Raw genomic sequence first — 57,671 nt, forward strand, 5'->3', positions numbered from 1 at the left:
CGCCGCCGCGATCGGATCGGTACCGCGCTGCCAGGCATCCGTGACCCACAGCGCGAGGCGCACACCAGCGGGGAGTTCAGGCACGGCCACCCATTCTAGGCGCCCCGCGCGTCAGCCGACGATGCCGCGGTAGACCTCCATCGTGCGCTCACCGATGCTCGTCCAGGAGAACGACTCGACGGCGCGCGCTCGCCCGGCTACCCCGAAGGCGCGGGCCCGGTCGAGGTCGGACAGCGCGTCGGTGATCGCGGCGGCCAGGTCGGCGACGAACTGCTCCGGGTCGACCGGGGTGCCGGTGCCGTCCTGCACCTGCTCGATCGGCACGAGCCAACCGGTCTCCCCGTCGACGACGACCTCCGGGATCCCCCCGGTCGCGGTGGCCACGACGGGCAGTTCACAGGCCATGGCCTCGAGGTTGACGATGCCCAGCGGCTCGTACACCGACGGGCAGAGGAACACGGTCGACGCGGTCAACAGCGCCACGACCTCGTTTCGCGGCAGCATGTCGGCGATCCAGATGACCCCGTCGCGGTGCTCGCGCAACCCGGCGATGAGCTCCTCGACCTCGGCCTTGATCTCCGGCGTGTCGGGGGCCCCGGCGCACAGGATCAGCTGCACCTGAGGCGGCAGGTCACGCACGGCGCGCAGCAGGTACGGCAGCCCCTTCTGGCGGGTGATGCGACCGACGAAGATCGCGGCCGGGCGGTCGGGGTCGACGCCGTGGCGGCGCACGATGTCGTCGTCGCGCTGCGGGCGCCACAGCTGCGAGTCGATGCCGTTGTGCACGACGTGCACCTTCTGCGGGTCGACGGCCGGGTAGGAGCGCAGGATGTCCTTGCGCATGCCGTGGCTGACCGCGATGATCCCGGCCGCGGCCTCGTAGGCGGTCTTCTCGATCCAGCTCGAGAGCGCGTACCCGCCCCCGAGTTGTTCGGCCTTCCACGGCCGCAGCGGTTCGAGGCTGTGCGCGGAGATGACGTGTGGCAGGCCGCCGAGCAGCGACGCGGTGTGGCCGGCGAAGTTGGCATACCACGTGTGCGAATGCACGAGGTCGGCGCCGACGCAGTCCTGGGCCATGGTCAGGTCCACGCCCATCGTCTTCAGCGCCGCGTTGGCCTCACCCAACTCGGCGAGATCGGGGTACCCGGTCGTCCCGGGCTCCTCGACCGGAGCGCCGAACGCCCGGACCTGCACGTCGACGTCACCACGCGCCCGCAGGGCCTTGGTGAGTTCGGAGACATGCACCCCCGCTCCGCCGTAGATGTTGGGCGGGTATTCCTTGCTCAGGATGTCGACGCGCACAGGTCGAACATATCCGGTTCTGGGCCAACCGCACCCGATCACCGAAAGTTCATCGGGCACGCCATGCGAGTCCTGCCCACCATCGCTAGGGTGAAAGCAGGTGTGGCAGCGACAGGTCGAGGGAGATGAACGTCATGACACGGATGCCGGGCAAGGGCGGACCGAAGGTTCTGGCCATCGTGCTGGCCGGTGGCGAGGGCAAGCGCCTCATGCCATTGACCGCAGACCGGGCCAAGCCGGCCGTCCCCTTCGGCGGGATCTACCGCCTGATCGACTTCGCCCTGAGCAACGTCGTCAACAGCGGTTACCTCCAGGTCGTCGTGCTGACGCAGTACAAGTCGCACTCCCTGGACCGGCACGTGACCAAGACGTGGCGCATGTCGACGATGCTCGGCCAGTACGTCGCTCCGATCCCGGCGCAGCAGCGCATGGGCAAGCACTGGTACCTCGGCTCGGCCGACGCGATCTACCAGTCCCTCAACACGATCCACGACGAGCGCCCCGACATCATCGTCGTCGTCGGCGCCGACCACGTGTACCGCATGGACTTCTCGCAGATGGTCGAGCAGCACATCGAGTCCGGCGCCGCGGCGACGGTCGCGGCGATCCGCCAACCGCGCTCCGAGGCCTACCAGTTCGGGGTGATCGAGGTCGACGAGGTCGACAATCGCAAGATCTCGCAGTTCCTCGAGAAGCCGGCCGACCCCCGCGGTCTGCCCGACTCCCCCGATGAGGTCCTGGCCTCGATGGGCAACTACGTCTTCTCCGCCGAGGCGCTCATCGACGGAGTCTCGAAGGACCAGGAGCGGGAGGGCAGCAAGCACGACATGGGCGGAGACCTGATCCCGGCCTTCGTCGACGAGGGCAGTGCCTACGTCTACGACTTCAGCAAGAACGTCGTGCCCGGCGCGACCGACCGCGACCGCCACTACTGGCGTGACGTCGGCACGCTCGACTCCTACTACGAGGCCCACATGGACCTCGTGTCGGTGCACCCCGTCTTCAACCTCTACAACAGTGAGTGGCCGATCTACACCGACCCGGGCATCTATCCGCCGGCGAAGTTCGTGCACGACGGCACGGAGGGCGGTCGCATCGGTTCGGCGGTCAACTCGGCCGTTTCGCCCGGCGCGGTCGTGTCCGGCTCGCAGGTCGCCGGGTCGGTGCTCTCCCCCACCGTCCACGTGCACAGCTACTCGACGATCGAGCGGTCCGTGTTGCTCAACGGCGTCCGCGTCGGGGAGCGGTGCCAGATCCGCAACGCGATCATCGACAAGGGTGTGGTCGTCCCGGCCGGGACGACGATCGGCTTCGACCGCGACCACGACATCGCGCGCGGTTTCTTCGTCACCGACTCGGGTCTGACGGTGCTCGGCAAGGGGCAGACGGTCACGCCCTGACCCGACGCGCTACCGTCGGGCCGTGACCGAAAGCCACTCCCCCGCCGCCCGCGTCGTCATCCTCACCACCGGCCCGCTCGACGGCCCGCACGAGCAGGTCCGGGGTGCGCTGAGCCCGCTCGGAGCGTCGTGCGAGGACCTGCGGGTCCTCTCCGACGGGGTCGATGGAGTCAGTGCGGGCGAGATCGGCTGCACCGGAGCGTCGTTGACGGAGCTTCGCGACGCGGTCGACGCGCTCGACCTCGGGTCGGGCACGGACGTCGCTGTCGTGCCCGAGACCGTCGCGGCGCCGGGTCGCCGGCTGCTGATCATGGACGTCGACTCGACCCTGATCCGGGACGAGGTCATCGAGTTGCTCGCCGACCACGCCGGGAAGCGCGCCGAGGTCGCGGCCGTGACCGAGCGGGCCATGCGCGGCGAACTGGACTTCACCCAGTCCCTGCACGCGCGGGTGGCCACCTTGGCCGGGCTACCGGCGACCGTGCTCGACGAGACGCGGGCCCGCGTGCGGGTCACGCCCGGTGCCCGCACGCTGGTGCGCACCCTGAAGTCACTCGGTGACACGGTGGCTGTCGTCTCCGGCGGGTTCATCGAGGTCGTGCAGCCCCTGGCCGACGACCTCGGCATCGATCACGCCCGCGCCAACCGGCTCGAGGTCGTCGACGGCACGCTGACCGGAAGGGTGCTCGGCGATGTCGTCGACCGCACGGTCAAGGAGGCCTCGCTGCGGGAGTTCGCCGCCGCCGACGGACTGTCGATGGACCGCACCGTGGCCGTCGGCGACGGTGCGAACGACCTCGACATGCTCGGCGCCGCCGGGTTGGGCGTGGCGTTCAACGCCAAACCCATCGTCCAGGAGCAGGCGAGCGCGGCGATCAACACGCCGCGACTCGACTCCGTGCTGTACTACCTCGGCCTGCGCCGCGACGAGTTCGTCGCGGCGCACGACTGACCCCGCGTCATGACCCCATCGCGTGGACGCCACCGTCCACGTGGACGATCTCGGCAGTCGTCGCCGGGAACCAGTCGGAGAGCAGCGCGACGCACGCCTTGGCCGCCGGCTCGGCGTCGGTGACGTCCCAGCCGAGCGGGGCGTTGCCGTCCCACGAGTCCTCGAACGTCGCGAAACCCGGGATCGACTTCGCGGCCGTGGTGCGGATCGGGCCGGCGGCGACGAGGTTGCAGCGGATGCCCTTCGGCCCGAGGTCACGCGCGAGGTAGCGGTTGGTCGCCTCGAACGCGGCCTTGGCCACGCCCATCCAGTCGTAGACCGGCCACGCGAACTGGGCGTCGAAGGTCAGGCCAACGATCGAGCCTCCGGCCTTCATCACCGGCAGTGCCGCGACGCCGAGCGCCTTGAGCGAGTACGCGGAGACGTGCACGGCCGTGGAGACATCGGCCCACGACGCCTCGAGGAAGTTGAACGCGCCCTCCGGGGCGAACCCGATGGAGTGCAGCACCCCGTCGAGGCCGTCGGGGGCGAACTCACGCACCCGATCGGCCAGCGCGGCGAGGTGTTCCTCGTCGGTGACGTCGAGTTCGATGACCTCGGCCGGGGTGGGCAGACGTCGGGCGATGACCTTGGTGATCTTCATCGTGCGGCCGAAGGAGGTCAGCAGCACGGTCGCGCCCTGCTCCTGCGCCAGCCGGGCCACGTGGAACGCGATCGAGGACTCGGTGAGGACACCGGTCACCAGGAGGGTCTTGCCGTCGAGCATCATCGTTGCGGACCTTTCATTCGGTGGGGCTGGACGCGGGGGGTGGGGTGGACGCGGGGGTCAGTGGCCCATGCCGAGGCCGCCGTCGACCGGGATGACGGCTCCGGAGATGTACCCGGCGGCGTCGGTGGCGAGGAAGCGCACGACGTCGGCGACCTCACCCGGCTGCGCCATGCGGCCGGCCGGGATGGACTTGACGATCTCGACCTTGCGCGCGTCGGGCAGTTCCTCGGTCATGTCGGTGACGATGAACCCCGGGGCCACGACGTTGGCGGTGATGCCCCGGCCGCCGAGCTCGCGGGTGACGGATCGGGCCAGACCCACCAGACCCGCCTTGGACGCGGCGTAGTTGACCTGCCCGGCGCCACCGGCGAGCCCGACGACGCTGGAGATGAGGATGATCCGACCGTGGCGCGCCTTGATCATCGCCTTGCTGGCGCGCCGCACACAGCGGAAGGCGCCGGTGAGGTTGGTGTCGATGACGCCCTCGAAGTCGTCGTCGGGCATCCGCATGAGCAGACCGTCGCGGGTGACGCCGGCGTTGGCGACCAGGACCTCCACGGGCCCGCCGAGCAGCTTTTCGGCGGCGGTGAACGCGGCGTCGACCGAGGCGGTGTCGGTGACCTCGCAGATGACTCCGTCGAGACCCTCCGGGGGCGTGCCGGAGCGGTGGGTGATGACGACCTTGTCACCGGCGTCACGGAAGGCGGTCGCGATGGCCAGGCCGATGCCGCGGTTGCCCCCGGTCACCAGCACCCTGCGCGGTTCGGTCATGGAGATCCTCCTCGGGTCGATTCACGTCACCGGCCGGCGGCGGTTCCACGAAACCTAGTCCACTACCGGACGGTAGCCGTACCCGGGCGGGATGCATGTCCAGTCCGGCGGCGTAGGCTTGATGGATGCCAGGGAACGAGCCGGTCCAGTCGATCACGAGCGCGCCGATCGCGCTGCGTGAGGAGCAGGCCCGCCGCACCCGCCGGTACCTCATCATGATGGGGATTCGCACGGCGTGCTTCATCCTGGCCATCGTTCTGACCGGGTGGCTGCGGTGGACCGCCGCCGCGGGCGCGGTCGTGTTGCCCTACATTGCTGTGGTGATTGCCAACGCCGTCGCCCCGCGGGTCTACGACCAGAACGCCTCGGTCATGGACGAGCCGAAACGGCCGCGACAACTGCGAGGTCGCGCGATCTGATGACGACCCCCGTGCACCCGGCGCAGCCCGACACTGCCCCGGCCGAACCTCCCGCGCCCCGGGCGCTGTGGCGGATCCTCCTGACGCCCCGCTGGCTCGGGGTCCTCCTCCTCGGCGTCGCCATGGCCGTGGCGTTCTACTACCTCGGACAGTGGCAATGGCACCGCTACGAGTACAAGGCCGCGCGCGCTGATCGCATCGCCGCGCACTACGACGCTCCGCCCGTGCCCGTGCGCGAGGTGATCGGCAACGACCCGCTGCCGCTGGCCCGGGAATGGACCAAGGTCGAGTTCAGGGGCACCTACCTGGCCGAGAAGCAGGTCATGGTGCGCAACCGGCCCCAGGAGAAGACGTACGGCTACGAGGTGCTCGTGCCGCTGCGCACCGCCGACGGCATCATCATGGTCGACCGCGGGTGGGTGCAGAACTCCGATCGGGGCGCCGAGGTCACCCCCGATGTGCCGGCCGCGCCGAGCGGCACGGTGACGATCACCGGGTGGGCCAAGCCCGACGAGGCCAGCCGCGGCAAGGACCTGCCGGCCGGGCAGGTGGCCAGCATCAACCTCGCCGACGTCGAGGGCGCCATCGGTCTGGACGTGCTCGGTGGGTACGTCATCCTCGAGGGCGAGACGACGACGTCGGGCACGACCCCGGAGCGTCCCACTCCCCTGCTGCCGCCGGACGATTCGCTCGGCCCGCACATGGCCTACGCGTTCCAGTGGTGGGGGGCCATGCCGGTGCCGTTCATCCTCATGTGGTTCGGCATGCGCCGCGAGCAGCGCGATGGCCAGCCCGTCAGTGCCTCGGCCAAGCCCAAGAAGGTCCGGATCTGGGACGAGGAGGACGATTAGGCACCCACGCCTGCCTCGTGACCCTCAGTCGACCACGGAGCGCGCCTGGCGGAACTGGGTGCGGTACAACTCGGCGTAGACCCCGTCGGCGGCCAGCAGGTCCTCGTGCTGGCCCTGTTCGACGATCCGACCCTCGTCGACGACGAGGATCCGGTCGGCGTCGCGCACGGTGGAAAGTCGGTGGGCGATGACCAGGGAGGTCCGCCCGTGCAGAGCATGATCCAGGGCGTGCTGCAGCGCGGCCTCCGATTCGCTGTCGAGGTGGGCCGTGGCCTCGTCGAGGACGACGACCCGGGGCGCCTTGAGCAGCAGACGAGCGACGGCCATCCGCTGCTTCTCACCACCGGAGAGTCGATGGCCCCGGTCACCGACGACCGTGTCCAGACCCGACGGCAGCCGCTCGACGAGATTCCACACCTGGGCGGAGCGCAGCGCCTCCTCCATCTCGGCGTCGGTCGCGTCGGGCTTGGCGTAGGCCAGGTTGGCGCGGATCGTGTCGTGGAAGAGGTGCGCCTCCTGGGTGACGACCCCGACCGCGTCGCGCACGGAGTCCAGGGTCGCGTCGCGCAGGTCGACGCCCCCCAGACGCACCGCGCCGGAGGACGGGTCGTACAACCGGGCCACGAGCGTCGTCAGCGTCGTCTTGCCGGCGCCGCTCGGGCCGACGAGGGCGACCATCTGCCCGGGCTGCACGGTCGCGGTGATGTCGGTGAGCACTTCTCCGCCGCCGAGGCGATCGCCGTGGGCCGTGGCCTCGAGCGACGTCAGCGAGACCTGGTCGGCGGTCGGGTAGGCAAACGAGACGTGGTCGAACTCGACCGAGAGCGGTCCCTCGGGCAGCGGGCGAGCGCCGGGCTTCTCCGTGATCATCGGCGGTAGGTCGAGCACCTCGAAGATCCGCGAGAAGGATACCAGCGCGGTCATGACATCGACGCGCACGTTCGAGATCGCGGTCAACGGCCCGTAGAGACGACCGAGCAGCGTGGCCAGCGCGATGAGCGAACCGACCGACAGCGATCCGTTGATGGCCATGTGGCCGCCGAACCCGTAGACCATGGCCGTGGCCAGCGCCGCGACCAGTCCGAGCGAGACCATGAACACCGACCGGTTCCACGCGATCCGGACACCGATGTCACGCACGCGGGCCGCGCGGTCGGCGTATTCGCGGTGCTCGGTCTCGTGGTGGCCGAACAGCTTGACGAGCAGCGCTCCGGCGACGTTGAATCGCTCGGTCATCCGGCTGCCCATGTCGGCGTTGAGGTTCATCTGCTCGCGCGTCAGGCCGGAGAGCCGTTGCCCGACCCAGCGCGCCGGGACGAGGAAGACCGGCACGAGCAGCAGCGCTCCGAGGGTGAGCTGCCAGGACAGGGCCGCCATCGCGCCGACGATGAGCACGAGGGAGACCGCGTTCGACACGACACTCGACAGGACGGTCGTGAAGGCCTGCTGGGCACCCATGACGTCGCTGTTGACCCGGGAGACGAGCGCGCCGGTCTGGGCGCGGGTGAAGAAGGCGATGGGCTGTCGCAGCACGTGGTCGAAGACCTGGGTGCGCAGCACGTAGATCAGCCCCTCACCGATGCGTGAGGACATCCAGCGTTGCACCAGGCCCAACAACGCCTCCGCCACCGCGAGCACGGCCACGAGGACGGCCAAGCGCGTCACGAGGCCATGGTTGCCGGGGGTGACGCCGTCGTCGACGATCCGGGCCAACAGCAGCGGTGTCGCGACGACGGTCATCGACCCGAGCACGACGACCACGAGGAACACCACGATCGGGCCGGTCAGGGGCTTGGCGTAGGACAGCACGCGTGCCGTGGTGCCCGGGGGCAGTTCGGCGTCGCGCACGCTGCCGTCCTTGGAGAGGGACCGCATCATCATCCAGCCCGGCTGCATGCTCATGTGTGGGTCCCTTCGTCAGCGTTCGCCCCGGCGTTCACCCCGGTTCGAGGTATTCGGCGTCGGCACCGCGACGCCCAATACCTCGAACCACAGGAGGACCGTCAGTCTTCCCCGCTGAGGTTGTATCGCGCCAATCGACGCGTGGCCCACGCCACTCCCCCAACGACGACGACCGCCATGGCCAGCAGGGCGTACCACAGGGGCAGGTCGTTCGCCTTCGTCGAGATGTCCCGAATGGTGTCGGCCACCTTGAGGCCCCAGCGCTGGATGCTCAGCCACCGGATGCCCGGCATGTACTGGGCCAACAGCCCCTCCCACAGGAAGATGTAGGCGATGCCGGCGATGATGGCGTGCTTGGTCGTGCTCGCCAGGGCCATGAACAGCGCCGAGTAGCCCAGCGCCATGACGAAGGCGCCCACGGTCAGGGCGAGCACCAGCCGCGGTTCGTTCGGTTCGAGGATGTACGCCGCGACCGCGATCGGGATGACGCCGCAGATGATCGTCACCAACGCGACGACCGTGACCTTGCTCAGCACGATGGCCGAGCGTCGTATCGGCTTGGCGAGCAGGTACGTGATCGAACCGTCCTCGAGTTCGGGCACGATGACGCTCGACGTCGCGATGAGGGCGACCAGCGGCAGGATGACGACAACGCCCAGCCCCTCCACGATCGCCAGGGTCGTATCGACGCTCGGGTCGGTCAACGCGCCGACGACCACCGCGAGGGCGATCAGGAGGACCGGCAGGGCCAGGAGCACCAGCCCACGCCGACGGCCGGCGACCGTGCGCCACGCGATCTGCATCACCGTGGCGTTCATGACGCCACCAGGTAGGCGAAGACGCTCTCGAGCGACTCGTCCGTCGGTGAGACATCGCGCAACCGGATCCCGGCCTCGCGGGCCACCCGGGGCAGATGTTGGGCGAATCGACCGAAGTCGGTGGCCTCCACGTCCAGTCCTCCATCCGGCCGCAGGGACACAGCCCTGATGGCCTCGTCACGCATGAGCAGGGCGGCCATCGCCCGGTCGTCGCTGGTGTGCAGCACGTACCGATTCGGGCGATCGACCATGAGGCGCCGGATGGCGCCGAAGTCACCGGAGGCGGCATGCCGGCCGGCGACGATGACCTCGACCTGGCGAGCGACCTGCTCGACCTCCTCGAGGATGTGTGAACTGAAGATCACCGTGCGGCCGTCGGCTCCGAAGGTGTGGAGCAACTCCATGAGGTGGAGCCGCTGGCGCGGGTCCATGCCGTTGAACGGCTCGTCGAGCAGGAGCACGGCCGGCTCATGGACGAGGGCCGAGGCCATCTTGACGCGCTGTCGCATGCCCTTGGAGTACGTCTTGATGGTCCGCCCCTGGGCGGGGGTCATCTCGACGATGTCGAGCGCGTGCTGCGCGGCCGCCCTCGGGTTCGGCAGTTTGTGCAACTGGGCGTTGGCCAGGACGAAGTCCCACCCGGTGAGCTGTTCATAGACCGCCTCGCGCTCGGGCACGAGGCCGAGTGTGCGGTAGACCTCGGGGTGGCCCCAGACGGACTGCCCGTCGAGGGCGACCTCTCCGGCCGACGGCTGGAGGAATCCCGCCATCAGGCTGAGGAGCGTCGATTTGCCGGCCCCGTTCGGTCCGAGCAGACCGGTGACCCCGGGCTCGAAGCGCATCGTGACGTCGTTGACGGCGACGACGTCGCCGTACCACCGCGAGACGCGGTCCAGGACAAGAGTGCTCATGCGGCAGCCCCCCGGCGCGCGTTTCGACGGACGGTCCACAGGGTCAGCACGAGGATGCTGCCCAGGAGGACCACGGTGTAGATCAGGCCCATGGTCAGGGTCTCCGGTTGGCCGTAGACCGGCGGCCGATCGAACCACCACCCGGTGGCTCCGGAGACCAAGGTGTAGGGCGAGAAGAGCCCCGCGATCTGGGCGGTGGTGCGGGCCGCCTCCTCCTCGGCGATCGCCGTCACGGTCGTGACGATGGTCGCGGCGATGAGGAGCACGGCGACGATGGCGACCGTACCGAGCCCCCGTTGCGGGGTGCTCGAGGCGATGGCGCCGCCGAGGCCGGCCAGCAGCAGCGAGAGCAGGATCGCCCCGAGCATGGCCTTGAGCATGAGCGGAGTCTCGTCGCGGAAGGAGTAGTCCCCCAACAGCGCTCCGGCATAGAGCACGAGCACCGGCACGCCGATGACCACGAGGATCGCCGCGGCGAGCGAGGCCAGTCGCACGAGGACGAACCAGGCGCGTGGCAGTGGCCGGGCAAAGTACAGCGGCAGGGTCTTGAAGCGCAGGTCGCGACTCAGCAGGATCGGCGCCGCCGCGGCCGTGAAGAGTACCGATACGACGAGGGCGGCGTTCTGGTACCGGTGGTACTCCATCAGGCGCGGGACCTCGACGTCGAAGTAGGACTTGACGATGAGCGGGATGACGGCGAGCAGCAGGGCCGGGCCGACCGCCAGGGTGACGAGGATCCACGGGAGGACCTTGGCCTTGGCGTTGCGGCCCAGACCGAACGCGTGCCGGACGCCCAGGACGAACAGGGACCAGGCGATGGCCGGCAGACCTTGGCGCTCACCCTCGTAGGGCCGGTAACCCAGGTCGTGGATGACGGCAGCGCTGGTGGGCTGGGAAGCGGTGGTGGTCGCCGCCGGGGTGGATCGGGCCGGTTCAGGCATCGATGCGTCCACTGGCCTGCCCCTCTCGGAAGATGTCCTCAATGCGGTGGTGGCGGTGCTGCAGGCGCACCAGCCCTTGGCCGAGGTCGGCCACGGTGTCGACGATCAGGTCGTGGGTGGTCTGGTCGTTGAGGCTGACCTCCACGGCGTCCCCGGCGGGAAAGCACTGCAGGCCGCGGGCGGCGAGGGCCTCGCCGAGGCGGTGCTGCTCGCTCGGTCCGCCGAGCACCTCGACGATCAGGCTGCCGGTCTCCTGCATGAACTCGCTCGTCGCGGATTCGCGCAGCAGGTGGCCGGCGTCGAGCACCACGACGTGGTCGCACACCCGCTCCAGCTCGCCGAGCATGTGCGAGGTGACCAGCACGGAGATCCCGAAGTCGGTGCCGATGCGGCGCACGAGGTCGAGCATGTCGTCGCGGCTGCCCGGGTCGAGCCCGTTCGTCGGCTCGTCGAGCAGGACCAGTCGCGGGTCGTGCACGAGGGCCTGGGCAAGCTTGGCGCGCTGCTTCATGCCGGTGGAGTAGCCACCCATCGGGCGGTAGCGCTCCTCGGCGAGCCCGACGTGGCGCAGCACGTCGGCGGCGCGCTCGCGGGCCGCGGCGTGCGGCAGCCCGGACATCCGGGCCATGTGGACGGTGAACTCCGTGGCCGACACGTCGGGCGGTAGGCAATCGTGCTCGGGCATGTAGCCAACGAGGCTGCGCACGGCCGACCCGGCGGTGAGGATATCGTGGCCGAGTACGCTCGCGCTCCCCCGCGTTGGGGCGTTCAGGCCCAGCAGGATCTTGATGAGCGTCGATTTCCCGGCACCGTTGGCCCCCACCAGTCCGGTGACGCCCTGGCCGACCTCGATGGTCAACTCCTCGAGCGCTCGGACGTTGCCGAAATGCATGGTCAGCCCGTGGGTCGCGATGACTGCCGGCCCGCCTGTTGCCCCCATCTGCGGAGGCGATTCCCCTCTGTTCACGTTCATGTCCTCTCGTGGTCCGTCATCGACAGTAGGGGAACGACGCGACCGCGGGCCCGCGCCACGGCACAATCGGGGGACCATCGGGGGTCGGATCAGGGCCGACCCTGACTTGGCCTCAGGCTAGGCTGATGAGGTCCTTGTAGTCCGGGCCCCAGAGGTCCTCGACGCCGTCGGGCAGCAGGAGGATGCGCTCCGGCTCCAGGGCGTCGACCGCACCTTCGTCGTGGGTGACCATGACGACCGCACCCTTGTACGTGCCCAGCGCTCCGAGGATCTCGGCCCGCGAGGCGGGGTCGAGGTTGTTTGTGGGCTCGTCGAGCAGGAGCACGTTCGCCGAGGAGACGACCAGCGTGGCCAGGGACAGGCGGGTCTTCTCGCCACCGGAGAGCACGCGCGCCAGCTTGTCGACGTCGTCGCCGGAGAACAGGAACGAGCCGAGGACCTTGCGCACCTCGGTCTCGCCAAGGTCGGGCGCGGCCGACTTCATGTTCTGGAGCACCGTGCGGTCCCCATCGAGGTTCTCGTGCTCCTGGGCGTAGTACCCGATCTTCAGGCCGTGCCCTGGCTCGACCTGACCGGTGTCGGGGTCATCGACACCGGCGAGCATCTTGAGCAGCGTCGTCTTGCCCGCGCCGTTGAGGCCGAGCACCACGACGCGCGAGCCGCGGTCGATGGCGAGGTCGACGTCGGTGAAGATCTCCTGCGACCCATAGCTGCGAGAGAGCCCCGTGGCGCGCAGCGGGGTCTTGCCGCACGGCGCGGGTTCGGGGAAGCGCAGCTTGGCCACCTTGTCGTGGGCGCGCTCGCCCTCGACGCCGCTGAGCAGCCGCTCGGCGCGACGGATCATCTGCTGCGCCGCGACGGCCTTGGTGGCCTTGGCCCGCATCTTGTCCGCCTGCTCGAGCAGCGCCGAGGCCTTCTTCTGGGCGTTGGCGAGCTCACGCTTGCGGCGGCGCTCGTCGGTCTCACGCTGCTTGAGGTAGGGCTGCCAGCCGACGTTGTAGATATCGAGTTCGGCGCGGTTGGCATCGAGGTGGAAGACCCGGTTGACGACGACGTCGAGCAAGTCCACGTCGTGGCTGATGATGATCAGTCCGCCGCGGTAGTTCTTCAGGTGGTCGCGCAGCCAGGCGATGGAGTCCGCGTCCAAGTGGTTGGTGGGCTCGTCGAGCATGAGCGTCTCGGACCCGGAGAAGAGGATCCGCGCCAACTCCACGCGCCGCCGCTGACCGCCCGACAGCGTGCCCAGCGGCTGGTCGAGCCGGTGCGCCTCGATGTTCAGGGCCGCCGCTATCGAGTTGGCCTCGGCTTCGGCGGCGTACCCGCCGGCGGCGGTGAACTCGTCGTCGATCCGGGCGTAGGCCCTCATCGCCCGCTCGCGGATGGCATCGTCGGCGGCGGCCATGCGCTTCTCCGCCAAGGTCCGCTCCTTGACGATCGTGTCGAGACCGCGCACCGAGAGAATGCGCTCGCGAGCCGTGACCGTCGGGTCGCCGGCCTTGGAATCCTGTGGCAGGTATCCCACGTCACCGCTGGTCGTGACACTCCCGGCCGCGGGCTGGCCCTCGCCGGCGAGCACCTTCGTCAGCGTCGTCTTTCCGGCACCGTTGCGCCCGACGAGGCCGACCCGGTCCCCCGGGGCGACTCGGAAGGTGGCGTCCTCGATGAGGACGCGGGAGCCGGCGCGCAACTCCACGCCACTGGCAACGATCACGGGTGAGCCACTCCTGCACATTCGGGACATCGCCCACGACGCGGATTCGACGGCAGACAGGGCATCGACCGGGAGGGCAAACATGTCAAGTGTAGGCCCCGCCCGACCGGGCCCACGACGCTCGCCGTTCCGAACGGCCCGGGAAGGGCTGATCCGAGGCTCCGCCGGGCTACTCTGACCCTGCACAGTTGGCGGGCCGGTGGCGCCCACGATCGAGAGGCAATCGGGTGAGCTTCAACGAGGGCGCACGCATCGACACGTCCAACGTCGAGCACCGCAGCGGTGGCGGCGGCGGTCGCGGACCGATGATGGCCGGTGGCGGTGGTCTGGTCGGCCTCATCGTGCTGCTCATCGCCCTGTTCACCGGGGTGGATCTGTCTGGCCTGACGACCGGCACGACTCCGGCGACCAATCCCAACGAGCAGGTGGCCCAGGTCGCCCAGTGCGAGACCGGCGCCGACGCCAACACCAACGTGGACTGTCGAGTGGCCGCGACGGCGAACTCGGCCGAGGTGTTCTGGAAGCAGACGTACAACGGCAGCAAGGAGGCCTTCCGGCCCGCGAAGACGGTCATCTACGAAAGCCAGACCCAATCGGCCTGCGGCACCGCCTCGAACCAGGTGGGCCCGTTCTACTGCCCGCTCGACGAGAAGATCTACATCGACACGAGCTTCTTCAACATCCTCGAGAAGCAGTTCGGATCGTCGACCGGGGCCCTCGCGCAGGAGTATGTGGTCGCCCACGAGTACGGGCATCACATCCAGAACCTCTACGGCGTGCTCGGCTACGCCCAGCAGGACCCCAAGGGTGCGAAGTCCGGGGGCGTTCGGGTCGAGCTCATGGCCGACTGCTTCGCCGGCATGTGGGCCGCGCACGCCGAGAGCACCCCGTCCTCCAACGGTGAACCGTTCCTGAAGAAACTGACCGAGCAGGACATCAAGGACGCGCTGTCCGCGGCCGAGGCCGTCGGTGACGACCGCATCCAGGAGAAGACGACCGGGCGCGTCTCCCCCGAGAACTTCACGCACGGCTCCGCCGCCCAGCGGCAGAACTGGTTCATGACCGGGATGAAGGCAAACTCGCCGCAGCAGTGCGACACGTTTGCCACGGACTCGCTCTGATCAGCGCGGCGCCGTGACGCTCGCGGTGGTGGCGTATCCCCAGTCATTGGCCTTGTACGTGTAGACCTTGACGCGGGTGCCCTTGCCAACCCGTGGCAGTCTGAGGTTCACGCGGCCATCGGCGGCGGTCCATCCCCGGGCGACCACCGAGTACGTCCGCCGGCCGGGAGTCTTGATCGCGGCGGCCACCCGCACCTGCGACGCTCCCACGCCACGAACGCCCTGCCGGGCGGTCACCGCGACAGAACCGCCCCGGCTCCACCCGCTCGACCACGAGGCATTGAGCGAGACGGGTCGGTGGCTCGAGGTTTCCGCCCAGATCTGCGTCCAGAAGAGCCCATCCTTGAACGTGTCGTAACGACCGTTCATCCACGCCACCGAGATGCCGCCACCGGCGTCTCCGTGTGGGGTTGCCGGAGTGCGGTTCGCCTCCGACGAGGCTGCGGTCAGCCCGCGGGTGACCCAGGTGCGACCGAGGTCGGTCGTGGCCCATTCCTCCAGTTCGCGCTGACCGGTGGCCTGTTGGTCGCGCACGAGGTACACGGTGCCAGGGTCGGTCCGGTCGAATGTGATCCCTCCGGGTTGTCCGAGGAGGTCGGTGTTCCGCCGTAGGGTCCGCAGCACCCAGCGTTTGCCGTTCCAGCGCGCCCACTTGTACGCGTAGGTGGTGTCGGCGCGGGTGGTGATGACCACGACCGGCTTCGTGCCCATGAGCGCGAGGTCATACATCCTCGCCACACCGTCGACGCTGGCACCGTCGTAGATCTTGGTTCCGTGTGTGACCCTCATGGGTCCGACTCGACCCAACCCACCGATCGACCGGATCTTCCGGCCGGTCGAGGTCATGAAGTACCCCCGGTCATACGTGAAGTGGTACACCGACGTCTTCATGCCGCCGTTCTCCGGCGTGTTGGTCACCGCGAAGTCGATCCGGCTTCGGCCGTCCGTGGCGAACTTCGGATACGGCGTCCGCGCCACGCTGATCGGACCCGGTGGCATCCACAGCGGCAGCGCCTTGGTCCACTTCACCAGGTCGTTGCTGCGGGTGACGACCCAGGCGCGGTCGGAGTTGCGTCGGGTGAAGTACCAATAGCGGTGCGTCGCATTCGACAGTTGGATGATCTGGCCGTACGTTGTGGGCGCCTTCTCGAGGCCGGACCCACTCAGAGATCGGGTGGCACCGAAGGACGAGACGTTTCCCGATGTGTTCGTCAGGCGGTACCGCGGCGGCGACGCGGTGCCATGGCCCGCCCAGACCGCGATCACCCGGCCCTCCGGTGTGCGGGTCAGGGCCGGAGCCACGTGATCATCCGCAATGAGTTTGGTCAGTGTTTTGTGCGTGAGGCGGCCGTCGGAGTTCCGCACAGCCGTGACCTGGATATGTCCACCGTTGGTCACCGAACCGAAGTAGGTCTGGGACGAGGTGCGCAGCACCCGCGGGTCCATGTACCACGACCACGCCCCGTTGGTGACGATCCGAGCAATCCTCCGGTTGTCGTCTGCCTTGACCGGTGCCGGCGCGGCGGCGACATCCGCTGGGAGGGCCGGGGCTTCACCGATGGTGTCGAGCGGCGCCGAGCTGCGCGTCGCGATGGCGGTGTCGGCCGTTCTCCCCTCGGCTGGGACGTCAGCCGCTGCGACGGGCGTGTCACCTTCCCGTCCGGCCTGGGCCGCGGGGCCCGTGGTCGCCCCGGGACCTGCGGCGATCGCCACCGCCGGTGCCGCCACGGCGGTCACCAGAGCAGCCGAGAGCACACCCGTCCCCGGCCGACGATATTGCCTCGCTCGTGCGGCGCGACCCCCGATCATGCTCAGCGAGGTGCCTTGACACTGGCCGTGGTCGCGAAGCCCCAGTCGTTCGCCCTGTAGGAGTAGACCTTGACGCGGGTGCCCTTGCTCACGTTGGGCAGTTTGAGGTTCACGCGCCCGTCGGCGGCGGTCGAGCCGCGCGTGACGACGGAGTAGGTGCTCCTGCCGGGCCGCTTGATGGCCGCGGCCACGCGCACGTTCGGCGCTCCCACCCCCCGGACTCCCTGGCGCAACGTCACGGTGACGGACCCGCCCTGGTACCAGACCTTCGACCACTTGGGCGTGATCGTGACCGGGCGGTAGCTGGTGGTCTCGGCCCAGATCTCGGTCCAGTAGCGGCCCCCGTTGAAGGCCTCGTACCGGCCGTTCAGCCACGCGACCGAAACGTGACCGGTCGATCTGCCGTACGGCGCTGCCGGGGTGCGGTTGGCCTGCTCCGACCCAGCCGTGAGACCGCGCGTCGACCACGTCGTGCCCAGGTCACGGGTCACCCATTGTTCGAGTTCACGCTGACCGGTGGCCCGCTGGTCACGCACGAGGTAGACCTTGCGCGGGTCGGCCCGGTCGAAGGTGATCCCACCGGGCTGGCCGAGGGGGTCCTGATTGCGGCGCAGCGTCTTGAGCACCCACGCCTTGCCGTTCCACCGGGCCCACTTGTACGTGAAGTCGCCATCGGCCCAGGTGTTGACCACGACGACGGGCCGGCCGTCGAGGAGGGCCAGGTCGTACATGCGTGCCGCACCGTCCACGCCGGCGCCGTCGTAGATCTTCGTGCCCTGGTCGATGCGCATGGATCCGACCCGACCCAACCCGCCGATGGAACGGATCTTGCGCCCGGTGGAGGTGCGGAAGTACCCGCCGGTGTACGAGAAGTGGTACACGGAGGTCTCGAGCCGGTTGGTCTGCTGCGAATCGGTGACCGCGAAGTCGATGCGGCTGCGGCCGTCGGTGGCGAACTTCGGGTACGGCGTCCCCAGTTCCTCGGTGGTCGGGTGCGGAGGCGTCCACAGGCGGACGGCCTTGGTCCACTTCACGAGGTCGTTGCTGCGGGTCACCACCCAGGAGCGATCTGACTGACGGCGAGTGAAGTACCAGTACCGGTACGTCGAGTTCGACAGTTGGATGATCTGGCTGTAGGTCGAGGCCTTGGTCTCCATCCCGGAGCCCTTCAACGACTTCGTGCCGCCGAACGTCGCGACGTTGCCGGTCTTGTCCGTGATGCGGTAACGCGGCGGCGAGGCGTTCGAGTGTCCGGCCCAGAAGGCGACGATCCGGCCGTCCGGCGTTCGCGTCAGCGCCGGGGCGACGTGGTCGTCGGCGATGAGCGTGGTCAAGGTCTTGTGACTGATACGACCGTCGGAGCTTCGTACGGCCGTCACCTGGATGCGGGCATCGTTGGTGACCGACCCGTAGTACGTCTGCTGCGAGGTGCGCAGCACGCGCGGATCCATGAACCAGGACCAGGCTCCGTTGGTGACGATCCGGGCGATCTTGCGGTTGCTGTCGGCCGCGACCGGAGCGGGCGCGGCCGCGACGTCGGCCGCCAAGGCGGGGGTGTCGCGGGTCGTGTCCAGCGGGGCGGAGGATCTCGACTGAACGGCTTCGTCGGCCACCGGGCCAACGGGTCGCACATCCGCCGCCGCGGCGGGGGCATTGACATCGGGCCCCGTCACCTCCGGGACCGGCGACGAATCGGCGCCCGCGGCGAGGGACGGGACCGCCAGCGCGAGCACCAAACCCGACGTCACGGCGCCGACGCGGCGCCGACCCGGCCTGACCTTGGCGTGTCGTGGCACGACTGTCCTCCCACCCGTCACAGGTGACGGCTCGTGTTGCGGTTCGTGATCGAGTGCGGCGCCCCGGGGCCGGCCCGTGGTCACGCTAACACGAGATCAGCGCAGGTCAGGGCCCTGAGAACCGCGTGGATCCTCAGGGCCCTGACCGGTTTCGGCAGGCCTCGGGGTGGATCAGAGGTTGAAGCCGAGCGCGCGCAACTGCTCGCGACCGTCCTCGGTGATCTTGTCCGGGCCCCACGGCGGCATCCACACCCAGTTGATGCGGGCCGACTCGACGAGGCCCTCGAGGGCCTGGTTCGTCTGGTCCTCGATGACGTCCGTCAGTGGGCAGGCCGCCGACGTGAGGGTCATGTCGAGGATGGCGTTGTTCTGGCTGTCGATGGTGATCCCGTAGACCAGTCCGAGGTCGACGACATTGATGCCGAGTTCGGGGTCGACGACATCACGCATCGCCTCCTCGACGTCGGCGACGTTGGTGCCACCCGGGGCCGCGATGGGCTCGAGGGTCACCGGGTCGACCACGGTGGTGGGGGTGTTCTCGCTCATGCCTTCGCTCCTTGCGCGATCGTGCCGGATTGAATCAGGGCGTCGGTGAAGGCCATCCACCCAAGCAGGGCGCACTTGACGCGCGCCGGGTACTTCGCCACACCGGCCAGGGCAACCCCATCGCCGATGACCTCCTCGTCGCCGGGATCCTTGCCCTTGGACGTGAGCATGGCCTTCATCGCCGCGTGGGTCTCGAGGGCCTCGGCCACGGTGTGACCGATGACCTCCTCGGCCAGCATCGAGGTCGACGCGGTCGAGATGGAGCAGCCGTGGGCGTCGTAGGAGATATCGGACACGGTGGCCTGGTCGCCCTGGCCGTCGACGTGCACCCGCAGCGTGACCTCGTCGCCGCAGGTCGGGTTGATGTGATGGACCTCCGCCACGTAGCCCTCACGCAGGCCGGCGGCCCGAGGGTGCTTGGAGTGGTCGAGGATCAACTCCTGGTACAGGTCCAAGGTCAGCTCCGTTCGATGCCGAAGACGGCCGGCACCTGGTCGAGTGCCGCGAAGAAGGCGTCGACCTCCTGCGGCGTGTTGTAGACGGCCAGGCTGGCGCGGGCGCTGGCCTGAATCCCCAGCGCGCGGTGGAGTGGCCAGGCACAGTGGTGACCGACCCGCACCGCGACACCGTGGGCGTCGAGCACCTGACCGACGTCGTGCGCGTGCACCCCGGGGACATCAAAGGCCAACGCGCCGCCGCGATCCTGCATTCCGGCCGGGCCGAGCAGATTCACCCAGTCCCGCTCGGCGAATCCGTCGAGGAACCGCCGGGTCAGCGACTGCTCGTGCGCGTGGATGCGCTCCATCCCGACCTCGGTGAGCCAGGCCACGGCGGCGGCCAGACCGATGGCCTGAGCCGCAGCCGGCACACCGGCCTCGAATCGGGCCGGCGGAGGCATGTAGGTCGAGCGGTCCATGAAGACCTGCTCGATCATCGATCCGCCGGTGAGGAACGGCGGCATGTCGGCGAGGACATCGGCGCGACCCCACAGACCACCGATCCCCATCGGGCCGAGCATCTTGTGACCCGAGAAGGCGAGCAGGTCGACGCCGAGGGTGGTGACGTCGAGCGGTAGGTGGGGCACCGACTGGCAGGCGTCGAGGACGACGAGCGCACCGACCGCGTGGGCGGCCTCGGCGATCTTCGCGACCGGGCTGATCGTGCCGAGCACGTTGGACACGTGGGTGAGCGCGACGACCTTCGTCTTCTCCGTGATGAGGGAGTCGAGATCGGTCAGGTCGAGCAGGCCGTGCTCGCCCATCGGGATCCACCGCAGGGTGGCGCCGGTGCGGCGGGTCACCTCCTGCCAGGGCACGAGGTTCGCGTGGTGCTCGAGCTCGGTGACGAGGACCTCGTCACCCTCGCGCAGCGCGAACCGCTCGCTGCCCGGGTACAGCGGGTGCGGCGAGTTCTGGAAGGCGTAGGCGATGAGGTTGAGCGACTCGGTCGCGCTCTTGGTGAAGACGAACTCGTCGGCTCCAGCGCCGATGAACGCGGCGATCCGCTCGCGCGCGTTCTCGTACGCCTCGGTGCCCTCCTCCGAGAGTGCGTGTGCTCCCCGGTGCGGAGCGGCGTTGAGCCGCAGGTACCAGTCACGCTCGGCGTCGAGGACGCGCAGCGGTGAGTGGGAGGTCGCCCCGGAGTCGAGGTAGACCAAGGGCTGGTCGTCGCGGACCGTGCGTTCCAGGATCGGGAACTGCGCCCGGATCGCGGCCAAGTCGGCCTCGGTGAACGGGCTGACCGGGGCGATGGTGGTGGCTGTCGTGGACGTGGTGCTCACCTCACGCTTGCTGGGCCGCGGTGAAGCGGTCGTAGCCCTCGGCCTCGAGCTGCGCGGCGAGCTCCGGGCCGCCCTGTTCGGCGACCCGACCGTCGACGAACACGTGGACGAAGTCGGGGGCGATGTAGTTGAGGATGCGCGTGTAGTGCGTGATGAGGAGGATGCCGGTGCCGTTCTCGGCCTGGGCCCGGTTCACGCCCTCGGAGACGATGCGCAGCGCGTCGACGTCGAGACCGGAGTCGGTCTCGTCGAGCACGGCGATGCTCGGCTTGAGCAGTTCGAGCTGGAGGATCTCGTGGCGCTTCTTCTCACCACCGGAGAACCCGGCGTTGACGTCACGCTCGGCGAAGGCCGGGTCCATGCGCAGGTTGGCCATGGCGCCCTTGACGTCCTTGACCCACGTGCGCAGCTTCGGGGCCTCGCCGTCGATCGCGGTCTTGGCGGTGCGCAGGAAGTTCGACACCGTCACGCCCGGCACCTCGACCGGGTACTGCATCGCCAGGAACAGACCGGCCCGGGCACGCTCGTCGACGCTCATCGCAAGCACGTCGGCCCCGTCGAGGGTGATCGTGCCGGAGGTGACGGTGTACTTCGGGTGCCCGGCCACGGAGTAGGCCAGGGTCGACTTGCCGGAGCCGTTGGGGCCCATGATCGCGTGGGTCTCGCCGGACTTGATGCTCAGGTCGACGCCCTTGAGGATCTCCTTGGGGCCGTCCTCGGTCTGGACGCTGACATGCAGGTCGCGGATCTCCAGGGTTGCCATGCTGCTCGTTCTCTTTCCTTCGACGTCTGTGGTGGGTGCGCGGTGGTGGGCGGGTCGCTCAGACCACGGGCGCATTCTGGGCAAGCGCGACGAAGACCTCGCCGTTCTCGACCTTGACCTGGTGGACCGCGACCGGGACGGTGGCGGGCAACTGGCGAGGCTCGCCGGTGCGCAGGTCGAACTGCGATCCGTGGAGCCAACATTCGATGAGACAGCCCTCGACCTCCCCCTCGGAGAGCGAGACGTTCGCGTGCGTACAGGTGTCGTCGATCGCGAACACGCCCTCGTCGGTGCGCACGATGGCCACGTCCCGGCCGTCGATGACCGCCTTCGCTCCGCCTTCGGCGGGCAACTCGTCCAGTGCGCAGACGCGGATGAACTCACTGGTCTCGCTCACAGCGGGCTGGCCTCCAGCTCGGCGTCGATGACCGACATGACGTGACCGATGATCTCGGGCACCCCGATGCGGCTGACGATGCTGGCGAAGAAGCCGCGCACGACCAGACGTCGGGCGTCGTCCTCGGGCACGCCGCGGCTCATGAGGTAGAACAACTGCTCGTCGTCGAAACGGCCGGTCGTCGAGGCGTGGCCGGCCCCGGTAATCTCGCCGGTCTCGATCTCGAGGTTGGGTACCGAGTCGGCGCGGGCCCCGTCGGTGAGGATGAGGTTGCGGTTGAGCTCGTAGGTGTCGGTGCCCTCGGCCGCGGCACGGATGAGGACATCCCCGATCCAGACCGTGTGGGCACCCTCACCCTGCAGTGCACCCTTGTACTCGACCTCGGAGCGGCAGTGCGGCTGCTCGTGGTCGACGAGCAGCCGGTGCTCCAGGTGTTGACCGGCATCGGCGAAGTACACGCCAAAGCCCTCGAACGAGCCTCCGGGCCCGGCGTAGGTGGCGTTGGTCGACAGTCGGACCACCTTGCCACCGAGGGTGACGGCGATCTGCTTGACGGTCGCGTCACGACCGACGTGGATGTCCTGCTCCGAGAGGTGGAGCGTCGTGTCGTCCCAGTCCTGGACGCTGACCAACGTGAGGTCCGAGCCGTCGCCGGTGATGACGGAGACGAGTTCGGAGACCTCGGCGTGGCCCTGGTGGTCCACGATCACGGTCGCGCGGCTGTGGCGACCGGTCGTGACGACGACGTGACCGAAGACCGGCGCGTCGCCCTGACCGCGGAGCACGACCCTAACCGGTTGCTCGAGTTCGAGTTCCTTGCTGATGTCGAGGTGCAGCGCGCCCGTCGAGTTGGCCACGGCCAGGGCGGCCGGCCGGTCGCCGGGCGCCTTGGCGCCGAGCTCACGGGCCCGCTCGTGGCTGATCTCCGTCAGCGTCACGCCGTCGGGCAGGGTCGTCTCCCAGACGAGTGTGCCGTCGGTGGCACCCTCGGTGAGGAGCGTGCCGATCCGGTCGACCGGCGTGAAGCGCCACTCCTCCTCGCGACCGTGCGGGGTCGGGAAGTCGGCGACGTCCCAGGACGTGACCCGGTCGCCACGTGAGGTCACCGGACCTTCGGGGCTGGCGCCATTGGCCTGCTGCGGCTGCAATCGGGCAGCGGGGGTGGTGTCGAGCAGGCTCATGTCAGCCAACGGATCCTTCCATCTGGAGTTCGATGAGGCGGTTGAGTTCGAGGGCGTACTCCATCGGCAGTTCGCGTGCGATGGGCTCGACGAACCCACGCACGATCATCGCCATGGCCTCCTGCTCGGACATGCCGCGGGACATCAGATAGAACAACTGGTCCTCGGAGACCTTCGAGACGGTCGCCTCGTGGCCCATCTGGACGTCGTCCTCGCGGATGTCCACGTACGGGTAGGTGTCCGAGCGCGAGATCGTGTCGACAAGCAGGGCGTCGCACACGACGTTGCTCTTGCTGTTCGTCGATCCCTCGAGCACCTGAACCAGGCCCCGGTAGGACGTGCGGCCACCGCCACGGGCGACGGACTTGGAGATGATCGAGCTCGACGTGTTCGGCGCCGCGTGGACCATCTTCGACCCGGCGTCCTGGTGCTGGCCCTCGCCGGCGAACGCGATCGAGAGGGTCTCACCCTTGGCGTGCTCGCCCAGGAGGAAGACGGCCGGGTACTTCATCGTCACCTTGGAACCGATGTTGCCGTCGATCCACTCCATCGTCGCGCCCTCGGCGCAGGTCGCGCGCTTGGTGACGAGGTTGTAGACGTTGTTCGACCAGTTCTGGATCGTCGTGTAGCGCACGCGCGCGTTCTTCTTGACAATGATCTCGACGACGGCCGAGTGCAGCGAGTCGGTCTTGTAGATCGGCGCCGTACAGCCCTCAACGTAGTGCACGTAGGAGCCCTCGTCGGCGATGATCAGGGTCCGCTCGAACTGGCCCATGTTCTCGGTGTTGATGCGGAAGTAGGCCTGCAGCGGGATGTCGACGTGCACACCCGGCGGGACGTAGATGAACGAGCCACCGGACCATACGGCCGTGTTCAGCGCGGCGAACTTGTTGTCGCCGGGCGGGATGACCGAGCCGAAGTACTCCTTGAAGAGGTCCTCGTGCTCGCGTAGGCCGGTGTCGGTGTCGACGAAGATGACGCCCTGCTCCTCCAGGTCCTCGCGGATCTGGTGGTAGACGACCTCCGACTCGTACTGGGCGGCGACGCCGGCGATGAGGCGCTGCTTCTCCGCCTCCGGGATGCCGAGCTTGTCGTAGGTGTTCTTGATGTCCTCGGGCAGCTCCTCCCAGGAGGTGGCCTGCCGCTCGGTGGACTTCACGAAGTACTTGATGTTCTGGAAGTCGATGCCGGACAGGTCCGAACCCCAGGAGGGCATGGGCTTCTTGTCGAAGAGGCGCAGCGACTTCAGCCGGAGCTTCGTCATCCACTCCGGCTCGGACTTGCGGGCGGAGATGTCATTGACGACTGCGTCGCTCAGACCGCGCTGCGCCGAGGCGCCGGCGGTGTCGGCGTCGTGCCAGCCGTACTCGTACCGGCCGATGTCCTTGAGCCCGGGGTTGAGCTCTTCGATGTTGCTGGTCATCGCGGGGACCTCTCTGTGGGGGTGTCGGTCGGGTGGCGGGTGTCGAGCGGGGTGCGACCGAGCGCCGCCGCCGGGATGAAGGTCGTGCAGACATGATCGCCGTGGGCCAACGTGGCCAGCCGCTGGACGTGCACGCCCAGCAGTCGCCCGAAGGCCTCGGTCTCGGCATCGCAGAACTGGGGGAACTCCGTCGCCACGTGCTGCACCGGGCAGTGGCCCTGGCACAACTGCAGCCCCAGGCCGGAATCGGGGTCGGAGCCGGTGCCGGTGGGTCGTGCCGATGCAGCGTAGCCGTCGCGGCGCAGCGCCGCGACCAACGCCTCGGCGCGCACCTTGGGCGTGTCGCCGGCCGCGTCGAGTTCGGCGCGGTACCGCTGCTCGATCTTGGCCACCCGGTCCGAGGCGAACGCCTCGATCGCGGCCGGCCCGAGCGTGTCGGCCAGGTAGCGGATCGCGTCGGTGGCCAGTTCGTCGTATTCACCGCGGAGCGCGGTGTGGCCGGCTTCGGCCACGACGAAGGACTTCGCCGGTCGCCCCCGGCCACGGGTGCCGGCCGGCGCCTGGTGGACCTCGATCGTGCCGGCCTCGAGGAGCAGATCAAGGTGCCGGCGGACCGCCGTCGGGGTGATCCCGAGCTCCTGGGCGACACTGACGGCGCTGACCGGACCGCGCTCGGTCACGACCGCCAGAACCCGAGCGCGCGTCGTGGCGCTGGGGTCCGTGGGGTCGGTGACCTCGGTGCGGTCCTGGATAAACACAAGCCCCATGTTACTTAAATCCGCGCCGGTGTGAAATCGGTGGCCATTCTGCGGCACTACACTGCTCCGGTGCCCCCGTACGTCCGCGTCACCGACCTGCGCAAAACCTTCGGCGCCGTCGTCGCCGTCGATTCCGCCTCGTGGAGTGCCGACCCGGGTGCCGTCACCTGTGTCCTCGGCCCGAACGGCGCCGGCAAGACGACGATGATCGAATGCCTCGAGGGGCTGCAGCGACCCGACGCCGGCACCGTCCGCGTGCTCGACGTCGACCCGTGGGAGGCCGGACCGGAGCACCGCGCCCGCGTCGGAGTCATGCTCCAGGACGGCGGACTCCCCCAAAGCGTCTCGGCCGCCCGGCTGCTCTCCCACCTCACCCGCCTCCACGCCGGGCCGACCGACGTGGACGCGCTCATCGACCGCCTGGAGATCAACACCTTCGCCGCCACGCCCGTGCGACGGCTCTCCGGTGGTCAGCGTCAGCGGGTCGCCCTCGCGGCCGCCCTGCTGGCCCGACCGGACGTCGCCTTCCTCGACGAACCCTCGGCCGGGCTCGATCCGCACGCCCGCCGCGAGGTGTGGTCGCTGATCCAGGACACGGCCGCACGCGGGGCGGCCGTGGTCGTGACCACGCACTCCTTCGAGGAGGCCGAGCGACTGGCGGACCGGATCGTCATCGTCCACCGTGGCCGGGTCGTCGCGGACGGCACGCCGGCTCAGGTGGCCGGCGACCGCAGCCTCGAGGACGCGTACTTCTCATTGACCTGGAGCCCTTCGTGAGCACGACCCCCGCACCGGCGCCGTTCCTGACCCGCGCCCTGGCCCAGGCCCGGTTCGAGGCCGGGATCCTGCTCCGCAACGGTGAGCAGTTGCTCGTCGCGCTGGTCCTGCCGGCGCTGGCCCTGGTCGCGCTGACGTACGCCTCGTACCCGGACCTCGGGCCAGACCGACGGATCGACGTGGCCGCACCTGGCACCCTGGCGCTCGCCGTGATCTCCACGGCCTTCACCGGACAGGCCATCCAGACCGGCTTCGATCGTCGCTACGGCGTGCTGCGCTACCTCGGCACCACCCCGCTGGGTCGCAGCGGTCTGCTTCTCGGCCGCGCCGGTGGGGTGCTGGTGGTCCTGGCCCTGCAGACCGTCGTGCTCGGTGCCCTCGGGCTCGCGCTCGGCTGGCACCCACGCTGGATCGGGGTGCCCGCCGCACTGGTCACCCTCGTGCTCGGCGCGTGGTGCTTCGTCGCGTTGGCCCTCGCGTTCGCCGGATGGATGCGGGCCGAGGCGGTGCTGGCTCTGGCCAATCTCGTCTGGGTACTGCTGCTCGGCCTCGGCGGGGTGCTGCTGCCGGTCGACACCCTGCCCGCGGGGGTATCGCACATCGTGCGGTGGTCGCCCTCGGCGGCCCTGGGCGACGGCATGCGGGCACCGCTTCTGCACGGCTCGTGGCCGTGGATGTCCCACCTGGTCCTCATCGTGTGGGGCGCGCTCTTCACCCTGTGGGCCATCCGCACGTTCCGCTGGCGGGACTGACCGCGACCACCCGAGCATGGAGCCGTTGAGGTGGTCCCACGGCCGGGCGGTAGCGTGGGTCCGCGTGAATGCCACCGCCACCGCCCCGATCTCCCCGACGCGCAGCCGAGTTCCGGCCACGCTGCGCTGGGCCGCGCTGCTCAACCTGCTCGCCGAGGTGATGATCATCATCACCGGCGGGGTGGTGCGGGTCACCGGGTCGGGTCTGGGCTGTTCGACGTGGCCGCAGTGCACCCCCGGCAGTTACGTGCCGACCGTGGAGCAGGCCGAGGGCTGGCACAAATACGTCGAGTTCGGCAACCGCACCCTGACCGGTCTGGTCGGCTTCCTGGCCATCTGGTTGATCATCGAGGTCTATCGCCACAGCGACCGCCGCCGGTCGCTGACCATCCCGGCGTGGCTCGTGCTCGGCGGGGTCGCCTCCCAGGCCATCGCCGGCGGAATCACCGTGCTGCTCGGGCTGCACCCGATCACCGTCGCCTTCCACTTCCTGCAGTCGGCGGCGATCGTGGCCCTGTCCGCCTACGTCTGGTTCCACGTGTTCGAGACGAGCGCCACGCCCCGGCTGCTGGTGCCGCGGCTGGTCGTCCAGGCCGGGTGGCTCACCAGCGCCGTGGGCGCCCTCGTCATCGTCCTGGGGACCGTGGTCACCGGTTCCGGCCCGCACTCCGGCGACGCCGACGACCCGGCCCGCTTCGGCTTCGATCCGCGGACCATCTCGTGGCTGCACGCCGATGCGGTCATGCTCTTCGTCGGGCTCGTGGCCGCCATGCTCCTGGCCACCACGCTGACCGGCACCGACCGTCGCCCGGTCCGAGCCTGGGGGGTCGTCATGTTCGTCACCCTGATCCAGGGCGTCATCGGGTACGTGCAGTACCTGACCAAGCTGCCAGAGGGGCTGGTCGTCCTGCACATGGCCGGCGCCGCGGCGCTGGTCGTTGCCCTGGTCTACGGGATGATGGGCCTGCGTGACCGCTCCGGCCAACGAGCCTGAACGACGCTCCGTCGGCCCGGTCGCCGGTGACCGGGCGGGCGGTCAGTTCAGGCCGGGCAACGGCAGGTAGAGCAGCGGGTCGATGGCCACCCCGAGGAAGAGGATGGTCACATAGCTGATCGAGTAGTGGAACAGCCGCATGGGGCGCAGTTCACGCTGCGGAGCGTCGCGCTTGGCCGCGGCGTGCAGGCGGTGCGCCTCGGCCAGGAACAGCCCGCCGGAGAGCAGCGCCCCGATCGTGTAGATCCAGCCCATTGGGGCCACGGGGATGAGCGTCAGCGAGGTGAGGACCATGAGCCACGCGTACCGCACGACCTGGGTGGACACCTTGGTCATCGACGCGGTCACCGGCAGCATGGGGACCTCGGCGTTGGCGTAGTCCTCCTTGAACCGCATCGACAGCGGCCAGTAGTGCGGCGGGGTCCAGAAGAAGATGACGAGGAAGAGGATCAGCGCGGGCCAGTCGAGCGAGTTCGTCACGGCCGACCAGCCGATGAGCACCGGCATGCACCCGGCGATGCCGCCCCAGACGATGTTCTGGTCGGTGCGGCGCTTGAGGATCATCGTGTAGCCGACGGCGTAGAGCACGATCGCGAGCAGCGACATCATCGCCGAGAGCGGGTTGACGAAGGCCCACAGCCACACCGTCGAGGCGATCGTCAGCACGAACCCGAAGATCGTGGCCGCGCGCGGGCTCACCTCACCGGTGACCAGGGGGCGGTGCGCCGTGCGGGCCATCTTCGCGTCGATGTCCCGGTCGTAGACCATGTTGAAGGTGTTCGCCGCCCCGGCGCTGAGCGAGCCACCAATGAGGGTCGCCACGACGAGCCACAGCGACGGGACACCGCGCTCCGCCAAGAACATCACCGGCACCGTCGTGACGAGCAGCAACTCGATGATGCGCGGCTTGGTCAGTGCAATGTAATTGCGCACCGTCCGACGCCAACGCTGCGCGGGGCCCACCTGGGTGTCCGTGGTCGACTCGACTGCAGTCACGATGCCTCTGGGTTCGCAGGGTGCCACGCACGGCCGAGGGGCGGGTGGCAAGGTCAACGATCATCGTATCGTGGAGCGCGCGAATGTCTGATACCCCATTGTCAGCCTGGGTGACTAGGCTGCGGGGTGGATGACTCCGGAACTGCCGGGGCGCGGCGCTCCCCCAGAAAGAAGAACACGTTGACGACCACCCGTGACCACAGTGCGACGACCCGCTCGACCACCCTGCCGTTGCCCGTGGCGACGCAGGCCGGCTGGAGCGACCTCGATGTTCGCGCCGTCGACACCGCCCGACTCCTCGCCGCCGATGCCGTCCAGAAAACCGGCAACGGTCACCCGGGTACGGCGATGAGCCTGGCCCCCGTGGCATACCTCCTGTACCAGTCCGTCATGACATACGACCCGGCCGACGTCGCTTGGCTCGGCCGTGACCGTTTCGTTCTCTCCTGCGGGCACTCCTCGCTGACCCAGTACATCCAGCTCTACCTCAACGGTCTCGGGCTGGAGCTGCGTGACCTCGAGTCGCTGCGCACGTGGGGCTCGCTCACCCCGGGCCACCCCGAGGTCAAACACACCCCCGGCGTCGAGATCACCACCGGGCCGCTCGGCTCCGGTCTGGCCTCCTCGGTCGGCATGGCCATGGCCCAGCGCCGCCAGCGCGGACTGCTCGACCCGCAGGCGCCCGCCGGTGAGTCGCCGTTCGACCACCACATCTGGGTACTCGCCTCCGACGGCGACCTCCAGGAGGGTGTGGCCTCGGAGGCCTCGTCCCTGGCCGGGCACCAGCAGCTCGACAACCTCACGGTCATCTACGACCAGAACCGCATCTCGATCGAGGACGACACGAACGTCTCCTTCAGCGAGGACGTGGCCAAGCGGTACGAGGCCTACGGCTGGCACACCATCACCGTCGACTGGCGCAAGAACGGCGACGGAGCGGCGTACGTCGAGGACGTCGACGCGCTGCTGGCCGCTTGCCACGAGGCCAAGGCAACCCAGGGCAAGCCGACCCTGATCGTCCTGCGCACGATCATCGCCTGGCCTGCCCCGACCGCCCAGGACACCGGCGCCTCCCACGGCGCGGCCCTCGGGGCCGACGAGATCGCCGCGACCAAGACCCTGCTGGGCTTCGACCCGGAGCAGTCGTTCGCGGTCGAGGACGAGGTCCTGACCCACACCCGCAAGGTCGCCGCCGAGCGGGGCGCCACCGCCCACGCCCAATGGGAGGAGCGCTACCAGGCATGGCGCACCGCGAACGTCGACGCGGCCGCGCTGCTGGACCGCCTGCTGGCCGGGGAACTGCCCGCCGACCTCGACGCGGCCCTGCCGACGTTCGAGGCCAGTGAGAAGGGCGTCGCCTCCCGGGCAGCCTCCGGCACGGTGCTCAACGCCCTGGCCCCCGTCATGCCCGAGTTATGGGGCGGTTCGGCCGACCTCGCTGGGTCGAACAACACGACAATGAAGGGCGAGCCGTCGTTCGTGCCCACCGAGCACCAGACGGCCACGTGGCAGGGCGGGCCGTACGGTCGCACGCTGCACTTCGGCATCCGTGAGAACGCCATGGGGATGATCCTCAACGGCATCGCGCTCGAGGGTCTGACCCGTCCCTACGGCGGGACGTTCCTCGTCTTCTCCGACTACATGCGCCCGGCCGTGCGCCTGGCCGCGATCCAGCAGTTGCCGGTGACGTTCGTGTGGACCCACGACTCCGTCGGCCTGGGCGAGGACGGCCCGACCCACCAGCCGATCGAGCACCTCGCGTCGCTGCGGGCCATGCCGGGCCTGGACGTCGTCCGCCCGGCGGACGCCAACGAGACCTCCGTGGTGTGGGGCCAGATCCTGCGCAACGCCCACCCGACGGGCCTGGCCCTGTCGCGGCAGAACCTGCCGACGCTCGACCGGTCGGTCTACGCCTCGGCGCAGGGCGCGATCAAGGGCGCGTACGTCCTGGCCGAGTCCTCGACGCCGACCCCGCAGGTCATCCTGCTGGCCACCGGCTCCGAGGTGCACCTGGCCGTCGACGCGCGGACCGAGCTCGAGGCCGCCGGGATCGGTACCCGCGTCGTCTCCGTGCCGTCGCGCGAATGGTTCGACCGCCAGTCGCCGGAGTACCGCGACGAGGTGCTGCCGCCCGCGGTCCGCGCCCGCGTCTCGGTCGAGGCCGGGGTCGCCCAGGGCTGGCATGACCTGGTCGGCGACGCCGGCCGCATCCTGAGCATCGAGCACTTCGGCGCCTCCGCCGCGGGATCGGTGCTCTTCACCGAGTTCGGCTTCACCGTCGAGAACGTCGTCGCCGCGGCCCACGCGTCGATCGAGGCCGCCGGCACCCACGCCTGAACCCACCACCCCCACGGATCACCGCCCGGCGGTCATTGGCCGCCACCTCAACCCCCTTGGAGTGACCATGACTGAGAATGCCGCGCTGAACGCCCTGGCCGATGCTGGGGTCTCGATCTGGCTCGATGACCTGTCCCGCGAACGTATCCGTGGGGGTGGCCTGGCCACACTGATCGCGAACAAGGGGGTCGTCGGGGTGACCACCAACCCGACGATCTTCCAGAACGCGCTGTCCGACGGAGAGTCGTACGCCGAGCAGGTCGGCGAACTCGCCGCACAGGGCGCCGACGTCGACACGGCCGTGTTCGCCATCACCACGCAGGACGTCCAGGAGGCCTGTGACGTGCTGCGCCCGGTGTACGACGCCACCGGCGGCCTGGATGGTCGCGTCTCGATCGAGGTGGACCCGCGCTTGGCGCACGACACCGCCGGCACCGTGGCCCAGGCCAAGGAACTGTGGGAGCGGGTCGACCGGCCGAACCTGCTCATCAAGATCCCGGCCACGACCGAGGGTCTGCCGGCGATCACCCAGGTGCTGGGCAGCGGCATCAGCGTCAATGTCACCCTGATCTTCGGGCTGGACCGCTACCGCGGGGTCATGAACGCCTACCTGCTCGGGCTCGAGACCGCGCAGAAGAACGGCATCGACCTGTCGACGATCCGGTCGGTCGCCTCCTTCTTCGTCTCCCGCATGGACACCGAGGTCGACGCACGACTGACCACCATCGGTTCTCAGGAGGCGCTGGCGCTGCGTGGGACGTCCGGGGTGGCCAACGCCCGTCTGGCGTACCACGCCTACGAAGAGGTCTTCTCCACTCCGCGCTGGCGGTCGTTGGCCGACGACGGGGCGCACGAGCAGCGTCCGCTGTGGGCCTCGACGGGCGTGAAGAACCCGGACTACCCGGACACCCTGTACGTCACCGAACTCGTGGCGCCGAACACGGTCAACACCATGCCGGAGAAGACGCTCGACGCGGTTGCCGACCACGGTGAGATCACCGGCGACACGGTCGCGAACACCTTCGTCGAGTCCAGCGCGATCATGGACGCCCTCGAGCGGCTCGGTGTCTCGTACGCCGACGTCACCGCCCAGCTCGAGCGTGAGGGTGTCGAGAAGTTCAGCGCCTCATGGCAGCAGTTGCTCGACGAGCTGCAGGCCAACCTGGAGAAGGCGAACCAGCCGGCATGAGCCGCGGATCCCAGACGGAGTGGGTCAACCCGCTCCGGGACCCCAGCGACAAGCGGCTGCCCCGCATCGCAGGGCCATGCTCGATGGTCATGTTCGGCGTGACCGGTGACCTGGCCCGCAAGAAGTTGATGCCGGCGATCTACGATCTGGGCAACCGGGGCCTGCTCCCGCCGGGCTTCTCCCTCGTCGGGTTCGCCCGACGCGACTGGGCCGATCAGGACTTCGGCGAGATCGTCCACGACTCCATCAAGCAGCATGCCCGCACCCCCTTTCGGGAGGAGGTGTGGCGCACACTGGCCGAGGGCATCCGCTTCGTGCCGGGAACCTTCGAGGATGACGCCGCCTTCGACCTCCTCGCCAAGACCGTCAAGGAGCTGGACGAGACCCGCGGCACCGGCGGCAACCACGCGTTCTACCTGTCGATCCCCCCGGCGTCGTTCTCCCAGGTGCTCCAGCAGTTGGAGCGCTCGGGCCTGTCCACGGGCGGCAACGGAGCGTGGCGACGCGTCGTCATCGAGAAGCCGTTCGGTCACGATCTGGCCAGCGCCCAGGAGCTGAACGCGACCGTCGAGTCCGTCTTCCCGCCCGACTCGGTGTTCCGCATCGACCACTACCTGGGCAAGGAGACGGTCCAGAACCTGCTGGCACTGCGGTTCGCCAACCAGATCTTCGAACCGATCTGGAACGCCCAGAACATCGACCACGTGCAGATCACCATGGCCGAGGACATCGGCATCGGTGGCCGCGCGGGGTATTACGACGGGGTGGGCGCGGCGCGGGACGTCATCCAGAACCACCTGCTGCAGCTGCTCGCGCTGACCGCGATGGAGGAGCCGCTCTCGTTTGCGGCCGACCACCTGCGGGCCGAGAAGGAGAAGGTCCTCGCGGCCGTGCAACTGCCCGACGACCTCGGCGCCGCCACGGCTCGGGGCCAGTATGCGGCCGGCTGGCAGGGCGCGGAGCAGGTGCTCGGCTACCTCAACGAGACCGGGGTGGCGCCGGGATCGACGACGGAGACGTTCGCGGCGGTGCGCCTCGAGATCAACACGCGACGGTGGGCCGGGGTGCCGTTCTACCTGCGCACCGGCAAGCGCCTCGGCAAACGCGCCACCGAGATCGCCGTCGTGTTCAAGAAGGCACCGCACCTGCCCTTCGAGCAGACGGCCACCGAGGAGCTCGGTCAGAACGCGGTCGTCATCCGCGTCCAGCCCGACGAGGGGGTCACGCTGCGCTTCGGGGCGAAGGTCCCCGGGTCGCAGATGGAGGTGCGTGACGTCTCGATGGACTTCGGTTACGGCCGGGCCTTCACCGAGTCCTCCCCCGAGGCGTACGAGCGCCTGATCCTCGACGTCCTGCTCGGTGATCCGCCGCTCTTCCCCCGGCACGAGGAGGTCGAGCTCTCCTGGCGGATCCTCGACCCGATCGAGGAATACTGGGCCGCCCACACGGAGCCCCTCGACCAGTACCCGGCCGGTGGCTGGGGCCCCCAGTCCGCTCACGACATGCTCGCCCGCGAGGGACGTCACTGGAGAGTGCCATGATCGTCGATCTGCCGAACACCACGACCACCGACGTCAGCAAGCGCCTGGTCCGGCTTCGCGAGAACACCGGGTCGATGGCCCTGGGGCGTGTTCTGACCCTCATCACCGTCGCCGACGAGGACTGCGCCGACCACGCCCTCGAGGTGGCCGGCCAGGCGACGCGGCAACACCCCAGCCGCATCGTCTGCGTCATCGCGGGGACCAAGCGGGGCAAGACCCGCCTCGACGCGCAGATCCGGCTCGGCGGTGACGCCGGCGCCTCGGAGATGGTCGTCATGCGCCTGTACGGCCAACTGGCGGGGCATCCCCAGTCGGTCGTCACCCCGTTCCTGTTGCCCGACTCCCCCGTCGTGGCGTGGTGGCCGTCGGAGGCGCCGTCGTCGGTGGCCGAGGACCCGATCGGGGCGATGGCCCAGCGCCGCATCACCGATGCCGCCACCGCCAAGAACCCGCATCAGGCCCTCGTGAAGCGGGCGGCGACGTACGTCGGCGGGGACACCGACCTCGCATGGGGTCGCATCACCCGCTGGCGGGGCCTGCTCGCCTCGGCCCTGGACCAGCCGCCGCACGAGCCGGTGACCGTCGTGGGCGCGAGTGACTCGCCGTCGGCCGACCTTCTGGTCGGCTGGTTGAGCCTCACGCTCGGTGCCTCCGCCACCTTGGCGCGCACGGACGGCGGGTCGGGCGTCCTCGGCGTCCGGCTCGAACGGGACTCCGGACCGATCGACCTGCTGCGACCCGAGGGTGACACGGCCACGATGCTCGCCCCGCAGCAGCCGGCCCGGCTGATCTCGCTGGCCCACCGCACCGACGCCGAATGCCTGGCCGAGGAGCTGCGCCGACTCGACCCGGACGATGTCTACGGCGAAAGCCTCACGCGGGGTCTGAAGAAGGTGTCGAAGGCGACCTCGCTGTCGGCGAAGGAGGCGGCCGATCTCGGCCTCACCCTCAGTCGCGACGACGCGATCCGGGCGATGCGAGAGGCCGCCAAGAGCATCAAGCACGACCACCATGCCGAGATGGTCGACGGTGCCGATGCCTGAGATGCCCGTCGTCCACCCGGACAAGGCGGCGTTGTCAGCAGCCGTCGGAGCGCGGTTGCTCACCGCCATCCTCGACGCGCAGGCGGAGCGCGGTGTGGCCCAGCTCGTCCTGACCGGCGGGTCGATGGGTGCGGCCTCCCTCGCCGCCCTGCGCACCCAGCCGGGCGCGTCGGCCATCGACTGGGCTCGGGTCGACCTGTGGTGGGGCGACGAGCGGGTGCTGCCCGGTGGGGACCCCGAGCGGAACGAGGTCCAGGCCCGGGAGGCACTGATCGACCACGTGCCGGTCGACCCCGCACGCGTGCACGTCATGGCACCGGCCCCGGTCGGCGCCACGGCCGATGCGGAGCAGGCGGCGAGCGACTACGCCGCCGAGCTCGGGCGGGCGGGGTACGGCACGGGTGACGCGCCGTTCTTCGACGTCGTCATGTTGGGTGTCGGCCCGGACGGCCACGTGGCCTCACTGTTCCCCGGCCACCCGCAGCAGCAGGCCGCGGGCCTGGTCGTGGCGGTGCACGACTCCCCCAAACCCCCGCCGACGCGCGTGTCCTTGACGTTCGAGGCGTTGCGCAACACCCGGCAGGTGTGGTTCCTCGTGTCCGGGAACGACAAGGCCGAGGCGGTTCGCCTCGGCCTGGACGGCGCCGATCCGGAGCGCAGTTCGGCTGCCCAGGTGCGCGGCCGCGAGGCCACGTGCTGGCTCGTCGACGCGGCCGCGGCCGGCGTTACTGGATGAGACCCCGGTCGCGGAGTTCGCCGAGGCGCTCCTCGAGCAGCGCCTGACCCTCGTCGTCGCTACGACGCTCCTTCACATAGGCCAAGTGCGTCTTGTACGGCTCGGCCTTCGGCGGACCGGGCGGGTTCTCCTGGTCCTGGCCGGCCGGGAACCCGCACCGCGGGCAGTCCCACGTCTCGGGGATGACGAGCCCCTGCTCGCGCGCGAACGAGGGTCGGGTCACGTGGCCGTTGGCGCACCAGTAGGACACGGTGACCTTGGGGGCCGCGTCGCCGCGCTCGGCCTCCCCCATGGGGCCGGCACCGACGCGGCTGCCGCGGATGGCGTTACCACCTGCCATGACGGATGTGTCCTTTCAGCATTGCCCGGGCGTCGACGCGCGGGCGGTGTGGATGTGTGTGCGGTCTCAGGCGTCGAAGCGATCGATCAGGCCGATGCCCACGATCGAGACGACCCAGATCAGGGCGATGATGACCGTGAAACGGGTCAGGTTCCGCTCGGCGACGGAGGACGAACCCACGGACGTCGAGATACCGCCACCGAACATGTCGGAGACGCCACCGCCCTTGCCCTTGTGCAACAGGATCAGCAGCGTCTGGATCAGGCCGGAGGCGACCAGAACAACCTGCAGGGCAATACGGACTGCGTCCACGAAGGTTCCTTCCACGGGAGAGCGCTCGGGTCAGGATACCCCCGAACCCGAGCGCTCTGCGTTGATGTCCGCGCGGTGCGCGGGGGTGATCAGATCGCGTGCTCCTTGAAACGCGCGATTGTGGCGAACTCCTCGGCATCGAGCGAGGCGCCGCCGACGAGGGCACCGTCGACGTCCTCCTTGGCCATGATGGCCGCGACGTTGCCGGACTTGACCGAACCTCCGTAGAGGATGCGGACCTTGTCGGCCAGGTCGTCGGAGTACAGCTCGGCGAGCTTGGCACGAATGGCCGCGCACACCTCCTGCGCGTCCTCTGGGGTAGCGACCTCACCGGTGCCGATGGCCCAGATCGGCTCGTAGGCGATGACGATCGTGGCCGCCTGCTCGGCCGGAATGCCGGCGAGGTCGGCCTCGATCTGGGCGAGGACATGGGCGACCTGGCCGCCTGCCTTGCGCACGTCAAGGCCCTCCCCGCAGCAGAGGATGGGCGTCAGGCCGTGACGGTAGGCTGCCTGCACCTTCGCGTTGAGCAACTCGTCGGACTCGTGGTGATGCTCACGACGCTCCGAGTGGCCGATGACGACGTAGGTGCAGCCCAGCTTGGCGAGGAAGGCGCCGGAGATCTCGCCGGTGTAGGCGCCGGAGTCGTGCACCGACAGGTCCTGCCCGCCGTAGGCGATCCCAAGCTTGTCGGCCTCGACGACGGTCTGGACGCTGCGCAGGTCGGTGAACGGGGGCAGCACGGCCACCTCGACGTCCTCGAAGTCGAACTTGCCGTCCTTGAGGGTCCAGTCGAGCTTCTGTACGAGGTGGACCGCCTGGAGGTGGTCCTGGTTCATCTTCCAGTTGCCCGCCATGAGGGGGGTGCGCGCCATGTCAGTTGCCCTTCGTCAGGACGGCGACACCGGGCAGTTCCTTGCCCTCGAGGTACTCGAGGGAGGCACCGCCACCGGTGGAGATGTGGGTGAACTGGTCATCGGCAAACCCGAGCTGACGCACCGCTGCGGCGGAGTCGCCGCCACCGACGACGGTCAGGGCACCGTTCGCGGTCGCCTCGACGAGCGCCTGGGCCACGGCCTTCGTACCGTCGGCGAACGGAGCCATCTCGAATGCGCCCATCGGGCCGTTCCAGAACACCGTCTGGCAGTCGGCGAGCTTCTCGGCGTACAGCTTCGCGCTCTCCGGGCCGATGTCCAGGCCCATCTGGTCGGCCGGGATCGCGTCGGCGGCGACGACCTGAACCGGGCCGGCGTCGGAGAAGTCGGGCGCCACGACAATGTCGACCGGCAGGACGATCTCGACACCGGCGGCTGTGGCACGCTCGAGGTACTCGGCGCAGGTGGCGACCTTCTCCTCGTCGAGCAGGGACGTGCCCACCTCGTGGCCCTGGGCCTTGAGGAAGGTGAAGAGCATCCCACCGCCGATGAGCAGGCGGTCGGCGGTCTTCATGAGGTTGTCGATGACCGCGAGCTTGTCGGCGACCTTGGCCCCGCCGAGCACGACGGCGTACGGGCGCTTCGGGTCCTCGGTGAGCTGCTTGAGCACCTCGACCTCGGCCTGGACGAGACCGCCCATGGCCGATGGCAGCCGGGTGGCGATGTCATAGACGGAGGCCTGCTTGCGGTGGACGACGCCGAAGCCGTCCGAGACGTAGGCATCGGCCAAGGCGGCGAGCTGGTCGGCGAACGCACCGCGCTCCGCCTCGTCCTTGCTCGTCTCGCCAGGGTTGAAGCGCAGGTTCTCCAGCAGGACGACGTCGCCGTCGGCCATCGCCGCGACGGCCGCCTGCGCGGACTCACCGACAGTGTCGGTGGCGAAGGTGACTGGCCGGCCCAGGAGTTCACCCAGACGGCCCACCACGGGCTGCAGGGAATACTGCGGGTCCGGGGCACCCTTGGGCCGTCCGAGGTGGGCGCACACGATGACGCGTGCGCCCGCCTCGGACAGGGCCGTGATGGTCGGCACGGACGCACGGATCCGACCGTCGTCGGTGATGACGTCGCCGTCGAGCGGGACGTTGAGGTCGCTTCGGACGAGGACGCGCTTGCCGCGCAGGTCACCCAGATCGGCGATCGTGGTCACGGGTCTGTGCCTTCCTTGTGGTGGGGTCGGATCAGAGCTTCGAGCCGACCAGGGCGGTCAGGTCGACGAGACGGTTGGAGTAGCCCCACTCGTTGTCGTACCAGCCGACGACCTTGACCTGGTTGCCGTTGACGCGGGTCAGGCCGGCGTCGAAGATGCACGAGGCCGGGTCGGTCTCGATGTCCTTGGAGACGATGTCGTCCTCGGTGTAGGTCAGGAAGCCCTTCATCGTGCTCTCGGCGGCGGCCTTGACGATGGCGTTGACCTCCTCGACGGTGGTCTCTCGGGCGGCCTCGAAGGTGAGGTCGGTCGCCGAACCGGTCGGCACCGGCACGCGCAGGGCGAAGCCGTCGAGGCGGCCCTTGAGCTCGGGCAGCACGAGGGCGACGGCCTTGGCCGCACCGGTCGTGGTCGGCACGATGTTCAGGGCGGCCGCGCGGGCGCGACGCAGATCCTTGTGCGGACCGTCCTGGAGGTTCTGGTCGGCGGTGTACGCGTGGATCGTCGTCATCAGACCCTTGTTGATGCCCAGGCCGTCGTTGAGCGCCTTGGCCATCGGGGCCAGACAGTTCGTCGTGCAGGACGCGTTGGAGATGATCGAGTGCGCGGCCGGGTCGTACGAGTCGTCGTTGACGCCCATGACGATGGTGACGTCCTCGTTCTTCGCCGGAGCGGAGATGATGACCTTCTTGGCACCGGCCTCAATGTGGGCCTTGGCCTTGGTCGCGTCGGTGAAGCGACCGGTCGACTCGATGACGATGTCGGCACCGAGGTCGCCCCACGGCAGCTTGGCCGGGTCGGTCTCGGCCATCGCGGCGAAGGACTTGCCGTCGACGGTGATGGACGTCTCGTCGTAGGTCACCTCACCGGGGAAGCGACCAAGGATCGAGTCGTACTTGAGCAGGTGTGCGAGCGTCTTGTTGTCGGTCAGGTCGTTGACGCCGACGATCTCGATGTCGGCACCCGAGGCGACGACGGCGCGGAAGAAGTTGCGACCGATGCGGCCGAAGCCATTGATACCTACACGAACGGTCATGGTGTCCTGTGCCTTCCAGACGGTGAAACGGCCGCCGGCCAGCGGCCTTGGCACCAGCCTATTGGGTGGACACCGGCGCGGCAGGACCCGCCCCCTGCGTTTGTCGTGGCCAGGGCCGTGCCCCGGATCAGCCGTCGAGCATCTCGGGGGTCAGACCGGCCTCGGTGTCGGGGATGCCCAGTTCATCGGCACGCTTGTCGGCCATGGCCAGCAGGCGCCGGATGCGCCCGGCGACGGCGTCCTTGGTCATGGGCGGCTCGGCGAGCTGGCCGAGCTCCTCGAGAGAGGCCTGCTTGTGTTCGATGCGCAGCCGACCGGCCTCGACGAGGTGCGGCGGCACGTCGTCCCCGAGGATCTCCATCGCTCGCTCGACCCGGGCACCGGCCGAGACGGCGGCCCGAACGGAGCGTCGTAGGTTCGCGTCGTCGAAGTTGGCCAGGCGATTGGCGGTGGCCCGCACCTCTCGGCGCATCCGACGTTCCTCCCAGGCCAGCACCGCGTCGTGGGCGCCGAGGCGGGTGAGCATGGCGCCGATGGCGTCCCCGTCCCGGATGACGACCCGGTCGACCCCACGCACCTCCCGGGCCTTGGCCGCGATCCCGAGTCGGCGGGCCGCGCCGACCAGTGCCAACGCGGCCTCCGGGCCGGGGCAGGTGATCTCCAGCGCAGAGCTGCGGCCCGGCTCGGTCAACGAGCCGTGGGCGATGAAGGCGCCGCGCCAAGCGGCCTCGGCGCAGCAGGTGCCCGACCCGACGACCTTGGGCGGCAGCCCACGCACCGGGTGGCCACGCCCGTCGATGAGTCCGGTCTGGCGGGCCAACGTCTGCCCGTCCTGCGGCACCCGGACGACGTAGCGGCTGCCCTTGCGGATGCCACTGGCCGCGAGCACGAGCAGTTCGGTCTGGTGGCCGTACAGCTCGGCAAGTTCACGGCGCAGCCGCCGCGCGGCCTGGGCGGTGCCCAACTCGGCCTCGACGACGATCCGCCCGCCCACGATGTGCAGCCCGCCGGCGAAACGGAGCACCGTGGCGACCTCGGACTTGCGGCAGCAGGTCTTCGTCACCTCGTGACGGCTGAGCTCGTCCTTCACCTGTGCAGTCATGGCCATGGCGACCATGATCGCACCTCCGACACGCCGAGTGGTCCCGAGCCGGTGAGGATCGGGACCACGGGCACAGCGTTCAGGTGAGGATGTCCGCCAGGGCCGCCGCCAAACGCAGGGAGTCGTGAACCCGGATCCGCCCGCGTCGTCTCACCGGTTGGATGACGAGTTCGGCGCCAAGCGCGGCGGCAGCGGCGCGCAGCGAATCCTCATCCTCGACGACGCTCGGATCGGCCAGGACGACATCGAACCGGATGCCGGGAGCCTGCTCGGCGAGCACGGACAGGTGCTGCTCGGCGGTGAAGCCGAACGTCTCGGCGGTGTTGAGTTCGAGGTTGAGCACGATCATCCGCCGCGCCGTCGTCTCGACGATGGCATCGCGCAGCTCCGGCACGAGCAGGTGCGGCAGGACGGACGTGAACCACGACCCGGGCCCGAACACGAGCCAGTCGGCGCCACGCACGGCGTCGATGGCCTCCCCGCACGCGGGCGGATCCGGCGGGATGAGTTCGATGGACTCGACTCGGCCGCGAGCCCGAGCGACGGCCACCTGCCCCGTCACGGTCGTGCTGGCGTCGGGGTCATCGGGGTCGAGCCCGGCGACCTCGGCCTGGATGCTCAGCGGCACCGACGCCATCGGCAGCACCCGGCCCCTGGCATTGAGCAGGCTCCCGACGAGATCGAGTCCGGTCACCGGGTCGGGGTTGAGCTGCCACAGCGCGACGATGAGCAGGTTGCCCAGCGCGTGCCCCGACAGTTCCCCGTCGCCGGAGAATCGGTGCTGCAGCACGTCGCGCCACGTGTGCCCCCACTCGGAGTCGTCGCACAGCGCCGACAGGGCCATGCGCAGGTCCCCCGGGGGCAGGACGTCGAAGTCCTCCCGGAGTCGTCCGCTGGAGCCGCCGTTGTCGGCGACGGTGACGACGGCGGTCACGTCCTCGGTGACGAGTCGGAGCGCGGAGAGCGAGGCGTAGAGCCCATGTCCGCCGCCGAGGGCCACCACCTTCGGGCTGGTCACTCCCGCCCCAGGTCACGGTGCACGACGAACGTCGCGGTGTCGTCGTTGCGCAGTCGTTCGGTCAGTGCCTCGGCCATGGCCACGGAGCGGTGTTTGCCCCCGGTGCACCCGACCGCGACGGTGACGTAACGGCGCTCCTCTCGCACGTACCCGGCGACGACGGGTTCGAGGAGGTGCTCGACGCGCTCGAGGAACTCCATCGCCCCCTCCTGCCTCATGACGAACTCTGCCACGGCCTGATCGCGCCCGGTGTGCGCGCGCAGTTCGGGCACCCAGTACGGGTTGGGCAGGAACCGCATGTCGAACACGAAGTCGGCATCGAGCGGGACTCCGTACTTGAACCCGAACGAGACGACGGCCATGCGGATCCGGTGCCGTTTGGTCGGCGTGAACATCGGGGCGATCTTGCGCGCGAGTTGGTGCACGTTGAGCCCGGAGGTGTCGATGATGACGTCTGCCCGGGACCGGACGTGCGCCAAGGTCTCGCGCTCGGCATGGATCCCGTCGAGCAGTCGGCCCTCGCCCTGCAGCGGATGGGGCCGGCGCACGCTCTCGAAACGGCGGACCAACGCCTCGTCGGTGGCGTCGAGGAACACCAGATGCGGGCGCCACCCGGCTCGCACCAGGCGGGTGAGTTCGCCGTCGAGGGAGGAGAAGAAGTTCCGCGACCGCACGTCGACGACGACGGCCACCCGCACGATCGACTCCCCCGGCGTGGCGGACTGGATGCCCACGGCGAGGTCGGCGGCGTTGGTCAACAGCTGCGGTGGGAGGTTGTCGATGACATACCACCCGCCGTCCTCGAGCACCTTCGCGGCGGTGGAGCGGCCGGCACCGCTCATCCCGGTGATGATGACGAACTCGACCCTGGGGAATCGCTGGTCGTGGGTGGAGAAGGTGGGAATGAGCCCGGTCGGGGTGTCCTCGGTGATCTCCAGGCGTCGCTGGGCGGGGCCCTCGGTCATGGCTGGTTGCTCGCCTCCTCCGGGGTGTCCCGGATTGGTGGGGGGTCGGTGGTGATGGGGTTGTCGTGGCCGACCTCAGGGCCGCGGTCGGCCACGTCGATCACCTCACCAGTGGTGAGGTTGATGGTCGGGGCGGTCGGGGTCGATTCTGCCAAGTGTGCGGCGATCGCGTCGGCCAGGGCTGGGCCGATGCCGCTGACCTCCTGCAGTTCGACCGTGGACGCGGCCCGGACACGTTTGACCGAACCGAAGTGGGTCAGCAGGGCTGCGCGGCGCGATTCCCCCAGGCCGGGGATCCCGTCGAGGGCGCTGGCGGTCATCGCCTTGCTGCGCCGCTGACGATGGAAGATGATGGCAAAGCGATGGGCCTCGTCGCGCACCCGTTGCAGGAGGTAGAGGCCCTCACTGGTGCGCGGCAGGATGATCGGAAACTCCTCGCCGGGCACCCAGACCTCCTCGAGTCGCTTGGCCAGGCCCACGAGCGCAACATCGTCGATCCCGAGCTCGTCGAGCACCTGCTGCGCGGCGTTGACCTGCGGCAGGCCCCCGTCGACGACGACGAGGTTGGGTGGGTAGGCGAACCGGCGGCGCGGGCCCGGGTCGGTGGGGGCCTCGAGGTCGGTGGGGCTGTCCGAGCCGGTGTCGGAGGGGTGCATCCCTTCCTTCAGGCGGGTGAAGCGGCGCGTGAGCACCTCGTGCATGGCCGCGGTGTCGTCCTGGGCCTCCTTGACGATGAACCGGCGGTACTCGGACTTGCGGGGCAGCCCGTCCTCGAACACGACCATCGAGCCGACGATGTTGGTGCCCTGGACGTGGCTGATGTCGTAGCACTCGATGCGCAGCGGAGCGTCGTCGAGGCCGAGGGCCTCCTGGAGGTCGGCGAGGGCCTGGCTGCGGGCGGTCAGGTCACCGGCCCGGGCGACCTTGTGCCGGGCGAGGGCCTGGGTGGCGTTGCGGGTCACGGTCTCCATCAGCGCCCGCTTGTCGCCGCGCTGCGGGACGCGCAGGTCGACCGCGCTCCCGCGTTGCTCGGCGAGCCACCCGCTCAGCGCCACGTGGTCGTCGGGCAGCACGGGGACGAGCACCTCGCGAGGCGGGGTCTCACCGGTCTCGCCGCCGTAGACGCGCTGCAGGAGGTGCTCGATGATGCCGGGCAGATCCTCGTGCACCTTCTCGGCCACCCACCCGCGCTGGCCGCGGATCCGCCCGCCACGCACGTGGAAGACCTGGATCGCCACCTCGAGTTCGTCGTCGGCCACACCGAAGACATCGGCATCGGTGGCGTCGGGCAGCACGACCGCCGACTTCTCCAGGGCTTGGCGGAGCGCGGTGACGTCGTCCCGCAGCCGCGCGGCGCGTTCGAACTCGAGATCGGCCGCCGCCGCCTTCATCTCGGCCTCGACGCGCTTGACGAATCGGCCGGTGTCGCCGGCCATGAAGTCGCAGAAGTCCGCGGCGATGGCGCGGTGCTCCTCGACCGACACCCGGCCGACGCACGGGGCGGAGCACTTGTCGATGTAGCCGAGCAGGCAGGGCCGACCGACCTGGGCGGCGCGCTGGTAGACGCCCTTGCTGCAGGTGCGCAGCGGGAAGACGCGCAGCAGCAGGTCGAGCGTCTCGCGGATCGCCCACGCGTGCGTGTAGGGGCCGAAGTATCGGGTGCCCTTGCGTTTGGCGCCGCGCATCACCATCGCGCGCGGCACCTCCTCCCCCATCGTCACGGCGAGGTACGGGTAGGACTTGTCGTCGCGGTACTTGACGTTGAACCGCGGGTCGAACTCCTTGATCCAGGAGTACTCCAGCTGGAGCGCCTCGACCTCGTTGGCGACGACGGTCCACTCGACGCTCGCGCCGGTGTGGACCATCGTCGCCGTGCGCGGGTGCAGGCCGGCGACGTCCTGGAAGTACGAGGAGAGTCGCTGGCGCAGCGACCTGGCCTTGCCCACGTAGATGACCCGGCCGTGCGTATCCCGGAATCGGTAGACACCGGGCTCCGTGGGGATCGACCCGGGTGCGGGTCGATAGGAAGCGGGATCGGCCATGGGTTCAGACCTTACGACGCGCCCGTCGTCAGGCGGACGGCAGCGTGATCGTGTCGCCCTTCACCGTGAGCTGGTGGGGTGCCAGCGGGCTGGGCGACGGCCCTCCCAGGACCGCCCCGGTCTCGGCGTTGAACGTCGACGTGTGGCACGGGCAGGTGATGACGTTGTCCACGATCTTGGCGACGACGCATCCCTGGTGGGGGCAGATGGCGCTGAAGGCCTTGAACGTGCCCTTCGCGGGTTGGGTGACGACGACCTTGGCCGATTCGACGATCACTCCCCCACCGACGGCGATGTCGGACGCCTTGACGTCCAGGGTGCCGTTGCTCGACAACTCGCTGGAGGCGGCCGATTCCTCCGGCGGGATGGTGGGGTCGTTCGACCCGCCGCACGCCGTCAGTGCCGAGGCGACGCCGACGGCCCCCAGACCGCCGACGGCCCCCAGCACCACGCGGCGTCGGCCGGGCTGTGTCGGTTCGGTGCTCATGCGCTGCGCTCCTGGCGGTAGTAGGCGATCGCGGCGCGGGTGGATGGATCCTGGGCGGCCAGGGCGGCCTCGTCCCCGGTGATCGCCGGGGTGATCTCCTTGGCCAACTTCTTGCCCAGCTCGACACCCCATTGGTCGAACGAGTCGATGCCCCAGACGATCCCCTGGGTGAAGGTGATGTGCTCGTACAGGGCGATGAGTTGGCCCAGGACGGACGGCGTCAGGGCCGGAGCCATGATCGACGTCGTCGGGCGATTGCCGCTGAAGACCCGCGCCGGCACGATGTGCTCGGGGGTGCCCTCGGCCCGCACCTCGTCGGCCGTCTTGCCGAAGGCGAGGGCCGCGGTCTGCGCGAAGAAGTTGGCCAGGAACAGTTCGTGAACGTCGGCGTCACCGTCGACGAGCGGGTCGGCGGGGTTGGCCACGGCGATGAAGTCGGCCGGGATGAGCTGGGTGCCCTGGTGGATCAACTGGTAGAACGCGTGCTGCCCGTTGGTGCCCGGTTCGCCCCAGAACACCTCTCCGGTGGCGGTCGTGACGGGGGTGCCGTCCCAGCGCACGGACTTGCCGTTGGACTCCATGGTCAGCTGCTGCAGGTACGCCGGGAAGCGGTGCAGATACTGCGCGTACGGCAGCACGGCGTGTGTGGCGGCGCCGAGGAAGTTGACGTTCCAGACGTTGAGCAGTCCCATGAGCGCCGGGCCGTTCTGCGCGGTCGGGGTGCGTCGGAAGTGCTCGTCGATGGTGTGGAACCCGTCGAGGAACTCGCCGAAGGCCTCCGGGCCGATGGCGATCATCAGCGACGTGCCGATGGCCGAGTCGACGGAGTATCGACCGCCCACCCAGTCCCAGAAGCCGAAGGCGTTCGCCGGGTCGATGCCGAAGTCGGCGACCTTGTCCAGAGCGGTGGAGACGGCCACGAAGTGCTTGGCCACGGCGCCGGCCTGCTGCTCCGTCGTACCGTCGATGACCCCGTCGCTCTCCAGCTCCGAGAGCAGCCACGCCTTGGCGAGCCGGGCGTTGGTCAGGGTCTCGAGGGTGGTGAACGTCTTGCTGGCGACGATGAACAGCGTGGTGGCCGGGTCGAGGTCGCGGGTGGTCTGCGCGATGTCGGTCGGATCGATGTTGGAGACGAACCGGCACTCCAGGCCGTCCTGGACGTACGGCTTGAGCGCCTCGTACGCCATGACCGGGCCGAGGTCGGAACCGCCGATGCCGATGTTGACGACGGTGGTGATCGGTTCTCCGGTCACCCCACGCCACTGGCCCGAGCGCACCTGCTCGGCGAACGCCTCGACCCGGCGCAGCGTGGCCTGGACGTCGGCGTCGACGTTCTGCCCGTCGACGGTCAGGGCCGTGCCGGCAGGGGCCCGCAGCGCGGTGTGCAGGACGGCGCGGTCCTCGGTGACGTTGATGTGCTCGCCGGTGAACATGGCCTCGCGCCGACCGACCAGGTCGACCTCGTCGGCGAGTTGGACCAACGCGGTGACGATGTCGTCGGTGATGAGGTTCTTGGACAGGTCGATCCGAAGATCGCCGGCCTGGAACACGAGCCGGTCGGCCCGGGCGGGGTCCTGCGCGAACCAGCTCCGCAGATCCGGGGTCAGGTGATCGTGCAGGTCGGTCAGGCGAGCCCAGGCGGAGGTGGTGGTGGCATCGATCGGTGCGCTCATGGGGCCCATACTGTCAGCACATGCCGACAGTCGCCTGACACCTGTGGCCGTCGGCGGCCAACCTCGATGAGGAGTCCTCATGCCGGTTGTCGAGCACCGCACGACGCTGCCCCTCCCACGCTCCGAAGTGTTCGCCTGGCACGAACGACCGGGGGCGTTCACCCGCCTGACGCCGCCCGGCTCCGCGACCCCAATCAGCGGGCCGTCCGACGGCATCCGCGACGGCTCCCGCATGACGGTGCGGATCTCCGCTCCGACGCTCGAGGCGCTCTGGCCCGCGGCCCTCGCCCGCGTGGTGTCGCGGCCCGGGCTGACGTGGGAGGTCGTGCATCGCGACTTCGAGCCCGGCGCACGCTTCGTCGACGAGCAGGTGCGCGGACCGATGGCGTCCTGGCGACACGAGCACGAGTTCATCGACGCTGAAGGCGGTGGCACGACGGTCATCGACCGGGTGAAGTGGCGCCTGCCCGCTGGTCTCGGGGCCGTGGCCGACCGCGCGGTGCGCCGATACCTGGCGGGCCTCTTCCGGTTCCGCGAGGAGCAGTTGCGGGCCGACCTCGCGCTGCACGCGCGGTGGTCGGGCACGCCGCGCGTGGTGGTCGTGTCCGGGGCGTCGGGGATGATCGGCACCCAACTGTGTGCGCTGCTCACCAGCGGCGGCCACGAGGTGCGTCGGCTGGTGCGCCGGCCGACGCGCACCCCCGACGAGTTCAGCTGGAACCCGGCCACGGGCGAGGTCGACCCGGCGGCGCTGCCGGGCGCCGACGCCGTGGTCAACCTGTCGGGCCGCAGCATCGCCGGACGCCTGACGACACGGGCCCGAACGGAGATCCGTGAGTCACGCCTCGACGCGACGACCACCCTGGTGCGGGCCATCGCGGCCGCCGGCGACGAGGGTCCGGGGGTGTTGGTCAACGCCAGCGCGATCGGGTTCTACGGGCCGCAGCGACCCGGCGAGGTGCTCGACGAGGCGTCGGCGCAGGGGCCCGGGTTCCTCGCCGACGTCGTCGCGCAGTGGGAGTCGGCCGCACAGCCGGTGACGGAGCACGGTGTCCGACTCGTGCTGCTCCGCACCGGCATCGTCCTCGGCGCCGCCGCCGGGGCGCTGGCCCTGCAGGTGCCACTGTTCTGGGTCGGAGCGGGTGGACGGCTGACGCGCGCCGACGCGTCCCTGAGCTGGATCGGCCTGGATGACATGGCGCGCGTGTACGCCACGGCGGTCCTCGACCCGACGTGGTCCGGCCTCGTCAACGCCGTCGCCCCGGAACCGGCCACAGCCGCGGAGTTCGCCCACGGGGTCGGGCGGGTCATGCATCGACCCTCGCTCGTGCCGACCCCGGCGTTCGGGCCGCGGCTGCTGCTGGGGGCCGACGGCGCCGCCGAACTCGTCGAGACCGATCAGTTCGTGTCGGCGGACCGGCTGGCCTCGCTGGGGTATACGTTCGCCCAGCCCGGTCTCGACACGGCGCTCCGGCACGCGTTGGCGCGTTAGCGCGTCGTTCAGGCCTTGGCTGCCTTGGCCGCGGCCTTCTGCTCCTTCTTGAAGGCCCGCACCGCCAGGAGCGACTCGGGGTCGACGACGTCGGCGATGGACCGGTGGCTGCCCTCGACGCCGTAGTCGCCCGCCGCCTCGCGCCAGCCGGGCGCGTCGAGCCCACACTGCTTGCCGAGCAGTGCCAGGAAGATCTTCGCCTTCTGCTCGCCGAACCCGGGCAGCGCCTTGAGTCGCGTGAGAATCTGCTTGCCGGTCGGAGCGCCGTCGGTCCAGATGGTCGTCGTGTCGCCACCCCAGTCGTCGGCCACGGCCGCGGCCAGCGCCTGCACCCGTTGCGCCATGGATTTCGGGAACCGGTGGACGGCGGGAGGCTGGGCGAAATCGGCGAGGAACTCCTCCGGGTCGGCCGACGCGATCGTCGCCGGATCGAGGCTCCCGAACCGCCCGAGGATCTTCGCCGGGCCGGCGAAGGCCACCTCCATCGGCACCTGTTGGTCCAGGAGCATGCCGACCAGGAGCGCGAACGGGTTCTCCGAGAGCAGTGCGTCGGTGTCCGGGTCGTCAACGAGGCGGAGGGTGGGAGTCATGTCTGCCATGGTCCCACCCTCCGTGCTCGGGTGGCGTCGAGCCGTGGTGACCGGCTCAGCGGGCGGGTTGGCCGACCAACTCCTCAAGGCGCTGGTAGCCCTCCTCCATGCCACCGGCCATGCCGCTGGCGACGGCACCGTCGCGCTCCTCGACCGTGAGGAAGACGCTGCGACCCTCCAACCGGGTGCGGCCGTCGCCGAGGTCGACCAGTCGCATCGTGTCGAGGGAGACACCGTCGGGCCAGCCGTCGAATTCGAAGGTCTGCACCAGGTAGTCCTCACGGACGGTGTGGAAGGTGCCTCGGAACCCGTAGGTCCCCTCGGCGTTCTGGTGCGTGTAGCGGTACTCGCCACCGGTGCGGGCGTCGTACGTGTCGATGGTCATCTCCATGCTCCGCGGACCGAGCCACTGACGGACCAGTTCCGGGTCGGTGTGGGCGCGGAAGACCGCCTCGCGGGGTGCGTCGATGACACGCGTGAACTCGAGGAAGGGCGTGCCTTCCGGGGCGTTGATCTCGAGTGGGTTGCTCATGATGACTCCTGCACTGCGTCGTCAGGTTCGCCCGGCGTGGTGGTTGACACGAGCGCATCAAGGGCACGGAATCGTGCTTCGTGGACCAACCGATAGCGGTCGATCCAGGCCGTGAGGGCCTCGAGCCGGGCGGGGTTGAGGTGGACCGGACGTCGTTGGGCGTCACGGCTCCGGGTGACGAGGTCGGCCTGCTCCAGCACCTGGATGTGCTTCGACACCGCCTGCTTGCTGATGTCGAACGGGGCGGCCAACTCGTTGACGGTCGCCGGCCCGCGGCTGAGGCGGGCGACGATGGCGCGACGCACGGGATCCGCCAAGGCCAAGAAGGCCCGATCGAGGTCGTCGTCGCGCTCAGACATGTCATCAACCTTCTGCTTGATCAATCTATTGGTTGACAACACCACGGTAGCACCGCTGGATCGGACCGCACAAGGGTGCGGGCGTACCTCGCCCCGGCGACTGCCGGCGGCCCGAGCAACTGGCCTCAGCCGGCGGCTCGGGCGCGGCGCGCGGCGGCGGACGCCTTGGAACTCACCGACTTCGTCGCGGTGCGCTTGGCCGGGGCGGCGCGCTTTGTCGTTGAGGTCGTCTTCGCGGCGGTCTTTGTCGCCGCGGTCTTCTTCGCGGCGGTCTTTGTCGCCGCAGTCTTCTTTGCGGCCGTCTTTGTGGCCGCGGCCTTCGTTGCGGGCGACCCGTTGCCGTTCGCGGACGGCGCTCCGACGATGGCGGGCTGCGCCTTCGCCAGAATCGGCGCGAGGAACTGCCCGGTGTACGACCCGGCGACCGCCGCGACGTCCTCCGGCGTGCCCTGCGCCACGACCGTGCCACCCCCGGCGCCGCCCTCGGGGCCCATGTCGACGATCCAGTCGGCGCTCTTGATGACGTCGAGGTTGTGCTCGATGACGAGGACCGAGTTGCCCTTGTCGACCAACCCCTGCAGCACGAGCAGCAGTTTGCGGATGTCCTCGAAGTGCAGACCCGTCGTCGGCTCGTCGAGCACGTAGATGCTGCGCCCGTTCGAGCGCTTCTGCAGTTCGCTGGCGAGTTTGACGCGCTGCGCCTCACCACCGGAGAGGGTCGTCGCCGGCTGCCCCAGGCGCACGTACCCCAACCCGACCGAGTTCAGCGTCGCCATGTGCCGCGCGATCGACGGGACGGCAGCGAAGAAGTCCTCGGCCTCCTCGATGGGCATGTCGAGCACCTCGGCGATCGACTTACCCTTGAAGTGGACCTCGAGGGTCTCGCGGTTGTACCGCGCTCCGTGGCACACCTCGCACGGCACGTACACGTCGGGAAGGAAGTTCATCTCGATCTTGATCGTCCCCTCCCCCGCGCAGGCCTCGCAGCGACCGCCCTTGACATTGAAGGAGAAGCGCCCGGGCTGGTACCCGCGGACCTTCGCCTCGGTCGTCTCGGCGAACAGGCGACGGATGTGGTCGAACACCCCGGTGTACGTCGCGGGGTTGGATCGCGGCGTGCGACCGATGGGGCTCTGGTCGACGTGCACGACCTTGTCGAGGTGCTCCAGACCGGTCACCGTGCGGTGCCGGCCGGGAACGCGGCGGGCGCGGTTGAGCTTGTTCGCCAGGACGTTGTAGAGGATGTCGTTGACCAGCGTCGACTTGCCCGACCCCGAGACCCCGGTCACCGCGACGAGGTTGCCCAGGGGGAACGACACGTCGATGTTCTGCAGGTTGTTCTGGCGTGCGCCCTTGACCGTGACCCACCGCTGGGGGTCCTGCGGGCGTCGCACGGCCGGTACAGGGATCTCCAACCGCCCGGACAGGTACTTGCCGGTGATCGACTCGGGGTGCTCCAGCAGGCCCGTGACGGTGCCGGAGTGGACGACGTGGCCACCGTGCTCCCCCGCCCCCGGACCGATGTCGACCACCCAGTCCGCGGTGGCGATGGTGTCCTCGTCGTGCTCGACGACGATGAGCGTGTTGCCCATGTCCCGCAGTCGCGTCAGGGTCTCGATGAGCCGGTGGTTGTCGCGCTGGTGCAGTCCGATGCTGGGTTCGTCGAGCACGTACAGCACACCGACGAGACCGGACCCGATCTGCGTGGCCAGCCGGATGCGCTGCGCCTCACCACCGCTGAGCGTGGCCGCGGCCCGCTCCAGGGAGAGGTAGTCCAACCCGACGTCGAGGAGGAAGCCGAGTCGGGCATCGACCTCCTTGAGCACGCGCTCGGCGATGGCCGCCTCGCGCTCGGACAGTTCCACGTCACGCAGGAACGCGTGCGTCTCGCGAATCGAGAGCGCGCACAGCTGCGCGATGGACAGACCGCCGACGGTGACGGCGAGGATCTCCGGGCGCAACCGCGCTCCGTGGCACGCGGGGCACGGCACCTGCCGCATGTACCCCTCGTACTTCTCCCGGCTCGCGTCGGAGTCCGTCTCCGCGTGGCGACGCTTGATGAAGGCGATGACGCCCTCGAACCCGGTCGAATAGGAGCGTTCGCGCCCCCACCGGTTCTTGTAGCGCACCTGGACCTTGTGGTTCTTGCCGTGAAGCAGGGCCTCCTTGGCCCGGTCCGGCAGGGCATGCCACGGCGTGTCCATGGAGAACTTCATCTCCGCCGACAGCGCGTCCATGATGCGCTGGAAGTACTGCGCCGACTGGGTGCCGGTCGCCCACGGCTGGATCGCCCCCTCGGCCAGACTGAGCTCCGGGTCGGGGACGACGAGTTCAGGGTCGATCTCGAGCTCGGTACCGATGCCGTCGCAGGTCTGACACGCCCCGAACGGGCTGTTGAACGAGAATGACCGTGGCTCGATCTCGTCGATCGCGATCGGATGGTCGTTCGGACAGGCCATCTTCTCGCTGAAGCGCCGTTCGCGGCCCGGGTCCGTGGGGTCAAGGTCGACGAAGTCGATGAGCACGATGCCGCCGGCCAACCCCAGGGCGGTCTCGACCGAGTCGGTCAGGCGCCGCTTGGCCCCGGCGTCATCACCCTTGGCCACGAGGCGGTCGACGACCACCTCGATCGTGTGCTTGATCTGCTTGGCCAGCTTCGGCGGATCGCTGAGCGAGATCACCTCACCATCAACCCGAGCGCGCGAGAAACCGGAGGACTGCAGTTCGGCGAACAGGTCGACGAACTCACCCTTGCGCGCCTTGACCACCGGCGCGAGCACCTGGAACCTCGTGCGCTCGGGCAGTTCGAGCAGCTTGTCGACGATCTGCTGCGGCGTCTGGCGCGCGATGGGCTCACCACACGTCGGGCAGTGCGGGCGGCCGGCCCGGGCGTACAGCAACCGGAGGTAGTCGTAGACCTCGGTGATCGTGCCGACGGTCGACCGGGGGTTGCGGTTGGTGGACTTCTGGTCGATGGAGACGGCCGGTGAGAGCCCCTCGATGAAGTCGACCTGCGGTTTGTCCATCTGCCCGAGGAACATCCGGGCGTAGGACGACAGCGATTCGACATAACGACGTTGCCCCTCGGCGAAGATCGTGTCGAACGCCAGCGACGACTTGCCCGAGCCGGACAACCCCGTGAACACGATGAGGCTGTCGCGCGGCAGGTCGACCGAGACGTCCTTGAGATTGTGCTCGCGGGCGCCACTGACAAACAGGCGGTCGTTCGTCGTGGGACGGGCGGTGCGAACAGAAACGTCAGAAGTCACGCAGTCAAGGTTAAGCCGCCCCGCCGACAACGTTTGCCATCGAGCCGGCCCGTGCCAGAGTGTGCCCATGACTGCCTACACCGGAGACGTGACCGTCGGCGGACCGGCCGACGTGGCCGAACTCGAGACCCTCACCGTGCGGAAGCTGGCGGTCTCGCCGATGAACAACAACGCCTACCTGCTCACCTGCCGCGCCACCGGAGCACAGTTGTTGATCGACGCCGCGGCCGAACCGACGCGTCTGCTCGACCTCGTGCGCGCCGGCGGCGACCGCCTCGACGAGATCGTCACCACCCACCAGCACCCCGACCACACCGGCGCCCTCGTCGACGTCGCGAACGCGACCGGTGCCCGCACCTGGGCCGGCGCCGCCGACGCCGAGGCGCTGCCGCTGGCCCCCGACCAGGTCCTCGAGCACGGAGATGCCATCGTCCTGGGCGACCTCACCCTCGAGGTCGTCCACCTGCGCGGTCACACGCCCGGCTCGATCGCCGTCGTGCACACCGAACCGAGCGGCGCGGTGCACATCTTCAGCGGCGACAGCCTCTTCCCCGGTGGGGTCGGGGCCACGACGATGTTCGAGTACCAGAGCTTCGAGAGCCTCATCGAAGACGTCACGACGCGAATCTTCGACGTCTACGAGGACGCCCACGTCTATCCCGGACACGGCGCGGACACCACCCTCGCGGCCGAACGCCCCCACCTGGACGAGTGGCGGCAACGGGGCTGGTGACGAAGAGCTCCGACACCACGGCGCTCCTGCTGGTGCTCGGGGCGGTCGTCTCGGTCCAGTTCGGCGGTGCCTTCGCCGCCACGCTCATCCCCGTCATCGGCGCAGCCGGGACGGTGCTCCTGCGCCTGCTCTTCGGTGCGCTGTTGCTGCTCGTGCTGGCACGACCACGCTTGCGCGGCCACCGCCGGGGCGACTGGGTTCACGTGGTCGCCCTCGGCGTCTCCATCGGCGTGATGAACCTGCTCTTCTACCAGTCGCTGGCCCGGATCCCGATCGGCGTCGCGGTCACGGTGGAGTTCATCGGCCCCCTCCTGTTGTCGACCGTGCTGGCCCGGCGGGCCATCGATTACGCCGCCATCGTCGCCGCGGCCCTCGGGGTCGTCCTGATCTCGCAGGTCCTCACCCGGTCCTGGGCGGAGATCAGCTGGGTCGGGTTGGCCTTCGCCCTCGGCGCCGGTGTGGCCTGGGCGGTGTACATCCTCGCCAGCGCCCGCACGGGTGCCGCGTTCCCGGGGCTCGACGGTCTGGCGATCGGCATGCTCATCGCCCTCGTCGTCATCGCCCCGCTCGGCGTCACCAGCCTGCCGCGCTGGACCTGGGCGGCCGCGGCCGTCGGCCTGCTCGTGGCACTGATGTCGTCGGTGATCCCGTACAGCCTGGAGATGCTCGCCCTGCGGCGCCTCGACGCCCGGATCTTCGGGGTGCTGCTCTCCCTCGAACCGGCCGTGGCCGCGCTGGCCGGTCTGCTGGTGCTCGGTCAGCGCCTGGCCCCGCCCCAGGTGCTCGGGATGGCGCTCGTCGTGCTCGCCAGCGCCCTGATCAGCGGGCGCCGGCGAGCCACGCCGTCAGTCGTGGGTGATTGAGGCGCGCTTGGCGTCGCGGCTCGACTTCCACAGGCTGGCGATCGTCGTCACCCCGAGGATGACCACGATGGCGCCGAGCGAGACTCCGATCGGAATCTCGGGGACGTTGACGTGCTCGCCACCGTTGATGAACGGCAGCGTGTTCTCGTGCAGGGCGTGCAGCAGGAGCTTGACGCCGATGAAGGCGAGCAGCACGGCCAAGCCGATGCTGAGGTAGACGAGCTTCTTGAGCAGGCCGCCGAGGAGGAAGTACAGCTGCCGCAGCCCCATGAGCGCGAAGAGGTTCGCGGTCAGGACGAGGTAGGGCTCCTTGGTCAGACCGTAGATCGCCGGGATCGAGTCGAGCGCGAAGAGCAGGTCCGTCATGCCGAGGGCGAGGACGACGAAGAAGATCGGGGTGACCACACGCCGGCCGTTCTCGCGCGTGAACAGCCTCACGCTCCACGTGTCCGTGGACGGTACCCGCCTCTTCATCCAGGAGATCAGTGCGTTCTCCTCGTACTCCTCCTCATCGGTCTCCTTCTCGAAGGCGAGCTTGATCGCGGTGTAGATGAGGAAGGCGCCGAAGATGTAGAAGACCCAGGAGAACCGGTTGATCGCCGCCGCACCGACGGCGATGAAGATGCCACGCAGGACGATGGCGATGGTGATGCCCCACATCAGGGCCGTCTGCTGGAGCCTCTCCGGGACCCGGAAGCTCGACATGATGAGCAGGAAGATGAAGAGGTTGTCGATGGACAGCGAGTACTCCGTCAACCAACCGGCGAAGAACTCGGTGCCCCGGGTGCGCCCGTAGACCGCCCAGATGAAGACGCCGAAGAGCACGGCGGCACCGACGTAGAGGGTCAGGACTGTCGAGACCTCACGTCGCGTCGGCACATGCGGCTTCTTCGCGATCCAGTAGATGTCGAAGATCAGCACGGCCGCAGCGATGCCGAGGGTCAGCAACCACATCCACACCGGGACGTGCATGCCGGTGGCATCACCGGCGGCGGGCAGCGAGGACAGGGAAAGCACGGACCACTTCCTTCGAGACGGCGGGGGCGGAGGTCTCTCCCGCCCCAGGCGGACCGGCTTCCCGGGCGCGATGCTCTGATCGTGCCGTGCTGACGAGAAGCCGCAGTCGGGGATACTCCCCTCCGGCGTACCGTGCCAGTCTAGGGGACGCGGCGGCTACTTCTGTGCCTCGACCATCTGGCGCAGCTCCTTCTTCAGATCACCGATCTCGTCACGCAGCCTGGCCGCGACCTCGAACTGGAGCTCGGCAGCCGCCTGATGCATCTGCTCGGTCAACTCCTGGACGAGGTTCGCGAGGTCCGAGGCGGCCATCGAAGTGGTGTCGATGCCACCGCCCGCGCCGGCCACGTCCGCGGCCATGGCCCCGCGACCGCCCCGCTGGCTGCCTTTCCCCCGCGACTGGGATCGCCCCGAACCGATGAGCGATTCGGTGTCGGCGTCCTCGCGCTGGAGCATGTCGGTGATGTCGGCGATCTTCTTGCGCAGCGGCTGGGGGTCGATGCCCTTCTCGGCGTTGTAGGCCATCTGCAGGGCGCGCCGGCGGGTGGTCTCGGAGATCGCCTGCTCCATGGAGGGGGTGATCGAGTCGGCGTACATGTGGACCTGCCCGGAGACGTTGCGCGCCGCCCGGCCGATCGTCTGGATCAGCGAGCGAGCCGAGCGCAGGAACCCCTCCTTGTCCGCATCCAGGATGCTGACCAGGGACACCTCGGGCAGATCGAGACCCTCGCGGAGCAGGTTGATGCCGACGAGGACGTCGTACTCGCCCAGGCGCAGTTCGCGCAGCAACTCGACCCGGCGCAGCGTGTCGATGTCGGAGTGGAGGTATCGCACCCGCACGCCCTTGTCGAGCAGGTAATCGGTCAGGTCCTCCGCCATCTTCTTCGTCAGGGTCGTGACGAGCACGCGTTCATCCTTGGCGGTGCGCAGGCCGATCTCGTGGAGGAGGTCGTCGATCTGGCCCTTGGTGGGCTTGAGGATGACCTCGGGATCCACCAGCCCGGTGGGGCGGATGATCTGCTCGACGACGCCGTCGGACTTGGCCCGCTCGTAGTCGCCGGGCGTGGCCGAGAGGTAGACCGTCTGCCCGATGCGCTCGAGGAACTCCTCCCACTTCAATGGTCGGTTGTCCATCGCGGAGGGCAGTCGGAAGCCATGCTCGACGAGGGTGCGCTTGCGGGACATGTCACCCTCGTACATGGCACCGATCTGGGGCACGGTCACGTGGGACTCGTCGATGACGAGGAGGAAGTCCTCCGGGAAGTAGTCCAACAGACAGTTCGGGGCACTGCCTCGGGTGCGCCCGTCGATGTGCATCGAGTAGTTCTCGATCCCCGAACAGGAGCCGATCTGGCGCATCATCTCCATGTCGTAGGTCGTGCGCATGCGCAGTCGCTGGGCCTCGAGCAGCTTGCCCTGTTGCTCGAACTCGGTCAGTTGCTGCCCCAGTTCCTTCTCGATGCCCACGAGCGCACGTTCCATCCGTTCCGGTCCAGCGACGTAGTGCGTGGCCGGGAAGACGTACATCTCCTTCTCCTCGCGGATCACCTCGCCACTCACCGGGTGCAGCGTGTAGATGCGGTCGATCTCGTCGCCGAAGAACTCGATGCGCAGGGCATGCTCCTCGTAGACCGGGATGATCTCGACCGTGTCACCGCGCACTCGGAACGTGCCGCGCGTGAACGCGAGGTCGTTGCGCGTGTACTGCATCGTGACGAACTGCCGGAGCAGCTGTTCCCGGTCGATCTCCTCACCGACCCGCAGTCGGACCATACGGTCGACGTACTCCTGCGGGGTGCCCAGACCGTAGATGCACGAGACGGAGGCGACCACGACGGTGTCCCGGCGCGTCAACAGCGAGTTCGTTGCCGAGTGCCGCAGACGCTCGACCTCCTCGTTGATCGAGCTGTCCTTCTCGATGAAGGTATCGGTCTGCGGGACGTAGGCCTCGGGCTGGTAGTAGTCGTAGTAGCTGACGAAGTACTCGACCGCGTTGTGGGGCAGGAGTTCACGGAACTCATTGGCCAACTGCGCGGCCAGGGTCTTGTTGGGTGCCATGACCAACGTCGGGCGCTGCACCTGCTCGATGAGCCACGCCGT

At 69.2% G+C, this 57,671-nt stretch carries 53 protein-coding genes (1 of these 53 running past the window's edge); 16 read left to right on the top strand and 37 right to left on the bottom strand.

Annotated elements, in window-relative coordinates; translation table 11 throughout:
- Positions 1-111: 111 nt before the first annotated feature.
- Positions 112-1,302 (bottom strand): glycogen synthase, encoded by a 1,191-nt coding sequence (gene glgA, locus KD1_RS04150; RefSeq protein WP_068397971.1) that lies wholly within the window; start codon positions 1,300-1,302, stop codon positions 112-114.
- A 134-nt stretch (positions 1,303-1,436) separates the two neighbouring features.
- Between glgA and glgC the strand changes: the two genes are divergently transcribed.
- Both glgC and serB read left to right on the top strand, forming a co-directional pair.
- Positions 1,437-2,702: a glucose-1-phosphate adenylyltransferase gene (gene glgC, locus KD1_RS04155; protein ID WP_370670742.1), complete on the top strand. Its 1,266-nt coding sequence runs from the start codon at positions 1,437-1,439 to the stop codon at positions 2,700-2,702.
- Between the two features lie 22 nt (positions 2,703-2,724).
- Positions 2,725-3,654, top strand: a complete 930-nt coding sequence (gene serB / locus KD1_RS04160) for a phosphoserine phosphatase SerB (RefSeq protein ID WP_068397974.1) — start codon at positions 2,725-2,727, stop codon at positions 3,652-3,654.
- Positions 3,655-3,661: 7 nt separating this feature from the next.
- Here serB and fabI read toward each other — a convergent pair whose 3' ends face one another.
- Positions 3,662-4,423: an enoyl-ACP reductase FabI gene (fabI, locus tag KD1_RS04165; protein ID WP_068397975.1), complete on the bottom strand. Its 762-nt coding sequence runs from the start codon at positions 4,421-4,423 to the stop codon at positions 3,662-3,664.
- 57 nt (positions 4,424-4,480) lie between these two features.
- Entirely contained in the window at positions 4,481-5,194 is a 714-nt protein-coding gene (gene fabG / locus KD1_RS04170) for a 3-oxoacyl-ACP reductase FabG (RefSeq protein ID WP_068397978.1), read from the bottom strand.
- Between the two features lie 125 nt (positions 5,195-5,319).
- Here fabG and KD1_RS04175 point away from each other — a divergent pair, with 125 nt between their 5' ends.
- Together KD1_RS04175 and KD1_RS04180 are read left to right on the top strand one after the other, a co-directional pair.
- Positions 5,320-5,613 carry a DUF3099 domain-containing protein gene (locus KD1_RS04175; protein ID WP_068397982.1) on the top strand — a complete coding sequence of 98 codons (294 nt, stop codon included), beginning with the start codon at positions 5,320-5,322 and terminating at the stop codon, positions 5,611-5,613.
- Positions 5,613-6,464: an SURF1 family cytochrome oxidase biogenesis protein gene (locus KD1_RS04180; protein ID WP_083542056.1), complete on the top strand. Its 852-nt coding sequence runs from the start codon at positions 5,613-5,615 to the stop codon at positions 6,462-6,464. The genes KD1_RS04175 and KD1_RS04180 overlap by 1 nt, the downstream gene beginning before the upstream one ends.
- A 24-nt stretch (positions 6,465-6,488) precedes the next feature.
- Here KD1_RS04180 and KD1_RS04185 read toward each other — a convergent pair whose 3' ends face one another.
- The 6 genes from KD1_RS04185 to KD1_RS04210 form a co-directional block, all read right to left on the bottom strand.
- A complete protein-coding gene (locus tag KD1_RS04185) occupies positions 6,489-8,366 on the bottom strand; it encodes an ABC transporter ATP-binding protein (RefSeq protein ID WP_068397986.1) in 1,878 nt (625 codons plus the stop codon).
- 101 nt (positions 8,367-8,467) lie between these two features.
- Entirely contained in the window at positions 8,468-9,184 is a 717-nt protein-coding gene (locus KD1_RS04190) for an ABC transporter permease (RefSeq protein WP_068397989.1), read from the bottom strand.
- Positions 9,181-10,095, bottom strand: a complete 915-nt coding sequence (locus KD1_RS04195; protein WP_068397992.1) for an ABC transporter ATP-binding protein — start codon at positions 10,093-10,095, stop codon at positions 9,181-9,183. Before KD1_RS04195 ends, KD1_RS04190 begins: the two co-directional genes overlap by 4 nt.
- Complete coding sequence (locus KD1_RS04200; protein ID WP_068397995.1) at positions 10,092-11,036, bottom strand: hypothetical protein; 945 nt, start codon at positions 11,034-11,036, stop codon at positions 10,092-10,094. Before KD1_RS04200 ends, KD1_RS04195 begins: the two co-directional genes overlap by 4 nt.
- Positions 11,029-12,009, bottom strand: a complete 981-nt coding sequence (locus KD1_RS04205) for an ABC transporter ATP-binding protein (RefSeq protein WP_245627271.1) — start codon at positions 12,007-12,009, stop codon at positions 11,029-11,031. Before KD1_RS04205 ends, KD1_RS04200 begins: the two co-directional genes overlap by 8 nt.
- A 112-nt stretch (positions 12,010-12,121) precedes the next feature.
- Complete coding sequence (locus tag KD1_RS04210; RefSeq protein ID WP_068398000.1) at positions 12,122-13,720, bottom strand: ABC-F family ATP-binding cassette domain-containing protein; 1,599 nt, start codon at positions 13,718-13,720, stop codon at positions 12,122-12,124.
- A 227-nt stretch (positions 13,721-13,947) separates the two neighbouring features.
- Here KD1_RS04210 and ypfJ point away from each other — a divergent pair, with 227 nt between their 5' ends.
- Entirely contained in the window at positions 13,948-14,841 is an 894-nt protein-coding gene (gene ypfJ / locus KD1_RS04215; RefSeq protein ID WP_068398003.1) for a KPN_02809 family neutral zinc metallopeptidase, read from the top strand.
- On the opposite strand, the gene KD1_RS04220 is transcribed toward ypfJ, so the two are convergent.
- From KD1_RS04220 to KD1_RS04265, 10 genes are all read right to left on the bottom strand, one after another.
- Entirely contained in the window at positions 14,842-16,578 is a 1,737-nt protein-coding gene (locus KD1_RS04220) for a BNR-4 repeat-containing protein (protein WP_169795332.1), read from the bottom strand.
- Between the two features lie 74 nt (positions 16,579-16,652).
- Entirely contained in the window at positions 16,653-18,446 is a 1,794-nt protein-coding gene (locus KD1_RS04225; RefSeq protein WP_157073162.1) for a BNR-4 repeat-containing protein, read from the bottom strand.
- Positions 18,447-18,617: 171 nt separating this feature from the next.
- On the bottom strand, positions 18,618-18,992 hold the full coding sequence (locus tag KD1_RS04230) for a metal-sulfur cluster assembly factor (protein ID WP_157073163.1): 375 nt from the start codon (positions 18,990-18,992) through the stop codon (positions 18,618-18,620).
- A complete protein-coding gene (gene sufU / locus KD1_RS04235) occupies positions 18,989-19,447 on the bottom strand; it encodes a Fe-S cluster assembly sulfur transfer protein SufU (protein WP_068398011.1) in 459 nt (152 codons plus the stop codon). The genes KD1_RS04230 and sufU overlap by 4 nt, the downstream gene beginning before the upstream one ends.
- Positions 19,448-19,449: 2 nt before the next feature.
- Entirely contained in the window at positions 19,450-20,772 is a 1,323-nt protein-coding gene (locus KD1_RS04240; protein ID WP_245627272.1) for an aminotransferase class V-fold PLP-dependent enzyme, read from the bottom strand.
- Between the two features lies 1 nt (position 20,773).
- Positions 20,774-21,535: a Fe-S cluster assembly ATPase SufC gene (sufC, locus tag KD1_RS04245; RefSeq protein WP_068398014.1), complete on the bottom strand. Its 762-nt coding sequence runs from the start codon at positions 21,533-21,535 to the stop codon at positions 20,774-20,776.
- Between the two features lie 58 nt (positions 21,536-21,593).
- Positions 21,594-21,932 carry a non-heme iron oxygenase ferredoxin subunit gene (locus KD1_RS04250; protein ID WP_068398017.1) on the bottom strand — a complete coding sequence of 113 codons (339 nt, stop codon included), beginning with the start codon at positions 21,930-21,932 and terminating at the stop codon, positions 21,594-21,596.
- A complete protein-coding gene (gene sufD, locus KD1_RS04255; RefSeq protein WP_068398020.1) occupies positions 21,929-23,113 on the bottom strand; it encodes a Fe-S cluster assembly protein SufD in 1,185 nt (394 codons plus the stop codon). The genes KD1_RS04250 and sufD overlap by 4 nt, the downstream gene beginning before the upstream one ends.
- A 1-nt stretch (position 23,114) precedes the next feature.
- Complete coding sequence (gene sufB / locus KD1_RS04260; RefSeq protein WP_068398023.1) at positions 23,115-24,536, bottom strand: Fe-S cluster assembly protein SufB; 1,422 nt, start codon at positions 24,534-24,536, stop codon at positions 23,115-23,117.
- Positions 24,533-25,303, bottom strand: coding sequence for a helix-turn-helix transcriptional regulator (locus KD1_RS04265; RefSeq protein ID WP_083542060.1), 771 nt, complete (start codon positions 25,301-25,303; stop codon positions 24,533-24,535). The genes sufB and KD1_RS04265 overlap by 4 nt, the downstream gene beginning before the upstream one ends.
- A 60-nt stretch (positions 25,304-25,363) precedes the next feature.
- Here KD1_RS04265 and KD1_RS04270 point away from each other — a divergent pair, with 60 nt between their 5' ends.
- The 3 genes from KD1_RS04270 to KD1_RS04280 all read left to right on the top strand — a co-directional run bounded on the left by KD1_RS04270 (position 25,364) and on the right by KD1_RS04280 (position 27,817).
- On the top strand, positions 25,364-26,071 hold the full coding sequence (locus KD1_RS04270) for an ABC transporter ATP-binding protein (RefSeq protein ID WP_068398119.1): 708 nt from the start codon (positions 25,364-25,366) through the stop codon (positions 26,069-26,071).
- A complete protein-coding gene (locus tag KD1_RS04275; RefSeq protein WP_068398026.1) occupies positions 26,068-26,823 on the top strand; it encodes an ABC transporter permease in 756 nt (251 codons plus the stop codon). The genes KD1_RS04270 and KD1_RS04275 overlap by 4 nt, the downstream gene beginning before the upstream one ends.
- A 64-nt stretch (positions 26,824-26,887) precedes the next feature.
- Positions 26,888-27,817 (top strand): COX15/CtaA family protein, encoded by a 930-nt coding sequence (locus KD1_RS04280; RefSeq protein ID WP_245627273.1) that lies wholly within the window; start codon positions 26,888-26,890, stop codon positions 27,815-27,817.
- A 42-nt stretch (positions 27,818-27,859) separates the two neighbouring features.
- Here the strand turns inward: KD1_RS04280 and KD1_RS04285 are convergent, their stop codons facing one another.
- Entirely contained in the window at positions 27,860-28,780 is a 921-nt protein-coding gene (locus KD1_RS04285; RefSeq protein WP_281177582.1) for a heme o synthase, read from the bottom strand.
- A gap of 213 nt (positions 28,781-28,993) precedes the next feature.
- Between KD1_RS04285 and tkt the strand changes: the two genes are divergently transcribed.
- From tkt to pgl, 5 genes are all read left to right on the top strand, one after another.
- A complete protein-coding gene (gene tkt / locus KD1_RS04290; RefSeq protein ID WP_068398032.1) occupies positions 28,994-31,150 on the top strand; it encodes a transketolase in 2,157 nt (718 codons plus the stop codon).
- A 67-nt stretch (positions 31,151-31,217) separates the two neighbouring features.
- Complete coding sequence (gene tal / locus KD1_RS04295; protein ID WP_068398034.1) at positions 31,218-32,339, top strand: transaldolase; 1,122 nt, start codon at positions 31,218-31,220, stop codon at positions 32,337-32,339.
- Positions 32,336-33,880, top strand: coding sequence for a glucose-6-phosphate dehydrogenase (zwf, locus tag KD1_RS04300; RefSeq protein WP_068398036.1), 1,545 nt, complete (start codon positions 32,336-32,338; stop codon positions 33,878-33,880). The genes tal and zwf overlap by 4 nt, the downstream gene beginning before the upstream one ends.
- Positions 33,877-34,923, top strand: coding sequence for a glucose-6-phosphate dehydrogenase assembly protein OpcA (locus KD1_RS04305; RefSeq protein ID WP_083542064.1), 1,047 nt, complete (start codon positions 33,877-33,879; stop codon positions 34,921-34,923). The genes zwf and KD1_RS04305 overlap by 4 nt, the downstream gene beginning before the upstream one ends.
- Positions 34,916-35,659, top strand: coding sequence for a 6-phosphogluconolactonase (gene pgl / locus KD1_RS04310; RefSeq protein ID WP_068398124.1), 744 nt, complete (start codon positions 34,916-34,918; stop codon positions 35,657-35,659). Before KD1_RS04305 ends, pgl begins: the two co-directional genes overlap by 8 nt.
- Here pgl and KD1_RS04315 read toward each other — a convergent pair.
- The 11 genes from KD1_RS04315 to pgi all read right to left on the bottom strand — a co-directional run bounded on the left by KD1_RS04315 (position 35,649) and on the right by pgi (position 46,716).
- Positions 35,649-35,999: an RNA polymerase-binding protein RbpA gene (locus KD1_RS04315; RefSeq protein WP_068398040.1), complete on the bottom strand. Its 351-nt coding sequence runs from the start codon at positions 35,997-35,999 to the stop codon at positions 35,649-35,651. The two genes, pgl and KD1_RS04315, sit on opposite strands and share 11 nt — an antisense overlap.
- A gap of 66 nt (positions 36,000-36,065) precedes the next feature.
- Entirely contained in the window at positions 36,066-36,311 is a 246-nt protein-coding gene (gene secG, locus KD1_RS04320) for a preprotein translocase subunit SecG (protein WP_068398043.1), read from the bottom strand.
- An 89-nt stretch (positions 36,312-36,400) separates the two neighbouring features.
- Positions 36,401-37,186 (bottom strand): triose-phosphate isomerase, encoded by a 786-nt coding sequence (gene tpiA / locus KD1_RS04325; protein WP_068398046.1) that lies wholly within the window; start codon positions 37,184-37,186, stop codon positions 36,401-36,403.
- A gap of 1 nt (position 37,187) precedes the next feature.
- On the bottom strand, positions 37,188-38,393 hold the full coding sequence (locus KD1_RS04330) for a phosphoglycerate kinase (protein WP_068398049.1): 1,206 nt from the start codon (positions 38,391-38,393) through the stop codon (positions 37,188-37,190).
- Positions 38,394-38,424: 31 nt separating this feature from the next.
- Complete coding sequence (gene gap / locus KD1_RS04335; RefSeq protein ID WP_068398051.1) at positions 38,425-39,429, bottom strand: type I glyceraldehyde-3-phosphate dehydrogenase; 1,005 nt, start codon at positions 39,427-39,429, stop codon at positions 38,425-38,427.
- 127 nt (positions 39,430-39,556) lie between these two features.
- Entirely contained in the window at positions 39,557-40,537 is a 981-nt protein-coding gene (gene whiA / locus KD1_RS04340; RefSeq protein ID WP_068398127.1) for a DNA-binding protein WhiA, read from the bottom strand.
- 73 nt (positions 40,538-40,610) lie between these two features.
- On the bottom strand, positions 40,611-41,549 hold the full coding sequence (locus KD1_RS04345; protein ID WP_068398054.1) for a gluconeogenesis factor YvcK family protein: 939 nt from the start codon (positions 41,547-41,549) through the stop codon (positions 40,611-40,613).
- Positions 41,546-42,514 carry an RNase adapter RapZ gene (gene rapZ, locus KD1_RS16490; protein WP_157073165.1) on the bottom strand — a complete coding sequence of 323 codons (969 nt, stop codon included), beginning with the start codon at positions 42,512-42,514 and terminating at the stop codon, positions 41,546-41,548. Before rapZ ends, KD1_RS04345 begins: the two co-directional genes overlap by 4 nt.
- Positions 42,511-44,556, bottom strand: a complete 2,046-nt coding sequence (gene uvrC, locus KD1_RS04355; RefSeq protein WP_157073166.1) for an excinuclease ABC subunit UvrC — start codon at positions 44,554-44,556, stop codon at positions 42,511-42,513. Before uvrC ends, rapZ begins: the two co-directional genes overlap by 4 nt.
- Positions 44,557-44,584: 28 nt before the next feature.
- Positions 44,585-45,043, bottom strand: coding sequence for a Rieske (2Fe-2S) protein (locus KD1_RS04360; protein ID WP_068398056.1), 459 nt, complete (start codon positions 45,041-45,043; stop codon positions 44,585-44,587).
- The gene (gene pgi, locus KD1_RS04365; protein ID WP_068398133.1) at positions 45,040-46,716 is read right to left on the bottom strand and encodes a glucose-6-phosphate isomerase; all 1,677 of its coding nucleotides are present in this window, start codon (positions 46,714-46,716) and stop codon (positions 45,040-45,042) included. Before pgi ends, KD1_RS04360 begins: the two co-directional genes overlap by 4 nt.
- Positions 46,717-46,795: 79 nt before the next feature.
- Between pgi and KD1_RS04370 the strand changes: the two genes are divergently transcribed.
- Complete coding sequence (locus KD1_RS04370) at positions 46,796-48,208, top strand: TIGR01777 family oxidoreductase (RefSeq protein WP_068398059.1); 1,413 nt, start codon at positions 46,796-46,798, stop codon at positions 48,206-48,208.
- A gap of 8 nt (positions 48,209-48,216) precedes the next feature.
- Here KD1_RS04370 and KD1_RS04375 read toward each other — a convergent pair whose 3' ends face one another.
- From KD1_RS04375 to uvrA, 4 genes are all read right to left on the bottom strand, one after another.
- Positions 48,217-48,798, bottom strand: coding sequence for an HhH-GPD-type base excision DNA repair protein (locus tag KD1_RS04375; protein WP_068398061.1), 582 nt, complete (start codon positions 48,796-48,798; stop codon positions 48,217-48,219).
- A gap of 55 nt (positions 48,799-48,853) precedes the next feature.
- On the bottom strand, positions 48,854-49,330 hold the full coding sequence (locus KD1_RS04380; protein WP_068398065.1) for an SRPBCC family protein: 477 nt from the start codon (positions 49,328-49,330) through the stop codon (positions 48,854-48,856).
- Positions 49,327-49,689, bottom strand: coding sequence for an ArsR/SmtB family transcription factor (locus KD1_RS04385; protein ID WP_068398068.1), 363 nt, complete (start codon positions 49,687-49,689; stop codon positions 49,327-49,329). The genes KD1_RS04380 and KD1_RS04385 overlap by 4 nt, the downstream gene beginning before the upstream one ends.
- 125 nt (positions 49,690-49,814) lie before the next feature.
- Positions 49,815-52,958, bottom strand: coding sequence for an excinuclease ABC subunit UvrA (gene uvrA / locus KD1_RS04390; RefSeq protein WP_068398071.1), 3,144 nt, complete (start codon positions 52,956-52,958; stop codon positions 49,815-49,817).
- A 67-nt stretch (positions 52,959-53,025) separates the two neighbouring features.
- Between uvrA and KD1_RS04395 the strand changes: the two genes are divergently transcribed.
- Complete coding sequence (locus KD1_RS04395; RefSeq protein WP_068398074.1) at positions 53,026-53,691, top strand: MBL fold metallo-hydrolase; 666 nt, start codon at positions 53,026-53,028, stop codon at positions 53,689-53,691.
- Complete coding sequence (locus KD1_RS04400; protein WP_245627275.1) at positions 53,688-54,554, top strand: EamA family transporter; 867 nt, start codon at positions 53,688-53,690, stop codon at positions 54,552-54,554. The genes KD1_RS04395 and KD1_RS04400 overlap by 4 nt, the downstream gene beginning before the upstream one ends.
- Here the strand turns inward: KD1_RS04400 and KD1_RS04405 are convergent.
- Together KD1_RS04405 and uvrB are read right to left on the bottom strand one after the other, a co-directional pair.
- Positions 54,537-55,526 carry a TerC/Alx family metal homeostasis membrane protein gene (locus KD1_RS04405; protein ID WP_068398136.1) on the bottom strand — a complete coding sequence of 330 codons (990 nt, stop codon included), beginning with the start codon at positions 55,524-55,526 and terminating at the stop codon, positions 54,537-54,539. The genes KD1_RS04400 and KD1_RS04405 overlap by 18 nt on opposite strands.
- Before the next feature lie 201 nt (positions 55,527-55,727).
- Positions 55,728-57,671 carry the 3' portion of an excinuclease ABC subunit UvrB gene (uvrB, locus tag KD1_RS04410; protein WP_068398142.1) on the bottom strand. Its footprint extends 171 nt past the window's final position, so 1,944 of the gene's 2,115 nt are visible here — the last part of the coding sequence; the start codon falls outside the window, past its right edge; it ends in the stop codon at positions 55,728-55,730.

Source organism: Kribbia dieselivorans NBRC 106261 (genome assembly GCF_001552435.1).
Lineage (GTDB): Bacteria > Actinomycetota > Actinomycetes > Actinomycetales > Dermatophilaceae > Kribbia > Kribbia dieselivorans.

Bases quoted from the DNA above. Each gene is read 5' to 3' on its own strand.
- rapZ (WP_157073165.1), bottom strand. From the start codon at position 42,514: ATGACCGAGGGCCCCGCCCAGCGACGCCTGGAGATCACCGAGGACACC.
- KD1_RS04385 (WP_068398068.1), bottom strand. From the start codon at position 49,689: ATGTCTGAGCGCGACGACGACCTCGATCGGGCCTTCTTGGCCTTGGCG.
- zwf (WP_068398036.1), top strand. From the start codon at position 32,336: ATGAGCCGCGGATCCCAGACGGAGTGGGTCAACCCGCTCCGGGACCCC.
- tpiA (WP_068398046.1), bottom strand. From the start codon at position 37,186: ATGGCGCGCACCCCCCTCATGGCGGGCAACTGGAAGATGAACCAGGAC.
- KD1_RS04315 (WP_068398040.1), bottom strand. From the start codon at position 35,999: ATGGCAGGTGGTAACGCCATCCGCGGCAGCCGCGTCGGTGCCGGCCCC.
- tal (WP_068398034.1), top strand. From the start codon at position 31,218: ATGACTGAGAATGCCGCGCTGAACGCCCTGGCCGATGCTGGGGTCTCG.
- sufB (WP_068398023.1), bottom strand. From the start codon at position 24,536: ATGACCAGCAACATCGAAGAGCTCAACCCCGGGCTCAAGGACATCGGC.
- KD1_RS04265 (WP_083542060.1), bottom strand. From the start codon at position 25,303: ATGGGGCTTGTGTTTATCCAGGACCGCACCGAGGTCACCGACCCCACG.
- glgC (WP_370670742.1), top strand. From the start codon at position 1,437: ATGACACGGATGCCGGGCAAGGGCGGACCGAAGGTTCTGGCCATCGTG.
- fabI (WP_068397975.1), bottom strand. From the start codon at position 4,423: ATGATGCTCGACGGCAAGACCCTCCTGGTGACCGGTGTCCTCACCGAG.
- sufD (WP_068398020.1), bottom strand. From the start codon at position 23,113: ATGAGCCTGCTCGACACCACCCCCGCTGCCCGATTGCAGCCGCAGCAG.
- KD1_RS04380 (WP_068398065.1), bottom strand. From the start codon at position 49,330: ATGAGCAACCCACTCGAGATCAACGCCCCGGAAGGCACGCCCTTCCTC.
- KD1_RS04360 (WP_068398056.1), bottom strand. From the start codon at position 45,043: ATGAGCACCGAACCGACACAGCCCGGCCGACGCCGCGTGGTGCTGGGG.
- KD1_RS04230 (WP_157073163.1), bottom strand. From the start codon at position 18,992: ATGAGCGAGAACACCCCCACCACCGTGGTCGACCCGGTGACCCTCGAG.
- KD1_RS04305 (WP_083542064.1), top strand. From the start codon at position 33,877: ATGATCGTCGATCTGCCGAACACCACGACCACCGACGTCAGCAAGCGC.
- whiA (WP_068398127.1), bottom strand. From the start codon at position 40,537: ATGGCCATGACTGCACAGGTGAAGGACGAGCTCAGCCGTCACGAGGTG.
- fabG (WP_068397978.1), bottom strand. From the start codon at position 5,194: ATGACCGAACCGCGCAGGGTGCTGGTGACCGGGGGCAACCGCGGCATC.
- KD1_RS04175 (WP_068397982.1), top strand. From the start codon at position 5,320: ATGCCAGGGAACGAGCCGGTCCAGTCGATCACGAGCGCGCCGATCGCG.
- KD1_RS04395 (WP_068398074.1), top strand. From the start codon at position 53,026: ATGACTGCCTACACCGGAGACGTGACCGTCGGCGGACCGGCCGACGTG.
- gap (WP_068398051.1), bottom strand. From the start codon at position 39,429: ATGACCGTTCGTGTAGGTATCAATGGCTTCGGCCGCATCGGTCGCAAC.
- KD1_RS04195 (WP_068397992.1), bottom strand. From the start codon at position 10,095: ATGAGCACTCTTGTCCTGGACCGCGTCTCGCGGTGGTACGGCGACGTC.
- KD1_RS04185 (WP_068397986.1), bottom strand. From the start codon at position 8,366: ATGAGCATGCAGCCGGGCTGGATGATGATGCGGTCCCTCTCCAAGGAC.
- sufC (WP_068398014.1), bottom strand. From the start codon at position 21,535: ATGGCAACCCTGGAGATCCGCGACCTGCATGTCAGCGTCCAGACCGAG.
- KD1_RS04405 (WP_068398136.1), bottom strand. From the start codon at position 55,526: ATGCACGTCCCGGTGTGGATGTGGTTGCTGACCCTCGGCATCGCTGCG.
- KD1_RS04375 (WP_068398061.1), bottom strand. From the start codon at position 48,798: ATGACTCCCACCCTCCGCCTCGTTGACGACCCGGACACCGACGCACTG.
- pgl (WP_068398124.1), top strand. From the start codon at position 34,916: ATGCCTGAGATGCCCGTCGTCCACCCGGACAAGGCGGCGTTGTCAGCA.
- KD1_RS04180 (WP_083542056.1), top strand. From the start codon at position 5,613: ATGACGACCCCCGTGCACCCGGCGCAGCCCGACACTGCCCCGGCCGAA.
- KD1_RS04205 (WP_245627271.1), bottom strand. From the start codon at position 12,009: ATGAACGTGAACAGAGGGGAATCGCCTCCGCAGATGGGGGCAACAGGC.
- pgi (WP_068398133.1), bottom strand. From the start codon at position 46,716: ATGAGCGCACCGATCGATGCCACCACCACCTCCGCCTGGGCTCGCCTG.
- KD1_RS04200 (WP_068397995.1), bottom strand. From the start codon at position 11,036: ATGCCTGAACCGGCCCGATCCACCCCGGCGGCGACCACCACCGCTTCC.
- uvrC (WP_157073166.1), bottom strand. From the start codon at position 44,556: ATGGCCGATCCCGCTTCCTATCGACCCGCACCCGGGTCGATCCCCACG.
- KD1_RS04370 (WP_068398059.1), top strand. From the start codon at position 46,796: ATGCCGGTTGTCGAGCACCGCACGACGCTGCCCCTCCCACGCTCCGAA.
- KD1_RS04190 (WP_068397989.1), bottom strand. From the start codon at position 9,184: ATGAACGCCACGGTGATGCAGATCGCGTGGCGCACGGTCGCCGGCCGT.